At 68.3% G+C, this 56,358-nt stretch carries 54 protein-coding genes (2 of these 54 cut by a window edge); 31 read left to right on the top strand and 23 right to left on the bottom strand.

The window, feature by feature from the left end:
• Positions 1–14, top strand: partial view of a CYTH domain-containing protein gene (locus LRR16_RS15025; protein WP_232206365.1) — the 3' portion only. It extends 682 nt beyond the left edge of the window; the window shows 14 of its 696 coding nt (coding positions 683–696); the start codon falls outside the window, past its left edge; the stop codon is at positions 12–14.
• Entirely contained in the window at positions 14–862 is an 849-nt protein-coding gene (locus LRR16_RS15020; RefSeq protein ID WP_232206364.1) for a uracil-DNA glycosylase, read from the top strand. The genes LRR16_RS15025 and LRR16_RS15020 overlap by 1 nt, the downstream gene beginning before the upstream one ends.
• Before the next feature lie 103 nt (positions 863–965).
• On the opposite strand, the gene LRR16_RS15015 is transcribed toward LRR16_RS15020, so the two are convergent.
• From LRR16_RS15015 to LRR16_RS14985, 7 genes are all read right to left on the bottom strand, one after another.
• The gene (locus tag LRR16_RS15015; RefSeq protein ID WP_232206363.1) at positions 966–1,235 is read right to left on the bottom strand and encodes an acylphosphatase; all 270 of its coding nucleotides are present in this window, start codon (positions 1,233–1,235) and stop codon (positions 966–968) included.
• A gap of 131 nt (positions 1,236–1,366) precedes the next feature.
• Complete coding sequence (locus LRR16_RS15010) at positions 1,367–3,877, bottom strand: FUSC family protein (protein ID WP_232206362.1); 2,511 nt, start codon at positions 3,875–3,877, stop codon at positions 1,367–1,369.
• Positions 3,878–3,934: 57 nt separating this feature from the next.
• On the bottom strand, positions 3,935–5,791 hold the full coding sequence (locus LRR16_RS15005; protein ID WP_232206361.1) for a M61 family metallopeptidase: 1,857 nt from the start codon (positions 5,789–5,791) through the stop codon (positions 3,935–3,937).
• 97 nt (positions 5,792–5,888) lie between these two features.
• Complete coding sequence (locus LRR16_RS15000; protein ID WP_006579541.1) at positions 5,889–6,887, bottom strand: MDR family oxidoreductase; 999 nt, start codon at positions 6,885–6,887, stop codon at positions 5,889–5,891.
• Positions 6,888–7,033: 146 nt separating this feature from the next.
• Entirely contained in the window at positions 7,034–7,750 is a 717-nt protein-coding gene (locus LRR16_RS14995; protein ID WP_064577047.1) for a DsbC family protein, read from the bottom strand.
• A 262-nt stretch (positions 7,751–8,012) separates the two neighbouring features.
• The gene (locus tag LRR16_RS14990) at positions 8,013–9,302 is read right to left on the bottom strand and encodes a UbiH/UbiF family hydroxylase (protein WP_064576986.1); all 1,290 of its coding nucleotides are present in this window, start codon (positions 9,300–9,302) and stop codon (positions 8,013–8,015) included.
• A 313-nt stretch (positions 9,303–9,615) separates the two neighbouring features.
• Positions 9,616–10,401 (bottom strand): restriction endonuclease, encoded by a 786-nt coding sequence (locus tag LRR16_RS14985; RefSeq protein ID WP_232206360.1) that lies wholly within the window; start codon positions 10,399–10,401, stop codon positions 9,616–9,618.
• A 613-nt stretch (positions 10,402–11,014) separates the two neighbouring features.
• Between LRR16_RS14985 and ychF the strand changes: the two genes are divergently transcribed.
• On the top strand, positions 11,015–12,106 hold the full coding sequence (gene ychF / locus LRR16_RS14980) for a redox-regulated ATPase YchF (RefSeq protein ID WP_053822603.1): 1,092 nt from the start codon (positions 11,015–11,017) through the stop codon (positions 12,104–12,106).
• A 50-nt stretch (positions 12,107–12,156) separates the two neighbouring features.
• Here ychF and LRR16_RS14975 read toward each other — a convergent pair whose 3' ends face one another.
• On the bottom strand, positions 12,157–13,770 hold the full coding sequence (locus LRR16_RS14975) for an ABC-F family ATP-binding cassette domain-containing protein (protein WP_232206359.1): 1,614 nt from the start codon (positions 13,768–13,770) through the stop codon (positions 12,157–12,159).
• A 243-nt stretch (positions 13,771–14,013) separates the two neighbouring features.
• On the opposite strand from LRR16_RS14975, the gene LRR16_RS14970 reads away from it, so the two are divergent.
• Entirely contained in the window at positions 14,014–14,700 is a 687-nt protein-coding gene (locus tag LRR16_RS14970; RefSeq protein WP_232206358.1) for a DUF433 domain-containing protein, read from the top strand.
• On the top strand, positions 14,697–15,101 hold the full coding sequence (locus LRR16_RS14965) for a DUF5615 family PIN-like protein (protein ID WP_232206357.1): 405 nt from the start codon (positions 14,697–14,699) through the stop codon (positions 15,099–15,101). Before LRR16_RS14970 ends, LRR16_RS14965 begins: the two co-directional genes overlap by 4 nt.
• A gap of 21 nt (positions 15,102–15,122) precedes the next feature.
• On the opposite strand, the gene LRR16_RS14960 is transcribed toward LRR16_RS14965, so the two are convergent.
• Positions 15,123–16,118 (bottom strand): zinc-dependent alcohol dehydrogenase family protein, encoded by a 996-nt coding sequence (locus LRR16_RS14960; RefSeq protein ID WP_232206356.1) that lies wholly within the window; start codon positions 16,116–16,118, stop codon positions 15,123–15,125.
• A 106-nt stretch (positions 16,119–16,224) separates the two neighbouring features.
• On the opposite strand from LRR16_RS14960, the gene LRR16_RS14955 reads away from it, so the two are divergent.
• On the top strand, positions 16,225–17,124 hold the full coding sequence (locus tag LRR16_RS14955) for a LysR family transcriptional regulator (protein WP_232206355.1): 900 nt from the start codon (positions 16,225–16,227) through the stop codon (positions 17,122–17,124).
• A 10-nt stretch (positions 17,125–17,134) separates the two neighbouring features.
• On the opposite strand, the gene LRR16_RS14950 is transcribed toward LRR16_RS14955, so the two are convergent.
• Positions 17,135–18,472 carry an MFS transporter gene (locus LRR16_RS14950; protein WP_370646819.1) on the bottom strand — a complete coding sequence of 446 codons (1,338 nt, stop codon included), beginning with the start codon at positions 18,470–18,472 and terminating at the stop codon, positions 17,135–17,137.
• A 57-nt stretch (positions 18,473–18,529) separates the two neighbouring features.
• On the opposite strand from LRR16_RS14950, the gene LRR16_RS14945 reads away from it, so the two are divergent.
• Positions 18,530–19,417 (top strand): LysR substrate-binding domain-containing protein, encoded by an 888-nt coding sequence (locus LRR16_RS14945; RefSeq protein WP_232206354.1) that lies wholly within the window; start codon positions 18,530–18,532, stop codon positions 19,415–19,417.
• 17 nt (positions 19,418–19,434) lie between these two features.
• Here the strand turns inward: LRR16_RS14945 and LRR16_RS14940 are convergent, their stop codons facing one another.
• Genes LRR16_RS14940 through LRR16_RS24515 form a run of 3 tightly spaced genes read right to left on the bottom strand, consistent with a single transcriptional unit; the run spans position 19,435 to position 23,071 of the window.
• A complete protein-coding gene (locus tag LRR16_RS14940) occupies positions 19,435–20,328 on the bottom strand; it encodes a DMT family transporter (protein WP_232206353.1) in 894 nt (297 codons plus the stop codon).
• On the bottom strand, positions 20,325–20,816 hold the full coding sequence (locus tag LRR16_RS14935; RefSeq protein WP_064576992.1) for a GDYXXLXY domain-containing protein: 492 nt from the start codon (positions 20,814–20,816) through the stop codon (positions 20,325–20,327). The genes LRR16_RS14940 and LRR16_RS14935 overlap by 4 nt, the downstream gene beginning before the upstream one ends.
• Positions 20,813–23,071: a DUF4401 domain-containing protein gene (locus LRR16_RS24515; RefSeq protein ID WP_370646818.1), complete on the bottom strand. Its 2,259-nt coding sequence runs from the start codon at positions 23,069–23,071 to the stop codon at positions 20,813–20,815. The genes LRR16_RS14935 and LRR16_RS24515 overlap by 4 nt, the downstream gene beginning before the upstream one ends.
• Before the next feature lie 249 nt (positions 23,072–23,320).
• Here LRR16_RS24515 and LRR16_RS14920 point away from each other — a divergent pair, with 249 nt between their 5' ends.
• Positions 23,321–24,124, top strand: a complete 804-nt coding sequence (locus LRR16_RS14920; protein ID WP_232206352.1) for a 5'-methylthioadenosine/adenosylhomocysteine nucleosidase — start codon at positions 23,321–23,323, stop codon at positions 24,122–24,124.
• A gap of 10 nt (positions 24,125–24,134) precedes the next feature.
• Here LRR16_RS14920 and LRR16_RS14915 read toward each other — a convergent pair whose 3' ends face one another.
• Entirely contained in the window at positions 24,135–24,380 is a 246-nt protein-coding gene (locus LRR16_RS14915; protein ID WP_232206351.1) for a hypothetical protein, read from the bottom strand.
• A 275-nt stretch (positions 24,381–24,655) separates the two neighbouring features.
• On the opposite strand from LRR16_RS14915, the gene hemA reads away from it, so the two are divergent.
• The 6 genes from hemA (at position 24,656) to LRR16_RS14885 (ending at position 29,770) form a co-directional block, all read left to right on the top strand.
• A complete protein-coding gene (gene hemA / locus LRR16_RS14910; RefSeq protein ID WP_006577778.1) occupies positions 24,656–25,960 on the top strand; it encodes a glutamyl-tRNA reductase in 1,305 nt (434 codons plus the stop codon).
• A gap of 158 nt (positions 25,961–26,118) precedes the next feature.
• Positions 26,119–27,201 (top strand): peptide chain release factor 1, encoded by a 1,083-nt coding sequence (gene prfA, locus LRR16_RS14905; protein ID WP_006577777.1) that lies wholly within the window; start codon positions 26,119–26,121, stop codon positions 27,199–27,201.
• A 175-nt stretch (positions 27,202–27,376) separates the two neighbouring features.
• Entirely contained in the window at positions 27,377–27,703 is a 327-nt protein-coding gene (locus tag LRR16_RS14900; protein WP_006577776.1) for a hypothetical protein, read from the top strand.
• Positions 27,704–27,782: 79 nt separating this feature from the next.
• Positions 27,783–28,706 carry a peptide chain release factor N(5)-glutamine methyltransferase gene (prmC, locus tag LRR16_RS14895; protein ID WP_232206350.1) on the top strand — a complete coding sequence of 308 codons (924 nt, stop codon included), beginning with the start codon at positions 27,783–27,785 and terminating at the stop codon, positions 28,704–28,706.
• 136 nt (positions 28,707–28,842) lie between these two features.
• The gene (gene grxD / locus LRR16_RS14890; RefSeq protein ID WP_006577774.1) at positions 28,843–29,154 is read left to right on the top strand and encodes a Grx4 family monothiol glutaredoxin; all 312 of its coding nucleotides are present in this window, start codon (positions 28,843–28,845) and stop codon (positions 29,152–29,154) included.
• 16 nt (positions 29,155–29,170) lie between these two features.
• Complete coding sequence (locus LRR16_RS14885) at positions 29,171–29,770, top strand: UbiX family flavin prenyltransferase (RefSeq protein ID WP_232206349.1); 600 nt, start codon at positions 29,171–29,173, stop codon at positions 29,768–29,770.
• A gap of 65 nt (positions 29,771–29,835) precedes the next feature.
• Here the strand turns inward: LRR16_RS14885 and LRR16_RS14880 are convergent, their stop codons facing one another.
• The 3 genes from LRR16_RS14880 to LRR16_RS14870 form a co-directional block, all read right to left on the bottom strand.
• On the bottom strand, positions 29,836–30,084 hold the full coding sequence (locus LRR16_RS14880) for a hypothetical protein (protein ID WP_023264537.1): 249 nt from the start codon (positions 30,082–30,084) through the stop codon (positions 29,836–29,838).
• 170 nt (positions 30,085–30,254) lie between these two features.
• Positions 30,255–31,775, bottom strand: coding sequence for an aldehyde dehydrogenase family protein (locus LRR16_RS14875; RefSeq protein WP_232206348.1), 1,521 nt, complete (start codon positions 31,773–31,775; stop codon positions 30,255–30,257).
• Positions 31,772–32,938, bottom strand: coding sequence for a saccharopine dehydrogenase family protein (locus LRR16_RS14870; RefSeq protein ID WP_232206347.1), 1,167 nt, complete (start codon positions 32,936–32,938; stop codon positions 31,772–31,774). Before LRR16_RS14870 ends, LRR16_RS14875 begins: the two co-directional genes overlap by 4 nt.
• Positions 32,939–33,170: 232 nt before the next feature.
• Here LRR16_RS14870 and LRR16_RS14865 point away from each other — a divergent pair, with 232 nt between their 5' ends.
• On the top strand, positions 33,171–33,620 hold the full coding sequence (locus tag LRR16_RS14865) for an Lrp/AsnC family transcriptional regulator (protein ID WP_006579561.1): 450 nt from the start codon (positions 33,171–33,173) through the stop codon (positions 33,618–33,620).
• Between the two features lie 137 nt (positions 33,621–33,757).
• On the top strand, positions 33,758–34,567 hold the full coding sequence (gene dapB / locus LRR16_RS14860) for a 4-hydroxy-tetrahydrodipicolinate reductase (RefSeq protein ID WP_006579562.1): 810 nt from the start codon (positions 33,758–33,760) through the stop codon (positions 34,565–34,567).
• A gap of 99 nt (positions 34,568–34,666) precedes the next feature.
• On the opposite strand, the gene LRR16_RS14855 is transcribed toward dapB, so the two are convergent.
• The 3 genes from LRR16_RS14855 to LRR16_RS14845 all read right to left on the bottom strand — a co-directional run bounded on the left by LRR16_RS14855 (position 34,667) and on the right by LRR16_RS14845 (position 38,517).
• Positions 34,667–35,434 (bottom strand): hypothetical protein, encoded by a 768-nt coding sequence (locus LRR16_RS14855; protein WP_023264540.1) that lies wholly within the window; start codon positions 35,432–35,434, stop codon positions 34,667–34,669.
• A gap of 471 nt (positions 35,435–35,905) precedes the next feature.
• Positions 35,906–36,928, bottom strand: coding sequence for a Bug family tripartite tricarboxylate transporter substrate binding protein (locus tag LRR16_RS14850; protein ID WP_370646817.1), 1,023 nt, complete (start codon positions 36,926–36,928; stop codon positions 35,906–35,908).
• Between the two features lie 65 nt (positions 36,929–36,993).
• On the bottom strand, positions 36,994–38,517 hold the full coding sequence (locus LRR16_RS14845; protein WP_232206346.1) for an acyl-CoA synthetase: 1,524 nt from the start codon (positions 38,515–38,517) through the stop codon (positions 36,994–36,996).
• Positions 38,518–38,695: 178 nt separating this feature from the next.
• Here LRR16_RS14845 and LRR16_RS14840 point away from each other — a divergent pair, with 178 nt between their 5' ends.
• The 13 genes from LRR16_RS14840 to LRR16_RS14780 all read left to right on the top strand — a co-directional run bounded on the left by LRR16_RS14840 (position 38,696) and on the right by LRR16_RS14780 (position 52,807).
• On the top strand, positions 38,696–39,619 hold the full coding sequence (locus tag LRR16_RS14840; RefSeq protein WP_232206345.1) for a LysR family transcriptional regulator: 924 nt from the start codon (positions 38,696–38,698) through the stop codon (positions 39,617–39,619).
• Between the two features lie 145 nt (positions 39,620–39,764).
• Positions 39,765–40,286, top strand: a complete 522-nt coding sequence (locus tag LRR16_RS14835; protein WP_023264494.1) for a helix-turn-helix domain-containing protein — start codon at positions 39,765–39,767, stop codon at positions 40,284–40,286.
• The gene (locus LRR16_RS14830; protein WP_232206344.1) at positions 40,270–41,697 is read left to right on the top strand and encodes an MATE family efflux transporter; all 1,428 of its coding nucleotides are present in this window, start codon (positions 40,270–40,272) and stop codon (positions 41,695–41,697) included. Before LRR16_RS14835 ends, LRR16_RS14830 begins: the two co-directional genes overlap by 17 nt.
• A gap of 82 nt (positions 41,698–41,779) precedes the next feature.
• Entirely contained in the window at positions 41,780–42,919 is a 1,140-nt protein-coding gene (locus LRR16_RS14825; protein WP_006575814.1) for a metallophosphoesterase, read from the top strand.
• 24 nt (positions 42,920–42,943) lie between these two features.
• On the top strand, positions 42,944–43,972 hold the full coding sequence (locus LRR16_RS14820) for an AraC family transcriptional regulator (RefSeq protein ID WP_064577000.1): 1,029 nt from the start codon (positions 42,944–42,946) through the stop codon (positions 43,970–43,972).
• 213 nt (positions 43,973–44,185) lie between these two features.
• Positions 44,186–45,178, top strand: a complete 993-nt coding sequence (locus tag LRR16_RS14815) for a tripartite tricarboxylate transporter substrate binding protein (RefSeq protein WP_232206343.1) — start codon at positions 44,186–44,188, stop codon at positions 45,176–45,178.
• Positions 45,179–45,229: 51 nt separating this feature from the next.
• Complete coding sequence (locus LRR16_RS14810) at positions 45,230–46,414, top strand: lipid-transfer protein (RefSeq protein WP_232206342.1); 1,185 nt, start codon at positions 45,230–45,232, stop codon at positions 46,412–46,414.
• Between the two features lie 3 nt (positions 46,415–46,417).
• Positions 46,418–46,861 (top strand): MaoC family dehydratase N-terminal domain-containing protein, encoded by a 444-nt coding sequence (locus tag LRR16_RS14805; protein ID WP_232206341.1) that lies wholly within the window; start codon positions 46,418–46,420, stop codon positions 46,859–46,861.
• A gap of 13 nt (positions 46,862–46,874) precedes the next feature.
• Positions 46,875–47,294, top strand: coding sequence for a MaoC family dehydratase (locus LRR16_RS14800; RefSeq protein ID WP_232206377.1), 420 nt, complete (start codon positions 46,875–46,877; stop codon positions 47,292–47,294).
• Positions 47,295–47,354: 60 nt separating this feature from the next.
• The gene (locus tag LRR16_RS14795; protein ID WP_232206340.1) at positions 47,355–48,179 is read left to right on the top strand and encodes an SDR family NAD(P)-dependent oxidoreductase; all 825 of its coding nucleotides are present in this window, start codon (positions 47,355–47,357) and stop codon (positions 48,177–48,179) included.
• 18 nt (positions 48,180–48,197) lie between these two features.
• The gene (locus tag LRR16_RS14790) at positions 48,198–49,364 is read left to right on the top strand and encodes an acyl-CoA dehydrogenase family protein (protein WP_232206339.1); all 1,167 of its coding nucleotides are present in this window, start codon (positions 48,198–48,200) and stop codon (positions 49,362–49,364) included.
• Positions 49,365–49,439: 75 nt separating this feature from the next.
• Positions 49,440–51,215, top strand: a complete 1,776-nt coding sequence (locus LRR16_RS14785; protein ID WP_232206338.1) for a long-chain-fatty-acid--CoA ligase — start codon at positions 49,440–49,442, stop codon at positions 51,213–51,215.
• A gap of 29 nt (positions 51,216–51,244) precedes the next feature.
• Complete coding sequence (locus tag LRR16_RS14780) at positions 51,245–52,807, top strand: class I adenylate-forming enzyme family protein (protein ID WP_232206337.1); 1,563 nt, start codon at positions 51,245–51,247, stop codon at positions 52,805–52,807.
• Positions 52,808–53,090: 283 nt separating this feature from the next.
• Here LRR16_RS14780 and ettA read toward each other — a convergent pair whose 3' ends face one another.
• On the bottom strand, positions 53,091–54,758 hold the full coding sequence (gene ettA / locus LRR16_RS14775; protein WP_006575804.1) for an energy-dependent translational throttle protein EttA: 1,668 nt from the start codon (positions 54,756–54,758) through the stop codon (positions 53,091–53,093).
• 142 nt (positions 54,759–54,900) lie between these two features.
• On the opposite strand from ettA, the gene LRR16_RS14770 reads away from it, so the two are divergent.
• Positions 54,901–55,128, top strand: coding sequence for a hypothetical protein (locus LRR16_RS14770; protein WP_006575803.1), 228 nt, complete (start codon positions 54,901–54,903; stop codon positions 55,126–55,128).
• Here the strand turns inward: LRR16_RS14770 and LRR16_RS14765 are convergent.
• Positions 55,119–55,421: a helix-turn-helix transcriptional regulator gene (locus LRR16_RS14765; protein ID WP_232206336.1), complete on the bottom strand. Its 303-nt coding sequence runs from the start codon at positions 55,419–55,421 to the stop codon at positions 55,119–55,121. The two genes, LRR16_RS14770 and LRR16_RS14765, sit on opposite strands and share 10 nt — an antisense overlap.
• Positions 55,422–55,497: 76 nt before the next feature.
• Between LRR16_RS14765 and LRR16_RS14760 the strand changes: the two genes are divergently transcribed.
• On the top strand, positions 55,498–56,301 hold the full coding sequence (locus LRR16_RS14760; protein WP_232206335.1) for a hypothetical protein: 804 nt from the start codon (positions 55,498–55,500) through the stop codon (positions 56,299–56,301).
• A gap of 51 nt (positions 56,302–56,352) precedes the next feature.
• Here the strand turns inward: LRR16_RS14760 and LRR16_RS14755 are convergent, their stop codons facing one another.
• A protein-coding gene (locus LRR16_RS14755; protein ID WP_232206334.1) for a glycosyltransferase crosses the window boundary here: on the bottom strand, positions 56,353–56,358 show its end. 873 nt of this gene lie beyond the right edge of the window; only the last 6 of its 879 coding nucleotides appear in the window; its start codon lies beyond the right edge, outside the window; it ends in the stop codon at positions 56,353–56,355.

Genomic DNA, 56,358 nt, shown 5'->3' with positions numbered 1-56,358 from the left:
CGGGAGCCGCCTGATGGGCCGCCGTCCGAGCCGATCCTCCGCGGCGGAAACGGGGCAAGCCGAATTGTTCGCCGACGTGGCGACGCCCTCCGCCGCCGCGCCCGCTGCGCCCGCCGCACCCGCCCGCGCGCCGCAGCCCCAGTGGACGCCGCTGGCGGCCCAGGCCGACGCCCTGCCGCCCGCCTGGCGCGCGCTGCTGGCGCCATGCCTGGCCACACCCGCATGGCAGCGGCTCGCCGACTTCGTCGACGGCGAGCGCGCCGCCGGCAAGCCGGTCTTCCCGCGCGACGTCTTTCACGCGCTGCATCTGACGCCGCCCGAGGCGGTCAAGATCGTGATCCTCGGCCAGGACCCCTATCACGGCGTCGGCGTGGTCGATGGCATCGAGGTGCCGCAGGCGCATGGGCTGGCCTTCTCGGTGCCGGACGGCGTGCGGGTGCCGCCGAGCCTGCGCAATATCTTCAAGGAAATCGCCGCCGAATACGGCGACCCGGCGGTGGCGCGGCCCACGGCCTCGGGCAATCTGGAAGGCTGGGCGCGCCAGGGCGTGCTGCTGCTCAATACCGTGCTGACCGTCGAACAGGGACAAGCCGCGAGCCACGCCAGGCGTGGCTGGGAGGCGGTCACCGACTGCCTGATCGCGGCGCTGGCGGCCAGCCGCCCGCATCTGGTGTTCCTGCTGTGGGGCAGCCACGCGCAGGCCAAGAAAAACCTGCTGGCGGGCGAGCACTGCATCCTCGAGGCGCCGCACCCGTCGCCGCTGTCGGCCCATCGCGGCTTTCTCGGCTGCGGGCATTTCCGCCTCGCCAACAACTGGCTGGTCGCGCACCAGCGCGAGCCGATCGACTGGAGCGCGCACTAGGCGCGGACGTACCGTCGCCCCCGCGAACGCGGGGGCCCAGCGACGTTTGCGTGATAGTGAAAGCCGCTGGGTTCCCGCCTGCGCGGGAACGACGAGCAAGCGCCTACGTCGAGCGCCACTCGAACAGTTCGAACTCGCCCTCGCCGGGCTCGACCTCGAGCCTTTCCACCTGCGCCGCCGGCGGGCCCTGCTCCATCCATTCGCGCAGTTGCGCCAGCCGCTCCGGCGGCCCGTACGCCATCACCTCGACCGTGCCATCGTCGCGGTTGCGTACCCAGCCGCCCAGGCCGAGCTGGATCGCCAGATCCTCGCAGGCCGCGCGATAGCCGACCCCCTGCACCTTGCCGTGCGCCACCATGTGCCAGGTTTCCATCGCCGTCCCTCCTTGCGAGTCCTTACGCCCTTGCATCCGTAGATCCGTACAAACCTAGACTAGTGCGATGACGGCGCCATGACCACCCCCGCGCGCAGGGGGCGGCCTTGCGGGGCACGCACGGCCGGCGTTCAGGCGCGCTGCCGGATCGCGCGCCCGATCGCGCCGGTGCGCAGCGCGATCTTGGCGGCGTCGGCGCGCAGCGCGCGCAGCCGGCGCTCGAGCACCGCGTTGGCGGCGCGGCCGGTCGAGCTGGCGGTACCGCCCGGTTCCGGGGCGCCGGCAGTCTGTACCAGCGTTTCGGTATGCCAGCGGTCGGCCGAATCGGCCAGCCTGGCGCGGCGTTCGCTGGCTTCGGCGAGCGCGGCGTCGGCGGCCAAGTCGGCGGCCGAGTTGGCGGCCAACTCGGCGGCCACGGTGGCATCCCCGGTCTCCTTCGCTTGCGCGGCCTGGTTTTCGCCCGCCATCTCCGTCACCTGCTTCTGCTGCATCGCCTCGGCATGCGGATCCGATGCTTCCTGTGCTTCCGGTGCCTTCGGTGCCTCCGCACTTTCGGCGCGGTTGCCCGCCGGCGCGCTCTCACTGTCCACGGCTGCGGCCGGCTGCTCTACCGGCGCCGCCCGCCGGCGGATGAAGCCCGCGCCCCTGCCCTCGCCGCGGTCGCCCTCGACCAACCGCTCGCTGGCGAGCCGCAGGCTGCGGCTCGCCGCCTCGGTCGCTTCCTCCACGGCGGCGCGCGCCGCCGGCAGGTCGAGCTCGTCGGCGTGCTGGCGCACCTGGATGCGCGCCGCCGCGACATGGGCCGCCACCAGATAGTTCTGCACGATGAAGCGGCTCAGGTTGTCGACCGCGCGGTGCCGGCTCCTGGGCTCGTCGAGCATCCGCTGGAACGAGCCGATCAGCGCCGACAGGCTGTCCATGAACTGCTTGCGCTCGACCCGATAGGCGAAGTCGTCCCCGGTCTTACCCAGCAGCAGGTCGCGCGTGGCGGCGATATAGCGCCGGTTGGCGTTCAGCACGTTCTCGACCAGTGCCGGAATCGCGCGATATTCCCAGCTCGGCAGCACGAAGCTGAAGATCGACGCGATCACGCCGCCGATCACCGTATCGACCAGCCGCTCGCCGACCACCGTCGCGCCCGGCATCAGCAGGTTGATCTGCACCAGCACCTGCACGCAGGCCGCGATCGCGGTGTAGCGGTACTTGATCGTGACGAAGGTCGCGCTGGCCACCAGCGAGACGAACAGCACCGCCAGCAGCACCAGCGGTTCGTGCACCACGCGCAGGATCGCCAGCGCGATGATGCAGCCGATCAGCGTGCCGATCAGGCGGTCGTTGTAGCGCTGCTTGGTCATGCTGAAGTTCGGCTTCAGGATGACGATGATGGTCAACAGGATCCAGTAGCTGTGCGAGGCGTACGGCAGATAGCCGGCCACCACCAGCCCCGCCGCCACCGCCATCGTGACGCGCAGCGAGAAGCGGAACACCGGCGCGCGCCAGTGCAGGTTGTCGCGCAGCACGCGCCATTCGTAGCGCTGGCGCGTCAGGAACGGCGTCATGTCGGGCCCGGGCAGCACCTGGCGCGGCTCGACCGGCGTGCGCGAGGCCACGTGCAGCTGCTCGACCAGCGCGATCGCGCCCTTGATCATGTCGAGCGTCTCGCCCAGCGCCGTCATCGCGGCCGGGTCGATATGGTGGTGCCGCAGCATCGCGATCTCGTCGGCGACCGCGCGCAGCGCCTCGCGGTAATCGACCTCGGCATACGAGGGCCGGCCGCGCGTCACGTCGTAGGCGATCGCCTCGACGTCCTCGCACATCAGCCGGATCAGCCGCCGCAGCGCGTCGAGCACCGGCGTGCCGGCAAAGGTCTGGCGCAGCAGCGGATAGTCGGTATTGGTGGACAGAATGTATTCGTACAGGTCCAGCATGCGCAGATGGACCTGCACCAGCAGCCCATCATGCGGCGTGCGGTTGCCGCGCAGCACCAGGTCGCGCGCCGCCTGCTGCCGCTCCGCGACCACGATCTGCTGGCGCACCAGCGCGTTGAACTGCTCGTCGTAATCGTTGCCGGCATCGTAGAAGCCGGCCTTGATTTCGAGGTAGGCGGCCAGCTCGTACAGCGACTCGGCCAGGATCTGCTGCTTGGTGCGCCGCTCCATCAGCCAGCTGACCGCCATCGCGTAGGCCATGTACGCCGCCGCGCCGGCGCCGAACAGCAGCGCGTGCTCGATTGCGCGCCGCACGACGAAGTCCTCGCTCAACGTCAGCGTCATCACGAACAGCGTCGAGAACTGCAACGGCATCGTCTTGTTGCCGTAGACGGTCATCATGCCGGCCAGGAAGGTGACCAGCACCAGCACGACCGGCAGCACGCGCGGGAATGGCGTGACCAGCGCGACGACCAGCGTCACCGCCGTGCACAGCAGCACGCTGGCCAGCATCTCGTTGAACTTGTGGTTCACCGGGCTGGGCAGATCCATCAGGCTGGTGCACAGCGCGCCCATCGACACCACCATCGCGGTCGGCAGGTCCGCCAGCTGCAGCGCGATCAGCGTCGCGCCGATGACGCCGGTCGCCGAGCGCAGGCCGCGATAGACGTAGTGCGAGAAAACGAAGGTGCGGGGATCGTGGGCGTATTGCATGCGGGCGCGGTGGGCGGGCTACGGCGATGAGCTACGGCGGACGGCAGGGCCGCCAGCTTACTGGCCCAGCCAGCGCGCGCGCAATGGATGGCGGCCGCGCCGGCGCCGATCTTCGCCTTCTTCCAGCTGGAGCCGATATTCGGTGGCCGGCTCCGGCGCGAAGGTCACCGGCAGCACGTGCAGTTCGTCGCGGCGGAACAGGTGGCAAGGCACGCTGTCGCCGGCGCGATAGCGCGCCAGCAGCTTGTCGAGCTGCCCGGCCCCGTTGGGCGTGACGCGCAGCCCGTCCACCGCGGCCAGCAGATCGCCGGCCGACCAGCCGGCCGCCTGCGCCGCGCCGCCGTCGAGCACCTGCGTCACGCGCACCCAGCCGTTCTCGCTGGTGGTCTTGATGCCGAGCGCCGCCGCGCGCGTGGGCTTGCGCGGTTCGGCCCGGATGCCGAAGGACTTGAACAGCGCCGGCAATGGCAGCTCGCCGGTGCCCTCGGTCCAGGCCCGCAGCTGCGGGGACACGCGTACGCCGGCGACCTCGTCGATCAGCGCATGGACCTCGTCCTCGGTGACGCCGCGCTGCACCGCGCCGGGCGCGTAGAAATCGCGGCCATAGCGCCGCCACAGCATCCGCATCACGTCGTCGAGCGAGCGGCGGCCGTCGGTGCGGCTGCGAATCGTCAGGTCCAGCGCCAGGCCGATCAGCGAGCCCTTGGTGTAGTAGCTGACGATCGCATTGGGCGCGTTCTCGTCCTGGCGGTAGTACTTGGTCCAGGCATCGAACGAACTGTCGGCCACGCTCTGCTTGGTGCGGCCGCTGCCGCGCAGCACGCCGTTCCAGGTCTTGGCCAGCAGCTCGACGTATTGCTGCTCGGTGATGCAGCCGCTGCGCACCAGCATCAGGTCGTCGTAATAGCTGGTGAAGCCCTCGAACAGCCACAGCAGCGGCGTATGCGTTTCGGCCTGCAGCCGGTACGGCACGAAGGCCGCCGGCTTGATCCGCTTGACGTTCCAGGTATGGAAATACTCGTGGCTGCACAGGCCGAGGAAGCCGCGGTAGCCCTCGCTGCTTTCCGGATTGCCTCGCACCGGCAGATCGCCGCGCGCGCACATCAGCGCGGTGCTGGCGCGATGTTCGAGGCCGCCATAGCCGTCGCCGGTGACCATCGTCATGAAGACATAGCGGCGATTGCTGTCGAGGAACGGCGCGCGCTCGCTGCGCGGCTCGAACAGCCGGATCTGCGCCTCGCAGATCCGCTTCAGGTCGCGGCAGACGCGCTCGATGTCCAGCTGCGGCACGCGGCCGGTGAACACCACGTCGTGCTGCGCGCCGCAGGCCTTGAACGTGCCCATCGCGAACTCGCCCATCTCGACCGGGTGGTCGATCAGCTCGTCGTAGTCGGCGGCGCGATAGCGGCCGAAACCGTAGCGCTTGGCACCGCCTCGGCCCGGCGCCTCCGGCAGCGCCGTGGCCACGCGCCAGTTGCGATAGGCCTCGCCCTGGGGCGGATGGATGTCGACGGTGCAGGGGCGGTCGGCCTTGCCGTCGACGCAGAGGAACACCGAGGTTCCGTTGAAGAAGCCGTGGGTGCGATCCAGATGCGCCGCGCGCACCGACAGGTCCCACGCGTACACCTCGTACGACAGCGTCAGCGGACCGTGCGTGGGGTCGATCGGCTCGGCCTGCCAGCTGTGCTTGTCGAGCTTGGTCAGCGCAACGGGACGGCGGTCTGCTCCATTGCCGGCATCGGCGCGAATCCTGACGATGTTCCGCGCGAACTCGCGAATCATGTAGCTGCCGGGGATCCACGCCGGCAGCGAGAAACGTTGGCCGGCGGGGTCGGGATCGTCCACCGTGACGGTGACCGCGAACAGATGCGCTTCGGGCTGAAGCGGGGCAATGGCGTAGTGGATCGGCTTCATGGCCACGATTGTAGCGTCACGGGCACGCGGGCCCGGGCGCTGCTTCCCGGATGGATGCCGCCTCGGCGTGGCTCCGGCGGCGGCACCGGCTTCGCGGTCAGCGATTGACGTCGACCACCACGCGTCCGCGCATGCCGCCGGCGATGATGCGCTGGCCCGCTTCGATCGCGTCGGCCAGGCCGATCTCCTGTGTGATCGCCGCCAGGCGGTCGGGCTCGAGATCCTGCGCGAGCCGCGCCCACGCCTGCTCGCGCCGCGCCATCGGCGCCATCACGCTGTCGATGCCGTGCAGCGTCACGCCGCGCAGGATGAACGGCGCCACCGAACCCGGAAGATCCATGCCTTGCGCCAGCCCGCAGGCCGTCACCACGCCGCCGTAGCGCACCTGCGCGATGGCATTGACCAGCGTGTGCGAACCGACCGCATCGACCACCGCGGCCCAGCGCTCCTTCTGCAGCGGCTTGCCCGGCGCCGACAGTTCGGCGCGATCGATGATGTCGGCCGCGCCGAGCGCCTTCAGGAAGTCCGCTTCGCCGGTCTTGCCGGTCGAGGCCACGACGCGATAGCCGAGCTTGCCGAGCAGCGCGATCGCCACGGTGCCGACGCCGCCCGAGGCGCCGGTCACCAGCACCTCGCCCTGCTCCGGCCGCACGCCCGACGCCTCCAACGCCAGCACCGACAGCATCGCGGTATAGCCGGCAGTGCCGATCGCCATCGCCTGCCGCGTCGTCAGCGACTCGGGCAGGCGCACCAACCATTCGCCCTTCAGGCGCGCCCGCTGCGCCAGGCAGCCCCAGTGCGTCTCGCCGACGCCGTAACCGTTCAGCACCACCTTGTCGCCGGCACGCCAGCGCGGGTTCGACGACTCCAGCACGGTGCCGGCGCCATCGATGCCGGCCACCATCGGCCACTTGCGCACGACCGGACTGCGGCCCGTGATCGCCAGGCCGTCCTTGAAGTTGATCGTCGAATAATCGATCTCGACCAGCACGTCGCCGTCGGCGGGCAACTGGTCGTCCTGCAGCGTCGCGATCTCGGCGCGGGTCGACGGCTTGTCGCCGTCGGTCTGGGTCAGCAACAGCGCGCGGAAGGTCATGGTGGTGTCTCCTGGGGATGCGATCCGTTATGCGATCCGTGATGTGTTCTGTTGTGCGATCGGTTGTGAGTTCCGTTATGCGATCGTGCAGGCCCGGGGGCCACGCCGGGCCACGCGGGCCTGCCGCGCCGGACCTGCTTGGTTCCTTACTTCTTCAGGCTCGACAGCTTGCGTTCCAGCGTCGCGACGTCGGCCGCGCCCGGAATGCGCGTGCCATCGGTGAAGAACACCGCCGGCGTGCCGGTGACATTGAGGCTGTGGCCCAGCGCCAGGTTCTCTTCCAGCGGCGTCTTGCAATTGCCAGCGCCACTCGGCGTGACCTTCGACAGCATCCAGTCGCGCCACGCCTTGGTCCGGTCGGACGCGCACCAGACCTGCCTGGCCTTGACGGTCGAGTCCGGCGACAGCACCGGATAGAGGAAGGTGTAGACCGTGATGTTGTCCATCTGCTGGAAGGTCTGCTCGATCTGCTTGCAATAGCCGCAGTTCGGATCCGAAAACACCGCAACCTGGCGGCTGCCGTCGCCCTTGCTCCATTTGATCGCGCGCGACAGCGGCAGGTCGGACCACTTGATCCGATTGATCTCGGCCAGCCGCTGCTCGGTCAGATTGGTGCCGCTGCGCGTATCGAGCAGCTCGCCATTGAGGATGTAGCGGCCGCTCGCATCGGCGTAGACCAGCTGGCCGCCGATATTGACTTCGTAGAGGCCGGCGATCGGCGTCTTCTCGACGCTCTTGATCTCCGCGCGGCCGCCCAGCATCTTCTGCACATTGGTCTTGATGCGCTCCGCGGTCGGATCAGTGGCGGCCAGCGCCGGATGGGCGAAGGCGGCCGTGGCCGCAGCGAGCGTCAGCGCGGCCATCGCGCGCGAGGCGCGCCGGGTCAGCACGTTGCGCAGTACGCCCAAGTGCGGCGGGTTCGGGCGGGCGGAGCGCCCGAGGGAATACGACATATTGACTCCGGGTTCTGGTTGGCTCGGATGTGGGTGGACCGGGCGGATCGGCCGCGGATGGGTTCGGTGCATTGGCGGCGTTGGCTGCGTGCAGCGCGCTGGTGGCGTCGGTTGCGTTGGCTACTTCGGTTGCGTTTGTTGCGCGGCTGGACCGCCTCGATGGCGCCGGCGCTCAGCCGAGCGCCCGTCCGATCAGGAAGCGCTTGAGCAGCGCCTGACCGCCCACCGCCCGCATGCCGGTATTGCGGACCATCCGCGCCAGCCCGCCCTGCAGCGAAAACAGCCGATGCAGGCCGTCGGTGGCGGCCGTCAGCGACAGCAGATCGGTGGCGCGCGCGCGCTCGTAGCGGCGCAGCAGACGCAGATCGCCTTCGTCGCGGAACGACTCTTTGGCGGCCATCACGCGGCCAAGTTCCGCGACGTCGCGCAAGCCGAGATTCATGCCCTGCCCGGCCAGCGGGTGCACGACGTGGGCGGCGTCGCCGACCAGCACAACATGCGGCTGCACCACGCACTCGGCATGCTGCAGCACCAGCGGGAAGGCCTGCGCCGGCGTCACGCAACGCAGCGCGCCGAACTGGCGGCCGACCGCGCCGCTGGCCGCGTCCATCGCCGCCTGCGCCAGCTGCTCAGGCGTCAGCGCGGTCAATTCGCGCGCATGGGCCTCGTCGGCCGACCACACCATCGACAGGTAATTGCCCGGCAGCGGCAGCATCGCCAGGATTTCGCAGTTGCACGACTCCTCGTCGGCCAGCAGCTTCGGCGGCGCGCCGAGGAACCACTGCCACGCGGTCGCATGATGCGGCAGCTCGCAGGCGAAGTTGGCGACCACGCCCGACTGCCGGTAACGCCGCGTGCTGACGCCGATATGGCACTGGGTACGGACCCAGGAGCGCGCGCCATCGGCCCCGACCACGCAGTTGGCGCGGACCCGCGCGCCCTCTTCCAGCGTCAGCGTGACACCCAGCTCGTCGCGCTCGAAGCCGGTGGCGGCCTGCTGATACCAATGGACCTGATGCTGGAAGCGCAGCGCGGTGTCGAGGACGCGCTCGACATGACTCGATTCGATGATCCACGCCAACTCCGGCACCGCGGCCGCGTAGGCCGAGAAATGCAGATCGCCGGTCAGGCCGGCGTCGTCCCGCGCCGCGGTATCGTCGCCGAACACCCGCATGTCGCGCACCGGCTGCATCCGTGCCGGGTCCAGCGCCTCCCAGATTCGCAGCCGGCTCAGCAGCGCCTGCGAACTGGCCGAGAACGCGTAGACGCGGCTGTCCCACTGGCCTTCACCGGGCACCGGCCCTGGGGTCGCGCCGTTTCCAGGCCGCGGCGCGATCAGCGCGACCTGCATGCCCTGCTGCGCCAGCAGCAACGCGCAAGTCTTGCCGACGATGCCGCCGCCGACCACGGCAATCTGGAAATGGGAAAAAGAGGTCCGCGTGGACGCGCTGGCTCTGGTCATGGGGCGATTATAGCCAGCGGCCTTGATGGGGACCCGACGCGGCGCAGCACACCACCGACCCGGACGCTATATCCGGCGAGCGATTGCAGGTGTCCTCGGTGCGACATCGAGAAGCAGCCCATCACATCTCCTTCAATCCTGGCTATCCGCCGGTAAAGACTTTTTGGAGATGGCACTAACGCTGACAACATCAAGCTCCGGGCATCCGGCGTCGTTTTGCGCCCCTAAATACTTAGCCGGAAAGACCGAAAAAAGTTCACCACCCTCGGAATTTCAATGGCGCTCAGTATTGCCACGAGTAGTGTATTTCTACTCAGGCCGGCAGATACGTACGCTTAAGGGGAACAAGGCGTTTCGTTTCCGCGTCCGTATCTTCGTAGTGATCGATCAGCGCACGGACGATATGGTCGGAGGTCCAAAGGGTCAGTGGCACAGAAGCGCGATCGGCTTCGTAATACGCCTCCTTGCTGAATCCGCCCGTGCTGACGAATAGTCCGCGGTCATCGGGATGGCGTCCTCCGAGGAAGCTCCGGATCTGGCTCGTCCCCATCTGGCCCTTGCGATGCTTCACCTCGACGATGATGCGCGGATGTTCGAATCCGAAGCCGTCAGGTGATGCGATGATGTCCTTGCCTCGATCGCTGCCGGCCGGTGATACCTGAGTCTTGTATCCCATCGCCCGCAGTATCCCGGCCACGAGCTCCTGCATCTCCGCCCAGTCCAGTTTGCTGATCAGGTCCTTGATCCGTTCAAGCGCCAACGCTTCCATACCAGAAAGGGGGTCAGCGTCAACCTGTTCATCGAGAACTTCCGGTGCAGGCTGCATGGGCTTGCCAGAAGCTTCGCCAACGAGCTCTTGCATGGCGAATTCGGCGACCACAAACACCGTCAGGGTGGACCCAAGGCTGGTTTTAGTGGCGTCCGTCAGGCTGTCGCGCTCGACTTCCTTTTCCTGCCAAGCGACAGCGCGAGCAAGCGCCATTCCGGCATCTACCAGGTCCGGCCGATATTCGCAGTCGCCGGTCACCTTGCCGATCAGATACGTGCGGTTCGCCGGTGAGTAGGTGACGACCCAATCGTCCACCTTCATCTCGTTCATGAATCGCCATACCTGAGATGCTCCAGAAATTGCAGTCTTCTCTTTGGTCCCGGGCTCAACGGCAAGATATAGCTCGACTAGCTCCTTCCGACTCATTCCGACCCTAGCTTGAGGCGCCAGCTGTGTCCATCCGATGGCGGCAATTCCACGCTCACGGAACTCCTCGTAAAGACTTCCACCCTCGGCCCGAATCATCCACATGCGCGTCATAGCTGTACCCCGACCCTCGTGATCTTTTTTGAATTTCAATTCGCTTGCACGCGACTTCGGCGCATACAAGAAAGTCCGATATTACACTGCGACATCGCACCGATTATTGACGCGTAGATACATGTGCCTGAGGCCAAAATCATCTGGTACCTCGTCACATGATGAACAGATGTTCGTATCGATAAGGCGGTGCCTGCGGACGACCAGTCACCCTCGAGGGGATGGGTGGGTCGCGAGGCCCAAGGTTACAATGGCGGTTTTTCTGCGGGCCGATCCACAAGCGCCAACCAACGCTTCGGCATTCCGGCACCGTAGGCGGCCTTCGGAACGCCCTTGTCCCGCCGGCGGACCACGCAAGGCGGCGGTAGACCGGCCGAAACCCACTGATTCATAAAGGTTTAGCATGAGCCTCAAATGCGGCATCGTCGGCCTGCCCAATGTCGGCAAGTCCACGCTGTTCAACGCCCTGACCAAGGCCGGCATCGCCGCCGAAAACTATCCGTTCTGCACCATCGAGCCCAATGTCGGCGTGGTGGAAGTGCCGGATCCGAGGCTTAAGGCCCTCGCCGAGATCGTCAAGCCCGAGCGCGTGGTGCCCGCGACGGTCGAGTTCGTCGACATCGCCGGCCTGGTGGCGGGCGCGTCCAAGGGCGAAGGCCTGGGCAACCAGTTCCTGGCCAATATCCGCGAGACCGACGCCATCACCCACGTGGTGCGCTGCTTCGAGGATCCGAACGTGATCCACGTCGCCGGCAAGGTCGATCCGCTGTCCGATATCGAAGTCATCAATACCGAGCTGGCGCTGGCGGACCTCGCCACCGTCGAAAAGGCGCTGGCCCGCTACGTCAAGCCGGCCCGCGCCGGCGACAAGGAAGCGCAGCGGCTGGTCGCCGTGCTGGAGAAGGCCCAGGCCGTGCTCGACGAGGCCAAGGCCGTGCGCACGCTGGATCTGGCGCCCGAGGAATGGGACGCGCTGCGCCCGTTCTGCCTGATCACCGCCAAGCCGACCATGTACGTCGCCAACGTGCGCGAGGACGGCTTCGAGAACAATCCGCATCTGGACGCGGTGCGCAAGTACGCCGAAACGACCAAGTCGCCGGTCGTCGCCGTCTGCGCCGCGATCGAGGCCGAGATCGCCGACCTCGAGGACGAGGACAAGGCCGTGTTCCTCGCCGACCTCGGCATGGAAGAGCCGGGCCTGGACCGCGTGATCCGCGCCGGCTTCAAGCTGCTGGGCCTGCAGACCTACTTCACCGCGGGCGTCAAGGAAGTGCGCGCCTGGACCATCCACGTCGGCGACACCGCCCCCAAGGCGGCCGGCGTGATCCACACCGACTTCGAACGCGGCTTCATCCGCGCCCAGACCATCGCCTTCGAGGACTTCATCGCCTTCAAGGGCGAACAGGGCGCCAAGGAGGCGGGCAAGATGCGGGCGGAAGGGAAGGAGTATGTGGTCAAGGATGGAGACGTGATGAACTTCCTGTTCAACGTCTGATCGGCCGACCTCAACGCCGAGTCGTCTCCAAGGGCTGCGCCTCGATGGAATCACCACGGTTCCATCAGCCAGCCCTTTTCGCTTCCCACCAGCCGGTCCGTCAGCGCCAGGTTGTCCACGAACGCATCATCATGCGACACCACCATCAGCGCGCCCCGATAGCTGCGCAACATCGCCTCCAGCGCCTGAATCGATGGAAGGTCAAGGTGATTGCTGGGCTCATCGAGCAATAACAATTGCGGGGGCGCTTCGGCATAGAGCAGGCAGGCCAGTGCCGCCTTCAGCCGTTCCCCGCCGCTCAGAGACCCCGTCGGCGCGGCGATCTTCTGCGCGTCGAGCCCAAGCTGGGCCAGCCGCATGCGCAGATCCCCTTCACTGGCGCTGCGGTTGACCGCCATCAACTGCTCCAGCACCGACTGCCGGGGATGCAGGTCGGCCAACCGCTGATCGAGAAAGGCGCATTCCGCAGCGACCTTGCTGGTCCCCGCCAACGGAGCAAGATGGCCGGCCATCACCTTGAGCAACGTCGATTTGCCACAACCGTTGGGGCCGACCACGCCGACGCGCTGCTGCCCCGTCAGGACCAGGCTGATCCGGCGCGCGGCTTCCGATACGAACGGCAGTTCCACCGCATCAAGTTCCGCCACGCGCCGCTGCGCTGCCTGCAGGACGGGCAGCGAATGCAGGCTGATTGCCGCTTCGCTTTCGAGTTCCTGCGCGGCTTCCCGAATGCGCTCGGTGAGCTGCTGCAGCGTGTCGGCCTGCTGTTGGCGCAATTTGCCAGCGGAACTCTCGCTGCGCTCCTTCTGGCGACCGAGCAGGATCTTCGCCTGATTCGCTTCCTTGCCGCGCCGGTCGCCGCGTGCCTGCCTTCGCAGCTGGCGCTCCCGCTGTTCGCGCATGGCATGCACTTCGCGCTGACGGTCCAGCTTGCTTCGCTCCAGCTGCTGCAGGGCATTCTGCCGCTCCTGCATCTTTGCCTCGGCATGGAACGAATAATTGCCGCCGTAGCTGCGCAGCCCCAGCGAGGACAGCTCCACGATCCGCTCCATCGCTTCGAGCAGTTGGCGATCATGGCTGACGATCAATAGCCCGCGCGGCCAGAGCCGCAATTGTTCGATCAGCGCTTGCCGATTCGGACGATCCAGATGATTGCTGGGCTCGTCGAGAATCAGAAAGTCGGCGTCCGACAGCATGGCGCCCAGCAAGGCCACGCGCATCCCTTCGCCCCCGCTGAGACTGCCCGCTGGCGTAGTGGCATCGAGATGACCCAGGCCATGGCGTTCCAGTTCATGCCGCAAACGCTGGCGGATATCCCAACGCTCGCCAACCGCATCGAAGTCTTCCGGCGCACTGCTGCCCGCCTCGATGCGCAGCAGCGCCTCGAGCGTGTGTTGTACGCCGGCCAGACTGGCTACCGTGGCACCGGCCGAAGGGGACACCTGCTGGGCGAGGTAGTACACGCTGCCGGAGCGCACGCAACGTCCGCCGGTCGGCTCCAACTGCCCGGCTAGCAGGCGCGCGAGCACGCTCTTGCCCACGCCGTTGCGCCCGACCAGGCCGGTGGGGCAATCGTCGAAGGTTTCGCTCAGTTGGGAAAAAAGCGTCCTGCCATCCGGCAGGGCGTAGGACACGCTTTCGAGCGCGAGATAGGGATTCGTCATGCTTCAATTCCAGGGATGCCAAGCACTCCCCCGCTGCAGGGGCTGGTGGAGACTGGCCGTCATATCGACGGCGGCATCAATGGCGCATGGGACGAATACCTCGGTGGGGATTGACGAAGGTCGGATTATAGCGGGCCGACCAAAACCGTGACCGGCACTCGAATCGCGGCGTTTTTCGGTAGAGTTTGTCGTCGCGCGCGGGTATCGTGGCGAACACCGAAACCGAACCAGACGGAGGCACACGTGGACCTGACCGGCATCGGCCTCTATACCTTCCAGGAAGCATCGAAACTCACAGGCGTTCCGGCTCGCGATCTGCGCCGCTGGCTCGATGGCTATGCCTATCGGCGCAAGGGTGATCGCGGCACGGTCCCGGTCCGTCCGCTGTGGGAACCCGAGCTATCGCGCGCGGAAATCGACGGGATCAGTTTTCACGATCTGCTCGAGGTCCGCTTCGTTCGCGCCTTTCGTCAGCACGGGGTCAGCTTGCAGACCATCCGGCTGGCAAGCGAGAAGGCCCGTCAGCAATTCAGCTTGCCCTACCCGTTCACGTCGCGTCGCTTTCAGACGGACGGCCGGACGATCTTCGCATCGGCGGTCCATGAGACGGGCGAAATCGAATTGCTGGACCTGATCAAAGGACAATACGCGTTCCAGAAGATCATCGAGCCGTCTCTCTATCAAGGCATCGATTTCGGCCCGGACGATACCGCGCTGCGCTGGTACCCGTCGCCTGGCAACACCGCCGTCGTACTCGATCCCCAGATTGCGTTTGGCAAGCCGATCGTGACGGAAGGACAGGTGAGGACGTCAATTCTCTACGCGTCCTACCTTGCCGAGAACGACAGGCATTTCGTCGCCAACCTCCACGAGGTCCCATTGTCCGCGGTGGGCGCCGCCATCGATTTCGAAGAACGTCTTGCCGCGTGAAATTCTTCGTCGACAACAACCTGCCGCCTGCGTTGGCGCGGGCATTGCATGCGCTGTCCGAGGTGCACGGGCATTCCGTCACGCATTTGAGAGACGCATTTCGAGCGAACACTGCGGACGCTGACTGGATCGAAGGTCTATCCAAGGAAGGCGGATGGTCTGTCGTTACGCATGACAAGCTGAACAAGGGCATCGAACGGGAAGCCTTGCGTCGCGCCGGCCTGATTGTGTTCTTCCTGGACCGGACCTGGTCCAACCACCGGTTTTGGGACATTGCCTGTAACCTGGTCCGATGGTGGCCACGCGTGCTCGAACAATCGGACGGCGCCCATGGTGGCGTGGCATTCAAGGTGCCGTACAACTTCTCCGGTAAGGGTCGGTTCGAGCAGGTCGTGCTCTAGCGCCTGCTGCACCCCCATCCTTCAAACCCTCACCACCACCTTCCCGAACTGCTCGTTCGACTCCAGAAACCGATGCGCCTCGACGATCTGGTCGAACGCAAAGATCCGGGCGATGGTCGGCCGCAGTTGCCCCTCGTCGATTCCGCGCACGATGAACGCCTTTGCATCCGCCAGCCGCGCCGGATCGCCGATGGTCTCGTGCACCAGATACCCCCGCAGCGTCAGCGATTTGCTCAAGACCGTGAACAGCGGAAACGGCGTGGGCGACGGGCTCAGGCCGCCGTATTCGATCAGCATGCCGCCGCGTGACATCGCTGCCGTCAGCGGTTCGAACATCGGGCCGCCGATCGCGTCGAGCACGACGCGCACGCCGTGCTCGCCCGCTATCTCCTTCAGCCGTGCCTCGAGGTCTTCCTCGCCCGAGGCCACGACATGCCGCGCACCGGCGTCGAGCAAGGCCGCCCGCTTCGCCGACGATCGCGTGATCGCGATGGGAATGGCGCCAACCATATTGGCAATCTGGATCGCTGCGAGGCCGACGCTGCTGGATGCCGCGGTGATCGCCACGACGTCGCCCTTGCCGAGTCCGGCGACATCGATCAACGCGCCATACGCGGTCAGGTATGGCATCCACAGCGCGGCGGCGCCTTCCCAGCTCAACGACGGCGGATGCTTGACGACCAGCGCGGCCGGCATGCGGATCCATTCGCCATAGGTCGGCCATTGCACCATCGACTTCGGCGGCACCACGCTGACCGCGTCGCCCGGTGCAAGACCGTCCACGCCCGGACCCACGGATTCGATCACGCCCGCCGCTTCCAGGCCGAGGCCGGACGGGAAAGTCGGCGTCTCGATATAGCGGCCGGTCCGCAGCAATGCCTCGGCGCGATTCAGACCGAGCGCCTTGACGCGAATCCGCACCTCGCCGGGGCCCGGCTCCGGTACTTCGGCGTGTTCAATGCGCAGGACTTCGGGGCCGCCGATTTGATGGAAACGGACGACGCGAGCGGTTTGCATGGCTGGATTCACTCCAAATTAATTGCGATGAATCCAGTATGATTTCCGGCAACAAACCGATAAATCGCCTCTCTCGCACGACCATCGAAACCGACACTTTCGAATCATGGACCGCCTGACCAGCATGGCCGTGTTCGTCAAAGCCGTCGATCTGGGCTCGTTTGCCGCCGCCGCGGACGCACTGGGCATCACGGGGCCGATGGTCGGCAAGCACGTCCGCTTCCTCGAAGAGCGCCTCGGCACGCGGCTGCTGAACCGCACCACGCGCCGACAGAGCCTGACCGACTTCGGCCGCGCCTATTACGAACGCTGCCGCCTGATCCTGGCCGAGGCCGAGGCTGCCGACGCCCTGGCGGCGGACCAGTTGGCCGAGCCGCGCGGCAAGCTGCGCGTCACGATGCCGGTGCATTTCGGCCGGCATTGCGCGATGCCGATTCTGTTGGCGCTCGCACGCCAATATCCGGCTCTGGAACTGGAACTGTCGTTCAGCGACCGGTTGATCGACCTGGCGGAAGACGGCTACGACCTCGCGATCCGCACCGGAAGCCTGCAGGACCGGGCCGACACCATCGCGCGCCGGGTCGCTCGCCAGCGCATGATCGTCTGCGCCTCGCCGGCCTATCTCGATCGCCATGGCGAGCCGCAACAAATCGAAGACCTGCGCCAGCACCATGCGATCGTCTATCGCCGCTCCGGACCGGTGGCGCCATGGTTGTTCCCGCGCGACGATGGGCCGCCGGTGGAATGGCATCCGGCAGGCCGGCTGCTGCTCGACGACCTCGACGCGATCGCCGACGCGGCGACCGCCGGCATGGGGGTCGCATGGCTTCCCTCCTGGCTCGTCAGTGAACGGATCCACGCCGGTGCACTGGTGCGGCTGTTCCCGGACGAGCCGGCTTTCCTGTACGACGCCTATGCACTTTGGCTGCGCACCCCGCATCTCGCGCGCAAGGTAAGGCTCGCCGTCGATGCCCTCGCGGCCGGGCTGCCGAAGCGGATGGAATAGCGTTCAGCGCTCAGGCCTGTACGTCCTTCCCCGCCCGCGGAAACAGCGGCCAGGCCATCGCCGCACAGGCGCCCGCAACCAGCCACACACCGGTCCAGCCGCTGCGTTCGAGCAGTTGCGGGATCGCCGAAGGCGCAACGAAGTAAGCGACAAAGACCAGCGTATTGGCCAGCCCCAAGGCGGTACCGGCACGTTCTGCGCCGGCCTGCGTGGCCAGCTCGGTGTACGCGACCCCATGCCACGCGGACACGGCGATGCCTGCCAGCACGACGGCGACCATCGTCAGCGCCGCAGGCACGCTGCTTCCCATCGCCGCGCACAGCGCAAGCGGCACGAACGTCAAGGTCGCGACCATCGTGCAAAGACGCAGCCAGGCACGGCGGTTGCCACGCCGATCGGTATGGCGGCCGCTCCAGATCCGCATCGCCATCGCGCCGACCTGCACCGCGCACAGCGTCGCGGCGATGCCCGACACGCCGACGTGGGCGGCATCGTGCAGGAACACCGAGGCGAAGCTGAGGATCGCAAATTGGGGCGCGCACAGAATGCCGATCGCTGCCGCGATGCGCCAGACGCGTACGCTGCGCAGCGGCCCCGCATCACCGTGTGCATGGCGCCGTACGGCCGCGCGCGCATCGGCATGCGGCGGCTCGTGCAGCCAGCGCCAGGTCAGCCAGACCGATGCCACGCAGAAGGCGGCGAGCACCGCGTACACCCAGCGAAAGCCCGCAGCCACCGCGAGCCATGGCAGCACCAGGGCCCCCAACCCGCCACCAAGCGGCACCGCGGTCTGGCGGATGCTCATCGCCAGGCCGCGCTCGCCCTCGGCGAACCATCGCATCACCGCGCGTCCGCTGGCGCCATTGACGCTGCCGCCCGCCAGCCCCAGCAGCGCCATGCAGGCCATCGCCATCCACAGCGGCGGCACGCGGTCCGCCGTCGGCGCCAGAAACAGCGCCATGATTGCCAGCGTCAGCGCCGTGGCGCCGAGGCCGTACAGCAGCACGCGACGGTCGCCCCAGCGGTCGGCCGCCGCGCCCCATGGCAACTCCGACAGCGCGGCGCCGACGCCCAACGCGCCGAGCAGCAAGCCGAGCCCCGCGTTATCGAGGTGGTAAGCGCTGCGCAGCCATACCGCGGTGGCCGGCAACCCGTTGGCGGCGGCGATGAAGCTGGCGTTGGCGGCCACGCCGACGCCCAGCACTTTCCAGCGATGTGAAGCGGCGAAGATGGCAATCGGTTCGGCACCCGGGCCGGAAAGACGGGAAGGACGGGACAAGCAAGCAGATTCGGCCACAACGGATCTCCGATCGGGCAGTTGACGGATCGCCAGTATTCCAACGACCATTCATCATGAAAATCGGAAAGTTTTGAACCGATTGTTTTGAATTTCCGGACGACTCTCATGGCTCTGAATCTGGACATCGCCGCGCTGCGCAGCCTTGTCGCTGGCGTCGACCTAGGCAGCTTTGCCCGCGCGGCCGATCAGGTCGGCCGCTCGACCTCCGCCGTCAGCGCGCAGATCCACAAGCTCGAAGACATGGCGGGCACACCGCTGTTTCGCAAGGCGGGCAGGACGCTGGAACTGACGGAGGCCGGCAATCTGCTGCTCGGCTATGCACGCAGGATGGTCGCGTTGAACGACGAGGCCGCCGCGGCGGTGCGCGGTGTCGATCTGTCCGGCGGTGTGCGATTGGGACTGCAGGAAGAGTTCGGCGAGGCGACGCTGCCCGAGGTGTTGGGCCGGTTTGCGCGCGCGCATCCGAAGGTGCGAGTCGAGGCGATGGTGGCACGCAATCACGATCTGTTCGCCCGCATCCAGGCGCGCACGCTCGATCTGGCGCTGGTGTGGGGCGGTACGAATGGCGCTGCCGGGGCTAGAGCGCCGGGCGCCGATATCACGGTGGTTGGCGAACCGCAGATGTGCTGGATCGGACCGGCCTCGCTGCCCTGGCGCCTCGATCCCGGGGAACCCGTCCCATTGGCGGTGTTCGATCGGCCCTGCCATTTCCACGACGCCGCCACCGCCGCGCTCGATCGCGCCGGCATTCCGTGGCGCGTATCGTTCACCAGTCCCAACCTCGGCGGCCTATGGGCGGCAGCGGCCGCCGGTCTCGGCCTGGTCGTGCGCACGCCTTACGGCTTGCCCGCCTCGCTGCGTCAACTCGGGCCTGCCGATGGGCTGCCGCCTCTGGGCAAGATGCCGCTGATGCTGCTGCGCGCGCCGGGCCCGGCCTCCGAGGTTTCGCAGCGGCTGGCGGACATCATGTTGGAGGCGTTGCGTCCTGTCTGAGCCGCAGACGCGTTGGTTCATCGAGGCAGTTTGGAACGACGATAGGCGATCGCCAGGCCCACGCCCCCGAGCACGGCGACCGACGCCACCACCAACCGCCACGTCACCGCCTCACCCAACAGCAACACCCCACCCGCCGCCGCAATCACCGGCACGCTGAGTTGCACCAGTCCAGCGGTAGTCACCGTCAAACCCCGCAGCGCGACATACCAGATGGCGTAGCCGAGCGCCGAGGCGATCGCGCCGGACAGCACCGCGTACAGCATGCCTGCGGCATCGTGGCTGGCCCAGGGCAGCGCGGCGAGATAGATCGGCAGGCAGCAAACCGAGGCGCGCAGGAAGTTGCCGGCATTGGCGCGCACCGGATCGCGTGCGCCCTTGGCGCGGATCGAATAGATGCCCCACGCCGCGCCGGACGCGATCATCAGCAGCGCGCCGACCAGCGGTGGCGCGGACAGGCCGGGCAGCAGCATGCCGATCAGTCCCGCGACGGCGATCAGATACCCGGCCGTCTGCACGAGATGAGGCCGTTCGCCGAGCCACAGTCCGCGGCCGATCATGGTCACCTGCACCGCGCCGAACAGCAGCAGCGCGCCGGTGGCCGCCGATAGCTGAGCGTAGGCGTAGGAGAAAAGGATCGCGTAGGCGAACAGCGCCAGCGCCGAGCGCCAGTTGCCGCTCGATGCCTCAGTCGTTAGCGTTGCCTCAGGCGCGCGCGAAGCGCCACCACGCAGTTGCACCAGCACCCATAGCGTGATGGCGCCCGCCAACAGCCGCACGGTGGTAAAGCTCGCCGCATCGATGGTGGTGTCCCGCAGCGCCAGCCGGCACAGCAGCGAGTTGCCGGCGAAGGCGAGCATCGACAGCGCGGTGCAGGCAAACACCAGCGCGGCGGACGGCCGCGTGCTCACAGCGGATGCCCTGCCGCGTCGCGCAGTTCGACCAGCAGCGCCTGACCGTCGGCATCGACACGAAAGGCGCCGAATTGCGCGCCCTCGTATCGGCGCGCGTGGCCTTCCTGGAAGAAGAAGGCGTCGGTCGAGATCTGGATCTGATCGGTACCCCAGCGCGACGGTTTCAATTGGAAGCGCAGCAGGTGTTCGCCGGCGACCAGTGGTTCGCCGCGATGCAGCCGCACGAAGCTTCCCTCGCCGTGCGCATCGAGCCGGACCACCGCAGTGCGGATACGGTCGTCAGTGGTCTCCAGCGCGCGCAGGATCGGCGCGCCGATGGCGAAGTTCAGCGCCATATAGTCTCCCTGCATCAGCGAGCGCGGGTCGACCGGCGCCAGCCGCAACAGCACCACATCGCCGCGCGCGAGCAGCCGCTCGTTGCCGATCACGCCGGCGCCGGCGACCGCGAGCGTCAGCGCCCAGGCAATCGCGATCCAGCGTTTCATCGGCTGCCCTCCTCTGCGATGTCGGCCGCACCGAGCGCGGACCGGGGCCGGGTCAACCACGCGCGTGCCGCCAGCACAACGATACCGGCCGCTACCAGCGTTGCCGACTTGATCGCCAGCGTCCAGTGCAGCGCGCTGTAGTACCAGATGAAACCGAGGCCGATCGTCGCAAGGCCCAGTCCGAGCCAGGTCAGGGACGCCCGCCGCAAGGCCAGCCCGGTCGCCAGCACGCCCGCCACCACGGCGGGAGCGCCGATCATCAGCGCGGCACAGAGCGCCAGCACACCGCCGACCCCGGCGCGCCGGCGGAGCGATCGTTGCAGCCGGGCCGTTTCGGCGATGCCAAAGCCGACCAGCAGCACTGCAAACACCGCGCCCGCCAGCCAATGCGGCACGCCGCGTGCCGCCGGTTCGGTGAAGAGGGCCAATGGATGGCCGATGCCCGTCACGATCAGCGCGCCGAGCAGGCTGCAAAGCAGCAAGGCATCCGCGGCCGGGGCGAGCCAGTGATGTCGCCCGAGCGCGGCAAGCCGTCTCTCGGTGGTCGCGAACAGCGTCGCCTTCAGCGCGGCGACCGGCGCCAGCCAGACCAGCGCCCACCCCATCGCCTGCCAGGGTGTGGACGGTCCCATCGCGATGGCGATGGTCAACGCCATCGCCACCGACACCATCGCCGCAAGCGCGCACAACAAGCGATGCAGCCGATTGCCGATCGCCGCATAGAGCAGCATCTCGCAGGCCGCGACCCCGCACCAGAACGCAGCGGTCTCCACGGCGCGGGCGCGGCCGAGCAGGTCGGCGGCGGCATAAAACGCCAGCCCTTGCCCGGTCAGGCTGCTGGCCAACGCGAATTGCTCGAAGCCGGTATGGCCCGCGCGGCGCCGGTACAGCAGCGCGGCCAGTGCGATCAGCGCCAGTCCGCAGACGAGAATGGCCCCGCTGTTCTCGCGCGCGGCGACGAACACGGTGCCGAGCAGGAACAGCTGGAAGAACACCGCGCCGAGCCATCCGGCCATGCCGGTCAACAGCCGCACGGACCATGGTGCATCGGTCTCGGCGGGCGGGTGCCCTTCGACCGCGCCTTCCGCGGCCAGCGCGCGCCACAGCGCCTGCACCGCTGCTGACGGTTGCACCGTCCCGCTCCGCTGACGCGACGGCGGCCGTTCGGCGAACGTGGCGGTGGTGCTATCGGTGGAGCTGTCGGTGGACGCGTCGGCGAACGTATCGATGGGCCCCTCCGCATGATCGCGATGCAAACGCATCAGCCACGTCGCCGACACGGCCGACAGGCCGAGTGTCAGCAGGCCGAGCAGCAGGAAGCCGCCGAATTCCGCGCCGGCCTCGAACAGCAGGCGGCCGAGTCCCCCGACGATCAGCGCGATCAGCGACAGCACAATCCCGCTCAGCACGAGCAGATCGACGTTGCGCCGCCGGAACCAGGCGCCCAGTCCCAGCACGGCGGCCAGCGCGACGATCAGCATCGCACCGTCGAAGCGGTCGCCGAACAGCGCACCGAGCCCGAGCCAGACCGCATGCGCGCAAGCCAGCGCCGCCAGCAGCCGCACGCCGCCCTGGCCTCGCACGCCAACACGCGGCGCGTGCGCCGACAGGAGCAGCCATAGCGCGAGCTGCAGCAAGGCAGCGGCAAGCAGCCACAGGCCGACCAGCTTGCCGCCCTCGACGCCGAACAGCAGCGTGAACGGCAGGCCGGCGCCCAGTTCGACGCTGAAGAAGCGCAGCAGCGCGACATTGGCCAGCCCCACCACCAGCCACCAATGGGACGGCGCGTGCGCGGCCAGCGCCCAGGGCACGGCCAGCAACGTCCACCACGCGAACAGTTGCCAGGCGTCGGCGCCGGTCTGGTAGACCTGTCCGATCACCGCCAGCAATGCGCCGGTGATCATCTGCGCGGCGAACAGCGCCGCGCGGCCGGCCGCGTCGTGGTCGGGCCGGCGCCAGGCGAACGCCGCCAGCGCGCTGATCACCACCGCCAGCACGGCGAAGCGGGTGAACTTGTGCAGGGCCTGCCAGTTGAAGGCGAAGAAGACGATCACGCCGGCGCACAGCAGCGCCACGCCGAGCGCGAGCAGCGCCCGCTGCAGCCAGCGGTGCCAGTCGGCAGGCCAGGGCTCGGTATCGGTCCAAGCCTGGCGCGCTGGCGGCATCGCCAGCCGCCCCTGTGCGCACCAGTCCGCCAGCGCGCGCCGCTGTGCATGCCGGATGTTCAGACGGTGGGCTTGGCGATCGGTGGGCATGGATTGGGCAGCGCTCCGGAAAGGCGTTGGCTGCACTCTAGCAAAGCGCCGTGGCGACCGCACGATCAAAGGCGGTGCGACACGAACCAGCAAAGCCCCGGGTGGTGCCGGTATGCTGTCGGCTTTTCCGGCTCGGGGGATTGGGGCTTACGGCTTACGGCTTACGGCTTACGGCTTAGGGCCCGGCTTGCGGCTCGGGCTGCCGGCTCGGCCGCACCGTCCTCCATCTCGTTTCGATACCTGCACGCCATGACCCTCGGCATCCTCGCCGCCCTGCACGACGAAATCGACGGCCTGATCGCCGCCATGCGCCACGACGATGCCCGCGCGACCGTGCATCGGATCGGCATGCGCGACTACTACGTGGGCGAGCTGTACGGGCAGCGCTGCGTGGTGGTGCTGGCCCGGGTCGGCAAGGTGGCCGCCGCGGCAACCACGGTGACGCTGATCCGCGAATTCGGGGTCGACGGCATCGTCTTCACGGGGCTGGCGGGCGGGATCGGCGCCGGCGTGCAGGTCGGCGATCTGGTGATCGCCGATCGGACCGTGCAGCACGACATGGACGCGCGTCCGCTGTTTCCGCGCCATCAGGTGCCGCTTCTGGGCCGGGACGAATTCCCGACCGATCCGGCGCTGACAGCCGCGCTGCGCGACGCCGCGCAGGCCTTCCTGGCGGAAGATCTGGCCACCGCCGTGCCGGCCGCCGTTCGTGCCCGTTTTGGCGTCACTGCGGACCTCACTGCGGGCGACACTGCGGGCGTCCCCGCGCCACGCCTGCATCTGGGCATGATTGCCAGCGGCGATCAGTTCATCGGGGCGCCGACCACGGTGGCGGAGCTGCGGGCGCGGCTGCCCGGCCTGCTGGCGGTCGAAATGGAAGGGGCGGCGGTCGGTCAGGTCTGCCACGAATACGGCGTACCGCACGCGGTCATGCGGACCGTGTCGGATCGGGCGGACGACAGCGCCCATGTCGATTTCCCGGCGTTCCTCGCCGAGGTGGCCAGCCACTACTCCGAGGGCGTGATCCGGCGGCTGCTGGCAGCGCTGCGGTGAGGTTGGGCGCTCAGCGCCCGCGCCGCGCGAACAGCCCGCCCAGCCCGACCAGCAGCGCGGCGCCGAGAATCGCGGCGGTCCAGCCGCTCAGCTGGCCGTCGATGAACCAGCGCAGCGCCCGGCCCAGGTAGAAGCTGGCGAGCGCGCCGACGCCGCCCAGCAGCAACGCCATCGCGGCGGTCAGTACCGGGCCGCGCGGATGCATCGCCCGCGCCACCAGCCCGACCACCATGCCCACCAAGAACGTCCCCAGCATCGCCCGCTTCCGTTGTTCGACCATCGACCTGACCCGCCCGCCGCCCGTGGCGGCAGCGGCGTAACGATAACTCAAGTCACAGCGCCGGCCGACTCCCGATAGCCTCGGCCGGGCCGCGAACGCAAGGATCGCGCCCGGACGGTATAATGCAAGCCGTCCCGGCGGCGCTCGGCCCGGCCCTGAATGGCCAGTGTGCGCGCCGCCATGCCCAGCGCAGGCAAAGCTGGCGCGAGGCCGGAACGGCCCGCCAGCCGGACAGCGAAAAGTCCCCAACCATGCAACTGCTCGCAATCGGAATCAATCACAACACGGCGCCCGTCTCGCTTCGCGAGCGGGTGGCGTTTCCGCTCGAGCAGATCAAGCCGGCGCTGGGGGCGCTGCGCTCTCAGTTGGCCGGCAAGCGCGGCACCGAGGCGGCGATCCTGTCGACCTGCAACCGGACCGAGATCTATTGCGCCACCGACCTGGTGCTGTCCGGCTCCGAGGGCTTCGATCACACGCTGCGCTGGCTGTCGCAACACCACAATATCCCCGCCGGCGAGCTGGCCCCGCATCTGTACGCGCTGCCGCAATCCGAGGCGGTGCGCCACGCCTTCCGCGTCGCCAGCGGCCTCGATTCGATGGTGCTCGGCGAGACGCAGATCCTTGGCCAGATGAAGGATGCGGTGCGCACCGCCGGCGAGGCCGGCACGCTCGGCACCTATCTGAACCAGCTGTTCCAGCGCACCTTCGCGGTCGCCAAGGAAGTGCGCGGCCAGACCGAGATCGGCGCGCATTCGGTGTCGATGGCGGCGGCCGCGGTGCGGCTGGGGCAACGGATCTTCGAGAGCATTTCCGGCCAGCGCGTGCTGTTCATCGGCGCGGGCGAGATGATCGAGCTGTGCGCGACCCATTTCGCCGCGCAGAGCCCGCGCCAGATCGTCGTCGCCAATCGCACGGTCGAGCGCGGCGAAAAGCTGGCCGAGCAACTGGCGGCGCAGGGCCTCAATACCGAGGCCATCCGCCTGTCCGACCTGGGATCGCGGCTGCACGAGTTCGACATCGTCGTCTCCAGCACCGCCAGCTCGCTGCCGATCATCGGTCTGGGCGCGGTCGAGCGTGCGGTCAAGCAGCGCAAGCACCGGCCGATCATGATGGTCGACCTCGCCGTGCCGCGCGATGTCGAGCCCGAAGTGGCGCGGCTCGACGACGTCTTCCTCTACACCGTCGACGACCTCGGCGCGATCGTGCGCGAAGGCAACGCGATGCGGCAGGCCGCGGTGGCGCAGGCCGAAGCGATCATCGAAACCCGCGTGCAGCACTTCATGCACTGGCTGGAGACGCGCAGCGTGGTGCCGGTGATCCGCGAACTGCAGGCCAACGGCGAGGCGATGCGCCAGGCGGAGCTGGATCGCGCGCGCAAGATGCTGGCGCGCGGCGACGATCCCGAGGCCGTGCTGGAGGCGCTGTCCGGCGCGTTGACCCGCAAGTTCCTGCACGGCCCAACCCACGCGCTGAACCACACCCAGGGCGAGGACCGCGACGCGCTGCTGCGCCTGGTCCCCGGCCTGTTCCGCCACAGCAGCCACTCCGAGCGCTAGCCGCTCGCGGGCAGCGTCCGCGCCTTCGCGCCAAGGTCGTCGTCCGCATCACCGCGCCACGCCAGCGCGGCATCCGCCTGCACAGCCGCTCAGCACCAGCACGCCGCTCCAGGACGCCGCCCAAAGACGCCGCCCGAAGAACGCCAACCCGGATTCCGATGAAAGCCAGCATGCAAGCCAAGCTCGACCAACTGGCCGAGCGCCTCGACGAAGTCAACGCCCTGCTCGCGCGCGAAGACGCGACCGCAAACATGGAGCAGTACCGCAAGCTGACGCGCGAGCATGCCGAGCTGTCGCCCGTGGCCGAGCAATATGCGCATTACCGGCAGGCCCAGGACGATCTGGCCACCGCGCAGGCGCTGCTCGACGACCCCGAGATGAAGGCCTTTGCCAGCGACGAGATCGATGCCGCGCGCGCGAAGCTCGAAGAACTGGAGGCCAGCCTGCAGACGCTGCTGCTGCCGAAGGACCCCAACGACGACCGCAACCTGATCCTGGAAATCCGCGCCGGCACCGGCGGCGAGGAAAGCGCGCTGTTCGCCGGCGATCTGCTGCGCATGTACACGCGCTATGCCGAGCGGCAGCGCTGGCAGGTCGAGATCATGAGCGAGTCGCCGTCGGATCTGGGCGGCTACAAGGAAGTGATCGTGCGCATCGCCGGCGATGCCGCGTTCTCGAAGCTGAAGTTCGAATCGGGCGGCCATCGCGTGCAGCGCGTGCCCGCCACCGAGGCGCAGGGGCGCATCCATACCTCGGCCTGCACGGTCGCGGTGATGCCCGAGGCCGACGAGCTCGGCGAGATCGAAATCAATCCCGGCGATCTGCGCGTCGACACCTTCCGCGCCTCGGGCGCCGGCGGCCAGCACATCAACAAGACCGATTCGGCGGTGCGGCTGACCCACCTGCCGACCGGCATCGTCGTCGAATGCCAGGACGACCGCAGCCAGCATCGCAACAAGGACAAGGCGATGAAGGTGCTGGCGGCGCGTCTGAAGGACATGCAGTTGCGCGCCGCGCAGGCGAAGGAAGCCACCACGCGGCGCAACCTGATCGGCTCGGGCGACCGCAGCGACCGCATCCGCACCTACAACTTTCCGCAGGGCCGCGTGACCGACCACCGGATCAATCTGACGCTGTACAAGATCGACATGATCATGGACGGCGACCTCGACGAACTGATCGGCGCGCTGGCGGCGGAGCACCAGGCCGACCAATTGGCTGCGCTGGGCGAGGACGCGTAAATACCGGTGGGCATAATCGCTACGGTTGTTTTCCGCCGGCAAAATACTTGTATTTCTTGTAAATGCCTGAAACAGCCATGGTAACGACATGGTTGGTCGCTATAATCGGAAACGGCTAACCCGGCACAAATACCGGGCGGGTCTTTTCTCGAAAAACGGACAAAAGGACGAAATCATGAAGAAACTGCTTGCGTTGTTGATGGTCACCGCTGCAGTGGCTGCTTGCGGCAAGAAGGATGAAGCCCCCGCCTCGTCGAACGTCGATAGCGCGATGGCCAGCGCGGCCGAATCGGCGAAGTCGGCGGCCAGCGACGCTGCCGCGGCTGCCGAGTCCGCCGCCGACGCCGCCAAGGCCGCGGCCAGCAACGCAGCTTCGGACGTGTCCGCCGCCGCCGAGCGCGCCAAGGACGAAGCGGCCGCCGCCATGGCGAACGCCAAGGACGCCGCCAGCAACGCGGTCAACGAGACCGCCGACAAGGCCAAGGAAGCGACCAAGAACTAAGCCGTCGCCCGCGCCGTACCGAGCCCCGCCACGGCACAGTGCCGGCGGGGCTCTCGTCTTTTTGATGGCCTCGATTCCAATGAACGATTCCCCGTCCTCCGCACCGCTGCAGTCCGGCACCCTGCCGGCGCAGGCGACGCTGCGCGAGGCGCTGACCGCGATGACACAGGCCGGGCTGCCGGCGCTGGAGGCGCGGATGCTGCTGACTCATGTGACGGGGCTCACTCGCACGCAGCTGATCACGCGGGATACGCAGCCGCTCGACCCCGCTCAGCACGCCGCGCTCGGCGCGCTGTTCGTGCGGCGGCTGGCGGGCGAACCGATGGCGTATCTGATCGGCGAGCGCGAGTTCTACGGCCGTCCGTTCCGCGTCAGTCCCGCGGTGCTGATTCCGCGTCCGGACACCGAGATCGCGGTGCAGGCGGCGCTGGCCCGCCTGGCGAGCACGCATGCCCCGCGAGTGCTCGATCTCGGCACCGGCTCCGGCATTCTCGCGGTCACACTGGCCTGCGAACGGCCCGATGCGCAGGTGTGGGCGACCGACATCTCGCCCGCCGCGCTCGACGTTGCGCGCGCCAATGCGGCGGCGCTGGGCGCCGGCAACGTCGTCTTCCTCGAATCGGATTGGTATGCGGCGCTGCCTGCCGACGCGCGCTTCACGCTGGTCGTCAGCAATCCGCCCTATATCGCCGCCGGCGATCCGCATCTGTCCAGCGGCGATCTGCGCTTCGAACCGGTCGATGCGCTGACCGACCACGGCGACGGACTGTCCGACCTCGCCACCATCGTCGCCGGCGCGGGCGCGCACCTGCAAGCGGGCGGATGGCTGCTGATGGAACATGGCTTCGACCAGGGCGAGGCCGCCCGGCAACTGCTGCGCGACGCGGGCTTTGGCGAGGTCTTCACCGAGCGCGACCTGGGCGGCAACGAACGCTGCAGCGGCGGCCGGTGGGCGGGCGGCGATGCCGATGTCGACACCGCCGGCACTGGGTCCAAGGCCTGAAGCGGCGGTCCGAATCCGGTAGAATCGTCCCGATCCCGCACGCCACCGTTCGGCTTTTTCATGCCATCGGCCGGCGCGCGTCTCCGACTCCATGGCGCGCGGTTCGCCTCAGCGCCCCTCTTCCGAAGCGAAAATCATGAGTGACGTGCAACAAAAGATCGACCAGATCGTCAAGGGCCATCCCGTCGTGCTGTTCATGAAGGGCACGGCGCAGTTTCCGATGTGCGGCTTCTCGGGCCGCGCGATCCAGATCCTGAAGGCCTGCGGCGTCGACGCGCCGATGACGGTCAACGTGCTGGAAGACGACGGCATCCGCCAGGGCATCAAGGAATACGCCAACTGGCCGACCATTCCGCAGCTCTACGTCAACGGCGAGTTCGTCGGCGGCTCGGACATCATGATGGAGATGTACCAGAGCGGCGAGCTGCAAACGCTGCTGAAGGGCTGACGTCCTGGAAACCGCGATGAGCGCCGGGCCTGCCGCCGCGCCACGGCGCGTGATCGTCGCGATCACCGGCGCCACCGGCGCCGTCTATGGCGTGCGCCTGCTGCAGGTACTGCGCGCGGTCGCCGACGTCGAAACGCATCTGCTGATCTCGCCCGCGGGCGTGATGAACCTGCAGCACGAGCTCGACATCGGCAAGGCCGAGGCCGAGGCCCTGGCCGACGTGGTGCACAACGTGCGCGATATCGGCGCGACCCTCGCCAGCGGTTCGTTCCGGGCGCAGGCGATGGTGATCGCGCCGTGTTCGATGCGCACGCTTGCCGCGATCGCGCACGGCCTGTCCGACAACCTGATCACCCGCGCGGCCGACGTCATGCTGAAGGAGCGCCGCAAGCTGGTGCTGATGGTGCGCGAGACGCCGCTGAATCTGGCGCATCTGCGCAATATGACGGCCGTCACCGAAATAGGCGGCATCGTCTTTCCGCCGGTACCCGGCTTCTATCAGAAGCCCGATACCATCGCGCAGCTGGTCGACCATACGATCGGCCGCGTGCTCGACCTGATCGACGTGCCGCAGACGCTGGCGCCGAGCTGGGCCGGCCTGAACGGACAGATCTGAGCCGCTCGCATCGCGGCGTCCTGCCGGCCACGGCGGCCACCCTTGCGATTCACCCCCTTCCGGTATCAGCGCCAGTGCCCGCGTCCATGGCCATGCCAGTGGCCGTGCCCGCCGCGGTAATAGCCTCGGTGATAGCCGCGATACGGATAGCCGTAGTAGTAAGGCCGCGGAGCGACCACCACCGGCGGCGGCGCGACATAGACGGGCGCCCCCACGCCAACCGTGACGCCGGCATCCACCGGCGCCGGGTAGACGGCGCAGCCGCTCAGGCCTGCCGCCGCCAATGCCCCCAGACCTGCCAACCACGCTTTCATTTTTTGCCCCTGTTATACGGAATGAATGACGCCGTTATACGGGGCGAGTTGGTAATACGGGGTCAGGGCCCTGTAACCTGCGTTACGGTTCCCTACAAGGCGGGCGGCGGGCGGCCGGCCATCGCGCGGGAGGGCCGTGTTAACCCTTGCGGCGGCCGGTCTTTCCCCCCTCACAGATCGAAGCGGATGCCCTGCGCCAGCGGCAGCGCGTCGCCGTAGTTGATGGTGTTGGTCGCGCGCCGCATATAGCCCTTCCACGCATCCGAGCCTGACTCGCGCCCGCCGCCGGTTGCCTTCTCTCCGCCGAAGGCGCCGCCAATCTCCGCGCCGCTGGTGCCGATATTGACGTTGGCGATGCCGCAGTCGCTGCCGGCCGACGACAGGAAGCGCTCGGCCTCGCGCAGCGACTCGGTGAAGATGCACGACGACAGGCCGTGCGCCGCCGCGTTGTTCAGCGCGATGGCCTCCTCCAGCGAGGTGTATGGCATCAGGTACAGGATCGGCGCGAAGGTCTCGGTCAGCATGGTGTCATGCTGCGTGTCGGTGACCACCAGCGCCGGCCGCATATAGCAGGCATGCGGATAGCGGTCGGCCAGCAGCCGTTCGCCGCCATGCACGGCGTTGCCCTGGGCGCGGCAGCTGGCCAGCGCATTGGCCATGTTGTCGCCGGCGGCGCGGTCGATCAGCGGGCCGACCAGCGTGCCCGCCTCGAGCGGATCGCCGACCGGCAGGCGGGCGAAGATCTGCGTCAGCTGCTCGCGCACCGTGCCGAACAGATCGGCATGGATGAAGGCGCGGCGCAGCGTGGTGCAGCGTTGTCCTGCGGTGCCCGCCGCGGCGAACGTCATCGCGCGCAAGGTCAGCGAAAGATCGGCCGACGGCGCGACGATGGCCGCGTTGTTGCCGCCGAGTTCGAGGATGCTGCGCTTGAACTGCCCGGCGCAGGCGATGCCGACCTCGCGCCCCATCCGCGTCGAACCGGTCGCGCTGACCAGCCGCACATCGGGATGGGCGACCAGCCGCTCGCCAAGTTGCCGGCCGCCGCACAGCACCGTGGCGATGCCCGCGTGCTCGGGCGCCGCGGCCTCGATCACGCGATCGAGCAGCGCCTGTACGGCCAGCGCGCATTGCGGCGTCTTTTCCGACGGCTTCCATACCACCGCGTTGCCGCAGACCAGCGCCAGCGCGGCGTTCCACGCCCACACCGCGACCGGGAAGTTGAACGCGGAGATCACGCCGCAGACGCCGAACGGATGCCAGGTCTCGCGCATCGCATGCTGGGGCCGCTCGCTGGCGATCGTCAGCCCATGCAGCTGGCGCGACAGGCCGACCGCGAAGTCGCAGATGTCGATCATCTCCTGCACCTCGCCCAGCCCTTCCTGCAGGATCTTGCCGGTCTCGAGCGAGACCAGTTCGCCGAGCGCGCCGCGGTGCTCGCGCAACACCTCGCCGAAGCGCCGCACCACCTCGCCGCGCACCGGCGCCGGCACCAGCGCCCAGCCGCTCTGCGCGGCATGGGCCTGCGCGATGCGGGCGTTCGCCTCGTCGGCACTGCAGGCGGCGATATGGCCGAATACCTCGCCGTCGATCGGCGAACGCGCCGGCAGCGCGCCGGGGCCGCCGGCACCGTCGCGCCAGGGAATGGGCTGGCCGATGGCGCGCCAGCAGCGCTCGAATGCGTCCGCTTTCATGCGAGGGCCTCCTGTAGCGGATGGCAGGTGTAGTGCCTGCCGAAACGATTGGCGAGGAAGGCCTCGAGCCGCATGTCCTCCTGGCGGACGAAGCCCCGTTGCGGCAACTGGCCGGCGATTACCATGTCGAGCGCGGCGCAGACGCCCGCGGCGGTGGTCAGCTGGATCGCGTTCAGATGGCCGTGCTCGCCCTCGGCGCCGCCGATGCGCGCGGAGAACGACGCCTGCGTCAGCGGGCCCAGCCGTCCGTCCTCGCCCGCCGTGCGTCCCGTGGCGCTGGCGAACACGACCACCACGTCCTGCTCGGTCAGCGGAATCGCGCTGTCGAAGATCTCGCGCAGCCAGTCGCGCCGTTCGCGCAGCCGCAGATCGTCGAGCAGCAGCTTGATCACCGCGCAATGGCCAGGATAGCGGATCGACTTGTAATCGACGTGGCGGGCGCGCCCGGCCAGCGTTTCCGGCAGCGTGCCGAGCCCGCCCGAGGTATGGAAGGCCTCGTACTCGATGCCGTCCAGCGCGAAGCTCTCCAGCCCCTCCAGCGCCGGCACCTCGACGCGGCGGCCGTCGACGATGGCCTCGCACGGGTTGCAGTACTCGTTGATCAGACCCTCGGTGCTCCAGGTCAGGTTGTACTTCAGCGCATTGTTCGGATAGCGCGGTAGCGCGCCGACGCGCATGCGCAGGTCCAGCAGCTGGCCGCCGCCGCGCAGGAAGCGCTGCGCCAGGTCATGGCCGACCACGCCGATGAAACCGGGCGCCAGTCCGCATTGCGGCATCAGCACCGCGTGCGCATCGTTGGCCAACCTGCGGATCGCCCGCGTCGCGGCGACATCTTCGGTCAGGTCGAAATAGTGCACGCCCATTTCAGCAGCGACGGTCGCCACCGGCACCGCGGCGTGGAACGGCAAGGCGTTGATCACCGCCGCGGCGCCTGCCAGCGCGTCGATGCAGGCCTGCCGCTCGGACGGATCGACCACGCGGGTGGAGACGCCCGCGGGCAGCGCGTCGAGCGCGTCGCGATAGCGGTCGACCACGGTCACCGCATAGTCGCCGCTGTCCCGCAGCATGCCGGCGATGGTGCGGCCGATCTTGCCGGCACCGAGCACGGTGACGGGCACAGCCGCACCGGAACGAGCCGAAGGGAAGGAAAGGTTGTTGTTCATGACGGTCCTCCGACGCGGGGAAAGGAAGCGCGCTGGTCGCGCCGGGCATGGCTGCGCAGCAGTTGCAACGCCATGCCGTGATCGAAGTATGGTCCGCGGCGCCGTCGGATTGAACAGACAACATTGACGAAAACCCGCCATAATCGGTCGATATGACGGCATGGGCCGACGAAACGACGATACGCCGGCGCCGCACCGACTCGCGAAACCCACACCCCGAGGCCTGTACCGCATGACCGATCTCGACCAGACCGACCGTCACCTGTTGTCGCTGCTGCAGGCCAATGCGCGCGACAGCGCCGCCAACCTGGCGCGCAAGCTCGGCATCGCGCGCACCACCGTGGTCGCGCGGATCGCGCGGCTGGAGCGGCTCGGCGTGATCGCCGGCTATGGCGTGCGGCTGGGCCAGCAGATGGAGGACAACGCGATCCTCGCCTTCTGCGGGCTGTCGGTGCAGCCCAAGACAGCGCCGACGGTATTGCGCGCGCTGCAGCGCTTTCCCGAGGTGGTCGAGCTCGATTCGGTCAGCGGGCCGGTCGACTACATGGCGGTGATCCGCTGCGACACGCACGCGCGTCTGGACAAGCTGCTCGACGAGATCGGCGCGCTCGACGGCGTGAACCACACCAGCACGTCGATCGTGCTGGCGCGCAAGATCGATCGGCGACGGCCGGTGGGATAACGGTCAGCCTTTCCGCAGCCGCTTGCGCGCCCGTCTGCGCACTTTGCGCAAACGCGGCAAACTGGCGAGCTGTCCGCGGAACGCGGGAACGCGGGCACCGCAACATCGCAACATATGGCTTCAGGAGGAACTTGCCGATGAACACACCAATCCGTGTCGCCGTGGGCGGCGTGACCGGCTGGGCCGGCGGCGAACTCGCGCGCGGGGTCGCGCACGCGCAGGACATGACGCTGGTCGCGGGGCTCTCGCGCGGCGCGGCCGGCCAGACGCTGGCACAGCTGACCGGCCATGCCGACACGCCCGGCAAGGCGGTCGCCAGCATCGCCGAGCTAGCCGGCACGCCGTACGACGTCTACGTCGAATACACCAAGCCGGACATCGCCAAGCACAACATCCTGCAGGCGCTGGCGCAGGGCGCCCATGTGGTGGTGGGCACCTCGGGGCTGTCGGACGAGGACTATGCGGAGATCGACGCCGCCGCGCGCGCGGCCGACCGCGGCGTGCTGGCCTGCGGGAACTTCGCCATCACCGTGGTGCTGCTGCAGAAGTTCGCCGAGATGGCCGCGCGCCATCTCGATCAGTGGGAAATCATCGACTACGCCAAGGCCGGCAAGGTCGATGTGCCATCAGGCACCGTACGGGAGCTGGCCTACCGGCTCGGGCAGGTCAAGGCCGCCGCGCAGACGGTGCCGCTGGACCAGGTCAAGGGACCCGTCGAGACCCGCGGCGCGACGATGTCGGGCACGCAGGTCCACGCGGTGCGGCTGCCCGGCTATCAGCTCGGTGTCGAGGTGATCTTCGGCGCCGACGGCCAGCGGCTGCATCTGAAGCACGAGGCCGGCGACGGCTCCAAACCCTATGTGTCGGGCGCGCTGCTGGCGATCCGCAAGGTACATACCTTGCGCGGCGTCGTGCGGGGATTGGACAAGGTGATGGAGGGGCTGTAAGGCGCAACTACGTCGCCCCCGCGAACGCGGGGGCCCAGCGACTTCATCGGCTCACAGTCAAAGCCGCTGGGTTCCCGCCTGCGCGGGAACGACACAGGCTTACCAGCTGCCCGGCTTGCCGTCGCCCTCGCCCTTCTTCGGCTTCTGCGCCACGGCCTTCGGCGCGCTTGGCGCCGAGGCGGCGCCCGGGTTCAGTTGCTGCGTGATCGCCGCATCCTTCTGCGCCATCACCGTCCGGGCGCGCGGCAGCAACAGCTCGATGCTGCCGGTGTCGGGGTCGTCGGGAATCGAATAGACCTCGACCGTCAGCGGCGCCTGCATCCAACCGGCGTGGACGCTGTTGACGCTCTTGCCGTCCTTGTCCAGCAGCGCGACCTGCTCCTCGCGGAACGGCTTGCCGTAGCGCGCGGTCAGCGTGCGCAGCGTCGACTGTTCCGAGCGCACGCCGTCGGTCGGCACGATCAGGCCGACCAGCGCGTTGCGATCGACCACCGCCAGCGCATGCGGGCCGTCCATGAACGCCGGGCGCTGCTTGCGGGGCACGCCCACCTGGCGCATCGCGCCATCGCCACGCACTTCCACGCAGAAGGCGGTCACATCGGTGCCGTCCGGCGTGCGCTTGTCCGCGCAGTCGGGCAGGTCGGGCATCGGATTGCCGATCTTCAGCGCGCCGAGCAGCGGCGCCAGCAGGTCGGCTTCGGGCGAGGTTGTAGCGGTAGAAGGGGCGGCGGGCGGGGCGGAGGCGGGCTTGGCGGCGTTCGCCGACGGGGCGGCGGCCGCGCTGGCCGCATGGACTGCAGGCGCCGCGGCCAGCACACCGGCCGCGGTAAAACCGGCCACAGCCAGGCCGGCAAGTTGGAATCGCATTCAAACTCCTGGTTTTGGGGTCGGGCGTTGGAGCGACCGGGCCGCCCGATGTTCCGGATGTGACGCCGCCGCGAGCGATGGGCACGCCCGGGTGCGTGGGGTGTCGCCGGGGCTGCACATTGTCGGCGCGGCGATAGGCAACGCGGCAAGTGTGGCGGCAGCAGGAGCGCCGAGCGGCGGCGCACAACTATATCCGCTTCGGGACATCGGTCCGGCGATGGACGCTCCGGGCGGCGTCAGCGTGCGGGCGCCCTTGCCCTCTCCCCCGCCCCTCTCCCGCAAGCGGGAGAGGGGAGAACCAACCGTCGTTCAGCCGCGTCGCGGCCAGTGATTCCCTTTCACACGCGTGGGACAGGTTAGCGAACGAACCGTCGATCAGTCGCGTCGCGGCCAGTTGCGCCCCTCTCCCGCTTGCGGGAGAGGGGCTGGGGGAGAGGGAAAACCGCGCCCGCAAGCCCCAGGCGCCCGCCCTCAGTCCAGGGAAATATTCTTCGCCCGAATCACCTTGCCCCAGTGCTCGCGGTCCGCGGCGACGTAGCGGTCGATCTCCGCCTGGCTCATCGGCTGCAGCACCTGCAGGCCGAGCCCGTTGAAGGTCGCGCGGAATTGCGGGTCGCGCAGGGTCTGGTCCGCCGCGGCGCGCAGCTTCTCGACCGCCTCGGGCGGCGTCTGCGCCGGCACCGCCAGCCCGAACCAGGTCGCCGCCTGGAAGTTCGGATGGGTCTCGGCCACCGTCGGCACATTGGGCAGCACGTCGAGCCGGTTGCGGCTGGTCACCGCTAGCGCCTTCAGCTTGCCGGCCTTGATATGCGGCAGCGAGGTGCTGACCACATCGACCATCAACTGCACGTCGTTGGCGAGCAGCGCCGCCAGCGCCGGCGCGCTGCCGTTGTACGGCACATGGGTCAGCTCGATGCCGAGCTCGGTCTTCAGCATCTCGGTGGCCAGCTGCAGCGCGTTGCCCAGGCCCACCGAGCTGTAGTTCAGCTTGCCGCCCTGGCTCTTCGCGTAAGCAGCGAACTCGCGGATGTTGTTTGCCGGCACCTGCGTATTGGTCACCACCACCAGCGGCACTTCCGCGCCGATGCTGAAGATCTTGAAGTCCTTCGGCGGGTCGTAGGTGATCTTCTTGTACAGCATCGGATTCAGCACCATGCTGCCGTTGGTGGCAAAGCCGACCGTATAGCCGTCGGCCGGCGCACGGGCAACCAGGTTGGTACCGATCATCGTGGCCGCGCCAGGCTTGTTGTCGACCACCACCGGCTGCTTCAGCACCTTGCTCATGCCCTCGGCCAACGCGCGGCCGAACTGGTCGGTCGATCCGCCGGGCGTGTAGGGCACCACCAGTTTGATCGGGTGGTCCGGATAGGCCGCGCCGGCCGCCGTCACGGCGCCAAACATCGCTGCCAATATCGCCGCCAACATCAGCGCCAACTTCGCGCCCACCGAGGCGGTGCCTCGCAGGGCCCGCCCTGCCGTTTTCCAGCGTTGCATGGTGTCTCCTCCGTTATGTCCTGCTTCGTGGTGTGCCGCGTTCCGGCCGGGGATACCGGCCGTGTTCAAACGCGCCGCGTCCGCCCCTGCCAGTATTGGTCGCGCAGACGGCGTTTGGCGAGCTTGCCGGTCTCGTCGCGCGGCAGCTGCTCGGCGATCACGATCGTGCGTGGCACCTTGAAGCCCGACAGCCGTTCGCGCAGCCACGCGATCATCTCGGTCTCGTCGAGCCGCTCGCCCGGCATCGGCTGCACCATCGCCAGCAGCCGCTCGCCGTATTCGTCGTCGGGCACGCCAAACACCACGCAATCGGCCACACCCGGATAGCGCACCAGCTGGTGCTCGATCTCGGCCGGATAGATGTTGACGCCGCCCGAGATCACCATGTCCGAGGCGCGGTCGCACAGGAACAGATAGCCGTCGGCGTCCAGATAGCCCATGTCGCCCAGCGTCACCAGGCCGTCGATATCGATCGCGCGGCGCGCCGCATCGTTGTTGCGGTAGGTGAAGTCGGGGTACGCGGGCTGGCGCACATAGATCAGGCCGACCTCGCCGGTCTCGCACGGCGTACCGTCCTCGCGCAGGATGCGCACGCTGGCCTGGTCGACCGGCCGCCCCGCGGTGCCGGGCCTGGCCAGCGCATCGGCGGGCGTGGCGACGGTGACCATGCCGGCCTCGCTCGACGCATACGTTTCGTGGATCACCGGGCCCAGCCATTCGAGCATCGCCCGCTTGACCTCGGGCGCGCACGGCGAGCCGGTCGAGGCGACGAAGCGAAGCGACGACAGGTCGTAGCGCCGGCGTACCGCGTCGGGCAGCTTCAGCAGCCGCACATACATGATCGGCACCAGGTAGACGACATCGATGCGATGCCGCTCGATCAGTGCCAGCACCTCCTCGGCATCGAAGCGCGGCGTCAGCACCAGCCGCTCGGCCATCTGCAGCGCGTTCTGGATGAAGACGCCGGGCGCGCTGTGATACAGCGGCGCCGACATCAGCGCACGGCAGCCCGGCACGATGCCGATCGCCTGCGCCACCACCGAGCGCATCGCGGCCTGCTGCGCGTCGAGCCGGTCGAGCGGCACCGCCTGGCGCAGCACGCCCTTGGGCCGGCCGGTGGTGCCCGAGGTATAGGCCATATGGCCGCGCGGCGCGACACGCGGGCCATCGTAGGGCGGCTGGGCAGCGAGCCACGGCTCGTACGCCACGGCATCGAGCCCTGCCGGCGCGGCACGCGAGCCGACCGCGCCGGCCGCGCCGACCGCCAGCACCGGCATGCCGGCCGGCACCGCCGCCTGCACCGCGGGCAGCAGGTCGGCATGGGCGATCAGCACCTTGGCGCCGCTGTCCTCGAGCAGGTAGCGGACCTCGTCCGCCGTGAAATGCCAGTTGATCGGGCAGTAGTAGCAGCCGGCGGTGCGGCAGGCGTGGACGATGTCGGCGAACGGCGCGTCGTTGCGCAGCAGCACGGCGATCACATCGCCCTCCGCCACGCCGAGCGCGCGCAGGCCGCCGGCCAGCCGGCTGCCGCGTGACAGCAGTTCGTCGCCGCTGCGATGAAGATCCTGGAACCAGAGGTCCGCCGCCATTCGAGTGCTCCTTTACGCTGGGCGCCCCACGCGTGTCCGGGACATCGGCATCGGGACAGGGGCGCCATATTGACCGGTCACTGTAACGGCGGGCATCGTCATCGACAATTGCCGCCCCGCGCAGCACAATGTTGAGCCCAGCGCGACAATCCCCCAGGCAATCCCCGATGGACGCACCATGGACCTGAACCTGATCCAGGCCTTCGTCGATATCGTCGACGCCGGCAATCTAGCCGAGGCCGGCCGCCGGCGCGGCGTCACGCGTTCGCAGGTCAGTCGGCAGCTGCGCGAACTGGAGGCCCAGTCGGGCGCGCAATTGATGCGCCGGACCACACGCCGGCTGGAGTTGACCGAACCCGGCCACGCGCTGTACCGCCATGGGCTGGCGATCCTGCGCGAGGTCGCGTCGGCGCAGGCCGAGATCGACAGCCTGGGCAAGACGCTGCGCGGCCATGTGCGCCTGAGCGTGCCGACCGGCCTGGGCGACAGCTTCGTCGCACCGCTGCTGCTGGCGTTCGCCGAGCGGCATCCGGGCATCACGCTGCGCGTGTTCTTCAACAATCGCGTCAACGACCTGATCGCCGCCGAGATCGACGTGGCGCTGAAGGTCACCTCGCAGCCGCCGCTGGACCACGTGGCGCGCGATGTCTGCGCGATCGAATGGGGCCTCTATGCGGCGCCGTCCTATCTGGAACGGACTGGACCGATCCGGGTGCCGGCGGACCTCGCCGCGACCGACTTCCTGTGCCCGCCCTACTTCGCCCGCCCGTTCGAGCTGCATCTGACGCGCGGCGACCAACGCGACGCGGTGCAGCTGCTGCCGCGGCTGCAGTCCGAACACTTCCCCTTCCTGATCCGCGCGGTGCAGGCCGGCCACGGCGTCTGCCTGCTGCCGGTCTATGCCGGCTGGCAGGACGCGCACGCCGGCCGGCTGGTCAAGGTTCTGCCCGACTGGCGGCCGGAAGGGCTGGGCGACCGGCTCTATCTGATCACCACGCCGAACCCGCATCCGCCAATGGCGACGCGGGCGCTGATCGACTTCCTGCGCGAGCAGATCCCGGCCTTGCCGGTGTTCCGCGACGCGCCCGACGGTTGCGCCTGAACGGCGACCGGACCCGACCAAACCGCTCGCAGCCAACCGCCCCTCACAAACTTTCAAATTGCAAGCTAGAATGCTTGCAATTTGAAAGTAAAAGCCATTTCGCGATCGACCGATTGCGTCATTGGCTGTCCCAAACGGAGGAGACGTGGGCCACACCGACTTTGCCAGCATGCCCTGCCCGATCGCCCGGTCGATGGCGGTACTGGGCGAGCGCTGGGCGATCCTGCTGATGCGCGAGGCCTTCTACGGCAGCACGCGCTTCGACGACTTCCAGCGCAACCTCGGCATCGCGCCCAATATCCTCAGCGCCCGGCTGAAGACGCTGGTCGAGCACGGCATGTTCGAGCGCGTGCCGGCCGACGGCGGCGCACGCCACCACTACCACTTGACCGACAAGGGCCGGGACTTCTTCCCCGCCTTCGTCGCACTGAAGGCCTGGGCCGACCGCTGGATGACCGACCGCGGTCCGATGACCGTGCTGCTGGACCGGCGCACCGGCGACGAGATCGCCGCCCCGGCGCTGACCCGCGCCGACGGCAGCGCCGTCACGCTGGACGACCTGCGCGTCACCGCCGGTCCCGCGGCCGGCCACCACCTGCGCCGCCGCTTCGCGCCCGAAGCCGACACCGTCGAAGCCACGGAGGCAGGCGATGACCGAACTGCATGACGCCGTACGGGGCGCAGTACGGGGCGCCGCACCGGCCGCGGCCTTGTCGACTGCCGCTACCGCAGCCGCCCCCCTGCGTGAACCTGCCGCTGCCGACACGGCGGCACCTCGCGCGGTGCTGCGTGCCATCGTCAAGCTGGCCGCGCCGACCAGCCTGATCGCGCTGCTGCAGGCCGTCGCGCAATTGATCGAGACCTGGCTGGCGGCGCGCCAGGGCACCGCGGCGCTGGCGGGCTGGGCCGTCGTGCTGCCGTTCGCGCTGCTGCTGCAGCAGATGTCGACCGGCGCGATGGGCGGCGGCGTGGTATCCGCGATCGCTCGCGCGCTCGGCGCCGGCAAGCGCGAGGACGCCTCGGCGCTGGTGCTGCATGCGCTGATCATCGCCGTGCTGGCCGGCCTCGGCTTCGCGATCGCGCTGGCGGGCTTTCCGCATGCCGTGCTCGGCGCGGTGGCCGGTGCGACCGCCGCCGAGGCCGCCGCGAGCTATGCGATCTGGCTGTTGGGCGCGGGCGCGGTGCCGGCCTGGCTGGCCAACACGATGGCCTCGGTGCTGCGCGGCGGCGGCCGCCATGCGCTGGCGGCGCGCGTGCTGTGCCTGATGTGGATCGCCTTCCCGCTGCTGGCCTGGGCGCTGGCCGAACCCGGCGGGATGGGGCTGGCCGGTATCGGCGCGGCCTTCGCGCTGGTGTCGTGGGCCGCGGCACTCGGCATGGCGGTGGTCGTGCTGCGCGGCGGCGCCGGCTTCGTGCCGGTGCTGCGCGTGCGCCCGAACGCGGCACTGTTCCAGCGCATCCTGTCGGTCGGGCTGGTCGCCTGCGGGCTTGCCGCGCTGGCCAATCTGGCAACGATCCTGGTCACCGCGCAGTTGCGCCCCTACGGTACCGCGGCCGTTGCGGCCTACGGCATCTCGGCGCGGCTCGAATTCCTGATGATCCCGCTGGCCTTCGGCGTGGGCTCGGCGCTGACCGCGCTGGTCGGCCGTGCGGTCGGCGCCGGCGACTGGGGCGGCGCGCGGCGCACCGCCTGGGTCGGCGCGCTGCTGGCGCTGGCGCTGGCCGGCGCCATCGGCATCGCCGTCGGGCTCGCGCCGGCGCGCTTTGCCAGCTGGTTCACCAGCGACGCGGAAGTCGCCGCCATCGCCGCGCGCGCGCTGTCGTGGATCGCGCCGGCCTTTGGCGGCTTTGGGCTCGGCATGGCGCTGTACTTCGCGTCGATGGGCGCGGGCCGGATGCGCTGGCCGATCGCGGCCGGCATCGCGCGAATCGGGCTTGCCGCGGGCGGCGGCTGGCTGCTGGCGCATGCCGGCGGCATGGGGCTGGACGGCCATTTCCTCGGCGTGGCGCTCGGCATCAGCGCCTATGGCGCGGTGACGGCCATCGGCGTGCGGCGCACGGTGTGGTCGGGCCGCTAGGCAGGGACGCGCATGCGCGCGCGCCGTAACCCCGGTATCGTGCGGCTTATCGTGCCGACGCGGCACGCCTGCCCGGAGCACCATGACCCCTCGCCGCTCGATTGTGACGGCCGCGCTGATCGTCGCCCTGCTGCATCTCTATATCGGCGCGCGCCTGCTGCCCGCGCTGCCGTGGCCGCTGGCGCTGAAAGCGCTGGCCGCGCTGTGGCTGGCGATCTCTACCGTGTCGATGCCGGCCGCGCTGCTGGCGCGCCGCTTCGAGCCCCCCTGGGGCGATCGACTGTCCTGGCTCGGCATGCTGGCGATGGGTCTGTTCTCGACGCTGCTGATCCTGACCGTGCTGCGCGAACTGGTGCTGATCGCCTGCGCGCTGGCCGGCTGGTATCCGCCCGGGCTGCCGGTCTGGAGCGCGGTCGCCACCGTCGCGCTGGCGCTGCTGGTCTCGCTGCTCGGCTACTGGAACGCACGGCGCGTGGCGCGCGTCGTCGATGTCGAGGTGCCGATCGACGGGCTGCCCGCCGCGCTTGACGGCTTCACGATCGCGCAGCTCAGCGACATCCACGTCGGCCCCACCATCAAGCGGCCATATCTGCAGCGCATCGTCGAACGCACCAATACGCTGGGCGCCGATGCGATCGCGCTTACCGGCGACCTGGTCGACGGCAAGGTGCCCGAACTGAGCGAACACACCGCGCCGCTCGGCTCGCTGCGCGCGCCGCATGGCGTCTACGTCGTCACCGGCAATCATGAGTACTACGCCGGCGCGCATGCGTGGATCGACGAGCTGCGGCGGCTGGGGCTGCGGGTCCTGCTGAACGAGCACGTGGCGATCGAGCGCGACGGCGCCACGCTGGTGCTGGCCGGCGTCACCGACTTCAGCGCCGGGCATTTCGATCCCGCGCATCGCAGCGATCCCATCGCGGCGCTGGCCGGCGCGCCGGCCGAGGCGGCGGTGCGCGTGCTGCTGGCCCACCAGCCGCGCAGCGCGGTGGCCGCGGCCCAGGCCGGCTTCGACCTGCAGCTGTCCGGCCATACGCACGGTGGGCAGTTCCTGCCGTGGAACCTGTTCGTGCCGATGCAGCAGCCCTATGTCGCCGGACTGCATCGCCATCGGAACATGTGGGTCTATGTCAGCCGCGGCACCGGCTACTGGGGCCCGCCCAAACGTTTCGGCGCGCCGTCGGAGATCACGCGGATACGGCTGCGGCGCGCACAGGCCTAGCAGCGCCGGCCTTCGGTCTCGCCCATGAACACTGCCAGCTTCACCCACCATACGATCGCCATCCAGCAGGTCCAACAGACCCTGCTCGGTGCGCGCCATCGCGGCGCCGACATCGCCGCGCTGCTGCGCCGCGCGGGCATCGCGCCGGCGCTGCTCGATTCGCCGGTCGCGCGCGTGACGCAGGGCCAGTACGCGGCGCTTCTGTTCGCGTTGCGGCGCACGCTGCGCGACGAACTCTGGGGCCTGTGCAATCGGCCGCTGCCGCTGGGCAGCTTCGCGCAGTGCTGCCACATGATGGTCCACGCGCGCACGCTTGGCGAGGCGATGCACAGCGGCCTGCGCTACTACCGCCTGCTGATCGGCGACTTCGTGCCGCGGTTGCGGCGCCACGGCGAGATTGCGATGCTGTGCCTGTCGCCGCGCGTCGACTACGACGGGCGCCTCGCCTACGCGGCGCGCTCGTTCGCCTTTCTCGGTTACGGACTCGCCTGCTGGATGGCGGCGCGCCGCGTGCCGCTGATCGGCGTCGACCTGCCCGATTCCGAACTGGGCCCGAGCGCCGATGCCGCGCTGCTGTTCCAGGCGCCCGCGTCCTACGGCCACGACTACACCGGCTGGCGCTTCGAGGCGCGCTGGCTCGATCTGCCGGTGGTGCAGAACGAGGCCAGCCTGCGCGAATTCCTGCGGCAGGCGCCGGCCAGCCTGCTGATCAAGTACCGCGACCAGACCAGCATCACCGAACGGATCCGCCGCATCCTGCGCCGCAACCTGACCGGCGAACTGCCGACGCTCGAGGACGTCGGCGAGCAGCTGGCGATGACGCCGCAGACGCTGCGCCGCCGGCTGCGCGAGGAAGGCCAGGGCTTTCGCGGCATCAAGGACGATCTGCGCCGCGACGCGGCCATCGAATACCTCGCCCGCCCCGAGCTGACGCTGCCCGAGATCGCCAGCCTGCTGGGCTTCTCCGAGGCCAGCACCTTCCATCGCGCGTTCAAGCACTGGACCGGGGTCGCGCCCGGCCAATATCGCCAGTCGCACCTGCGCGAGCACTGAGCCAGTCTTCTCCGCACCGCCGCGCGGTCTGCGGGTTTCCCCGTAGCCAAGGCCCGCCTCGGCACCGCGCTGCGTTCGCGCCCGCCCGGGCTTGATCGATCATGCCAATGCGAATCAGCGCTTCGGCCATGTCTGCGTGCGCGCTGCCTTCCTAGACTGTCGTCACCGTGGCGAGCAGGACCATCGACCAGCGGACTAGAACAGGAGACAGACATGGCAGACACCTCGACGTCGCGCCGGCGCGCACTGTTGGCCCTGGCCGGCGGCGCGCTCGGCGCGTGGGCGCCCTGGCCCGCCGCCGCGCTGGCGAAGCCGGAGTCCTATCCCTCGCGTACGCTGACGATGATCATGCCGTTCCCGCCCGGCGGCGCCACCGACGTGCAGATGCGCGCGCTGGCGCACGCGCTGTCGAAGGAGATGGGCCAACAGGTGGTGGTGGTCAATCAGCCGGGCGTCGCCGGCACCATGGGCCCTGCCGCGATGGCGCGCAGCGCGGCACCCGACGGCTACACGTTCTCGGTCGCCCCCGCGACGCTGTTCCGCCTGCCGCATCTGCAGAAGGTCAATTTCGATCCGCTCAGCGACTTCACTTATGTGATTTGCCTGACCGGCTACACCAACGGGCTGGTCGTGCGCGCCGACGCGCCGTGGAAAACGCTGCAGGACCTGTTCGCCGATGCGAAAGCGCGGCCCGGCCAGATCAGCTACGGCTCGACCGGCATCGGCAGCGGCGGCCACGTGGCGATGGAACGGCTCGCGCGCGCCGCCGGCGTCAAGTTCAACTTCATTCCCTTCAAGGGCATGGCCGAGGAAACCACCGCGCTGCTCGGCGGGCATCTCGACGTGATCTCCGACCCCGGCTGGGGCGCGCTGGTCGACGGCGGCAAGGCACGGCTGCTGGCCACGCTCGGCAACGCGCGGCTGCCGCGGCGCCCCAATGTGCCGACGCTGAAGGAGCTGGGCTACGACATCACGGTCAATTCGCCGGTCGGCATCGTCGCGCCCAAGGGCATGGAGCCCGCCGTTCTGAAGACGCTGCACGACGCGCTGCGCAAGGCGATGCGCGACCCCGACTATCAACGCATGCTGGCCGACTATGACCAGGTCGACATGTACATGAGCAGCGCCGAGTATCGCCAGTACGCGATCGACCAGTTCGCGCGCGAGAAGGTGTTCCTGAGCCAGATCGGCGTCAAGCTGCAATAAGGCAGGCGGCAAAGTGGGACCACGCAGCAGGCAAACAACGAGGACCAGACCATGACACGCAACGTCCATGTCGCCGGTGTCGGCATGATTCCCTTCAGCAAGCCGGGCAGGAGCGAGCCCTATCTGGTCATGGGCGAGCAGGCCGCGCGCCTGGCGCTCGACGATGCCGGCGTGCCGTACGACGCGGTGCAGCAGGCCTATGTCAGCTATGTGTACGGCGATTCGACCGCGGGCCAGGCGGCGATCTATCGCGTCGGCCTGACCGGCATCCCGGTCTTCAACCTGAACAACAACTGCTCGAGCGGATCCAGCGCGCTGTTCCTGGCGCGCCAGGCGGTGCAGACCGGCGCGGTAGAATGCGCGATCGCGCTGGGCTTCGAGCAGATGGTGCCGGGCGCGCTCAAGGGTGCCTACGATGATCGCCCGTCGCCGCTGGCGCGCTTCGCCGAGACCATGGGCGAGCTGCAGGGCTTCGACGCCGACGCGCCGCGTGCCGCGCAGTTCTTCGGCGGCGCGGGACGCGACTACATCCGCCAGCACGGCATCCGCCCCGAGACCTTCGCCCGCATCTCGGTCAAGGCCCGCCAGCATGCCGCGCGCAATCCGCTGGCGGTGTTCCGCGACACGGTGACGCTCGACGAGGTGATGGCCGCGCCGATGGTGTTCGAACCGCTGACGCGGCTGCAATGCTGCCCCCCGACCTGCGGCGCCGCGGCGGCGATCCTGTGCTCGGAGGACTTCGCGCGCCGCCACGGCCTCGACATGCGCGTGACCATCGCCGCGCAGGCGATGACCACCGATACGCCGAGCACCTTCGCACAGCGGGACATGCGACAGCTGGTCGGCTACGACATGAGCCGCGCCGCCGCCGCACAGGTCTACGAGATGGCCGGCATCGGCCCCGAGGACATCGACGTGGTCGAACTGCACGACTGCTTCACCGCGAACGAGTTGATCACCTACGAGGCGCTGGGGTTGACGCCCGAGGGCACCGCCGAGAAGTTCATTGTCGAGGGCAACAACACCTATGGCGGCCGCGTGGTGACCAACCCCTCCGGCGGGCTGCTGTCGAAGGGCCATCCGCTGGGCGCCACCGGCCTCGCGCAGTGCGCCGAGCTGACCTGGCAGCTGCGCGGCCAGGCCGACCAGCGCCAGGTCGAAGGCGCGCGCCTCGCGCTGCAGCACAACCTCGGACTCGGCGGCGCCTGCGTGGTGACGCTGTATCAGGCGGCCTGAACGATGATCGATCGCCAATACATCGGGCACCGGATGGCGCCCTTCACCGTGCCGGTGGAAGCAGGCCGGCTGCGCCTGTTCGCCAAGGCCACCGGGCAGCAAGACCCCGTCTACTCCGACGAGGCCGCCGCGCACGATGCCGGCCATCCGGCGCTGCCGGTGCCGCCGACCTTCCTGTTCTGCCTGGAGATGGACGCGCCCAACCCGGCGGCGATCCGCGAGCTGCTGGGCCTGGACTATCGCCGGCTGCTGCACGGCGAGCAACGCTTCACCTATCACGCGATGGCGTATGCCGGCGACCGGCTGACCTTCGAGCAGTGCATCGAGGACATCTATGAAAAGAAGGGCGGCGCGCTCGAATTCGTCGTGCGCCGCACGCGCGTCAGCAACCAGCATGGCGCGCATGTCGCCGATCTGCGCACGGTCACGGTGATGCGCCATGGATAAGGGAGCCGGACCGATGACAACGCTGCGCTACGACGCCCTGCAGGTCGGCGATGCCCTGCCCGCCTTCGAGACGGAACCGATCTCGCGGCTGACGCTGGCGCTCTATTGCGGCGCCTCGGGCGACCACAACCCGATCCACGTCGACACGGACTTCGCGCACGCCGCCGGCCAGGCCGATGTATTCGCGCACGGCATGCTGTCGATGGCCTATCTCGGCCGGCTGCTGACCAACTGGGTCCCGCAGAGCGCGCTGCGCGACTTCGGCGTGCGCTTCGTCGCGATCACGCACGTGGGAGACCGGCTGACCTGCCGCGGCACCGTGGTCGAGAAGATCGAGACGCACGGCGAGAAGCGCGTGCGGATCGAACTAAGCACCGTGGACCAGAACGGCGAGGTCAAGGTGGCCGGCGACGCCGTGGTGGCGCTGCCCTGAAGCGCGCGACAGCGCGTACCGGACGACCACAGCACAACGAACAGCAAGGAGACAATCGGCATGAGCAAGCTGCAGGACAAGGTGGCACTGGTATCCGGCTCGGGACGCGGCATCGGCCGCGAGATCGCGCTGAAGCTCGCGTCCGAAGGCGCGCGCGTGGTGGTCAACGATCTCGACAAGGCGCCGGCGCTGGAGGTGGTGGAGATCATCCGTGCGAGCGGCGGCAAGGCGGCGGCCTGCGTCGGCAGCGTGACCGAGGTGGGCTTTGCCGACCGCTTCGTCAATACCGCGCTCGAGCAGTTCGGGGGCCTGGACATCATCGTCAACAACGCCGGCTATACCTGGGACAACGTGATCCAGAAGATGAGCGACGAGCAGTGGGAGGACATCCTGGCCGTGCACCTGACCGCGCCGTTCCGCATCCTGCGCGCCGCGTCCGGCTTCATTCGCGAGGCGGCCAGGCAGGAGGCCGAGCGCGGCACGCCGGTGTTCCGCAAGGTCGTCAATATCTCGTCGACCTCAGGCGTCTATGGCAACGCCGGGCAGGCCAACTACGCCGCGGCCAAGGCCGGCATCAACGGCCTGACACGGGCGATGGCCAAGGAATGGGGCCGTTACAAGGTCAACGTCAACAGCATCGCGTTCGGCCTGATCAAGACGCGGCTGACCGAGGCCGATGCGCAGTCCGATGCCAGCATCGACATCGCCGGCCGCAGGATCAAGGTCGGCGTCAATCCGCAGATCCTGAAGAACGCCGAGGCGATGATTCCGCTGGGGCGCGGCGGCACGCCCGAGGAAGCGGCCGGCGCGGTCTACCTGTTCTGCATTCCCGAGTCCAACTACGTCAGCGGCCAGGTGCTGGTCTGCGGCGGCGGACGCCCGTAACGTTCACCGGAGCACGCCATGACGATCCAGCATGCGCCGCGTCCGTGGATGGACAGCGAACTGCAGCTGCTGCGCGATACCGCGCGGCGCTTCTTCGAGACCGAATGCGTGCCGCGCCAGTCCGCGTGGGTCGAGCAGAAGCATTGCGACCGCGACGTCTGGCGCCGCGCCGGCGAGGTCGGCCTGCTGTGCACGGGCATTCCCGAGGCCTACGGCGGAGGCGGCGGCACCTTCCTGCACGAGGCGGTGATTTGCGAGGAACAGCAGCGCGCGCTGGTCACCAGCTTCAGCATCAACGTGCACAGCGGCATCGTCGCCCACTATCTGCTGGCCTACGGCAGCGAGGCGCAGAAGCAGCGCTGGCTGCCGGCGATGGCGCGCGGCGAGATGGTGGCGGCGATCGGCATGACCGAGCCCGGCGCGGGCACCGACCTGCAACGGATCAAGACCACGGCGATCCTCGGCAGCGACGGCCGGCACTATCTGGTCAACGGCGCCAAGACCTTCATCACCAACGGCTGGCACGCGGACCTGATCTGCCTGGCGGTCAAGACCGATCCCGATGCGCGCGCCAGCGGCGTGTCGCTGCTGATGATCGAAACGCGCGACCTGCCTGGCTTCCAGCGCGGCCGGCTGCTCGACAAGATCGGCCAGCGCGGCCAGGACACCGTCGAGCTGTTCTTCGACGGCGTGATGGTGCCGGCCGAGAACCTGCTCGGCAACGAGGAAGGCCGCGGTTTTCGGCAGCTGATGCAGCAGTTGCCGCGCGAGCGGCTGCTGATCGCGATCGGCGCCGCGGCGACGATGCAGCGGGCGGTCGACGATACCGTCGCCTATGTCACGCAGCGCCAGGTGTTCGGCGAACCGCTGATGGCGATGCAGAACACGCGCTTCAAGCTCGCCGAGTGCCAGACCCATGCGACCATCGCGCGCAGCTTCGTCGACGACTGCATCGGCCGGCTGCAGCGCGGCGAGCTCGATGTGCCGACCGCCGCGATGGCCAAGTGGTGGAGCACGCAGACGCTGTGCCAGGTCATCGACGAATGCCTGCAGCTGCATGGCGGCTACGGCTACATGAACGAGTACCCGATCGCGCGGATGTACACCGATGCGCGCGTGGGCCGCATCTATGGCGGCGCCAACGAGGTGATGAAGGAAATCGTGGCGCGGGCGATGGAAGACTGAGGGATCGGCGCATCGGGCGATTGGTGCGCGTCGCCGCAGAGCGACCGCCGGATCAATGACAGGAGACCAGCAGGCATGACATCCGAAGCAGTGCCTTCTGCAGTATTCCCAACGAGCCAATCGGAGCAGGCGGCGTGGTTCGGCAGCTGGCCGCGGGGACTGCCGCATCGCATCCGCGTGCCGCGCGTCACGCTGTGCCACAACCTGTCGGTGCAGGCCGACCGCTATCCCGACAAGCCGGCGATCGTCTTCTACGGCCGTGCGCTAAGCTATGCCGAACTGCGCCGCCAGACCGAGGCGCTGGCCGGCCATCTGCACCGCCATGGCGGCGTGCGGCCCGGCGAGCGCGTGCTGCTGATGAGCCAGAACTGCCCGCAGTTCGTCGTCGCCTTCCATGCGATCGTCCGCTGCGGTGCGGTGGTGGTCCCGGTCAATGCGATGTGTACCGCCAACGAGCTCGACCACTATCTGCGCGACAGCGGCGCGCAGGTCGCGCTGGTGGCGCACGAATTGCTGCCGGCGCTGCAGCCCGCGCTGGCGAGCGACCGGTTGCGCCATGTGGTGGTGCACAACTATGCCGACGCCATCGATGCGGATACCGAGCTGGACCTGCCCGACTGGGTGCGCGCTCCGCGCACGGCGCTCGACGATGCGCGCCTGACGTATTGGGGCGATGCACTGGACGCCGCGCTGCCCGCGCCCGATGTGCAAGCCAGTCCGGACGATCTCTGCGTGTTGCCTTACACCTCGGGCACCACCGGCCATCCGAAGGGCTGCATGCATACCCATCGCACGCTGCTCGCCTCGACCTTCTCCGCGGTGCTCTGGCGCGGCCTGCATGCCGAAGCGGTGGTGATGGGCGTGGCGCCGCTGTTCCATCTGCTCGGCATGCAGAACGCGATGCTGATGCCGATCGCGATCGGGGCGACAGTGGTGATGCTGCCGCGCTGGGACGCCGCCACCGCGGCCCGTCTGATCGAGCGCTATCGCGTGACGACCTGGGGCGCGCCGCCGGCGATGCTGATCGACTTTTTCGCGCACCCGGAAGCGAGCGCGCGCGACCTGTCCAGCCTGACGCTGCTGAACGGCGGCGGCGCCGCAATGCCCGAGGCGGTGGCCGCGATGCTGAAGTCCCGCTTCGACCTCGGCTATATCGAAGGCTATGGCATGACCGAGACCGCCTCCTTCCTGCACTGCAATCCGCTGCATCGTCCCAAGCGTCAGTGCCTCGGCATCCCGGCCTTCGGCGTCGACTCGCGCATCGTCGACCCGGCTACGCTGGCGCCACTGGCGCCGGGCGAGGTCGGCGAGCTGGTGACCAGCGGCGAGCAGCTGATGCTCGGCTACTGGAACGACGAGGCCGCGAACCGCGAGTCGTTCTTCGAGCGCGACGGCAAACGCTTCTTTCGCACCGGCGACCTGGCCAGCGTCGACGACGAAGGCTACTTCTTCATGCGCGATCGCCTCAAGCGCATGATCAATGTCAGCGGCTACAAGGTCTGGCCCGCCGAGGTCGAGACCATGCTGTACCAGCATCCGGCGATCCACGAGGCCTGCATCGTCGCGATGCCGGACAGGCGGCAGGGCGAATCGGTCAAGGCGGTGGTTGTGCTCAAGCCCGGCGCGACGCTGGAAGCCGCCGAACTGATCGCATGGTGCCGCGAGCGGATGGCGGCGTACAAGACGCCACGGGCCGTCGAGTTCCGCAGTGCGCTGCCGAAGTCAGGTACGGGCAAGGTGCTGTGGCGCGAGATCCAGCAGGAGCAATGCCGTGCCGCGGAGAGGGATGCGGAGGCGGAGCTTCGCGAAACCGACCGTGCCCGTCTCGACAGGCCGCTTCAGCAAACCTGATCCGTTGAGCGCTTCGGAGACCCCCCGCGATGTACCTGACCCAGGGACTGCACCGCGCGATACAGCGCCATCCCGGCAAGACCGCGATCTGCCATGTCGAAGACGGCCAGCCGCGCACCACCGGCTTCGCTGCACTGGGTACGCGCGTCGCACTTGCCGCCGCGGCGTTGAAGCGCCACGGCATTGGCAGCGGCGACCGCGTGGCGCTCCTCGCGCAGAACGGCGACGGGCTGATCGCGATGCTGCTGGCGTGCTGGTGGCGCGGCGCGGTGGCGTGTCCGCTGAATACGCGATGGAGCGCGCACGAGCTGCGCCACGCGATCGGCGATTGCGGCGCGCGCCTGCTGCTGCCGGATCGGCAGCTGACTGCGATCGGGGAGGAACTCCGCGACCTGGCCACGGTGGTACCGATCGAGACCTTCCTTGCCGACGCCGAGGCCGCAGCGGGCGAGCTCGAACCGCTCGACGACACGCGCACCGGCGGCGACGCGCTGGCCGCGATCCTCTACACCGGCGGCACTACCGGCCGCGCCAAGGGCGTGATGCTGTCGCATGCGAATTTCTGGGCGGCATCGATTGCACGCTCCGCGGAGCTGAATAACGCGCCGGACAGCGTATCGCTGCTGGTCGCGCCGCTGTTCCATGTCTCCGGGCTGGGCCGGCTGATCGGACAGCTGATCGCCGGCGGTAGCTGCGTGACGCTGCCGCAGTTTCGGGCCGACATCGTGCTGTCGGCCATCGAGACGCATCGGATTTCCGACATCATCGTGGTGCCGACCATGCTGCAGTCGCTGCTCGATCATCCCGGCTTCGACGCGGCGCGGCTGCAGAGCCTGAACCGCATCGCCTTCGGCGCCGCCCCGATGCCGCCAGACCTGCTGGCGCGCGCACTCGAGGCCTGGCCCAACGCCGAGTTCTTCCAGGCCTACGGCATGACCGAGACCGCCGCCGCGGTCTGCATCAATCCGCCGGCCAATCATCGTCCGGGTCCCGGCGCCGAACGGCACCGGCATTCGGTCGGCCGCGCCGGCCTTGGCGCCGAGATCCGCGTCATCGATCCGCAAGGCAACGAAGTGCCGCGCGGCACCGTCGGCGAGATCGTCGTGCGCGGGCCGATGGTGATGCGCGGCTACTGGAACCAGCCGGACGCCACCGCGCAAGCGCTGCGCGACGGCTGGCTGCACACCGGCGATGGCGGCTGGATGGACGAGGACGGCTATCTGTTCATCGCGGACCGGCTCAAGGACATGATCATTTCCGGCGGCGAGAACATCTACTCGGCCGAGGTCGAGACCGCGCTGCGCGGCCATCCGCGCGTCGCGCAGGCCGCGGTGATCGGCGTGCCCGATGCCCGCTGGGGCGAGCGCGTGCATGCGGTGGTGGTCGTGGAGGACCGTGCTTCGCTGGCGCAGCTGGACGACGCCGCGCTGTCGGACGAGCTGACGCAGTGGTGCCGCGAACGGCTGGCGGGCTACAAGTGCCCGCGCAGTTTCGCCTATGTCGATGGGCTGCCGCTGTCGGCGGCCGGCAAGGTGCTGAAGAACGAATTGCGGCGGCGGTATCGCGAGGAGGCGGGGGGCCGGGGAGGCTGACTGGATTTTTACGCGCGAACGGTCTCGCCGGGATAACCGCCCTGCCCTCTCCCCCCCCCTCTCCCACCAGTGGGAGAGGGGAGCCGGACGCGAGCCGTGACGATGATCACGAGCGCTGCCGATCTTCGGGGAAGCCGGACGCGAGCCGTGATGATGATCGCAAGCGCTGCCGATCTTCGGGGAAGCCGGACGCGAGGCGTGATGAACTTGAGAGCGCTGCCGGTGTTCTCCCCTCTCCCGCCAGGCGGGAGAGGGGCCGGGGGAGCGGGAAAGCGCTATCGCTTCAACGAGCGATCGGCTTGTACCGAATACGCTTCGGCTTGGCCGCTTCCTCGCCCAGGCGGCGCTTCTTGTCGGCCTCGTATTCCTGATAGTTGCCGGCGAAGAACTCGACGTGCGAGTCGCCTTCGAAGGCCAGGATATGCGTCGCGATCCGGTCCAGGAACCAGCGATCGTGCGAGATCACCATCACGCAGCCGGCGAACTCCAGCAGCGCGTCTTCCAGCGCGCGCAGCGTTTCGACGTCGAGGTCGTTGGACGGCTCGTCGAGCAGCAGCACGTTGCCGCCGGCGATCAGCGTCTTGGCCAGATGCAGGCGGCCGCGTTCGCCGCCCGACAGCGTGCCCACGTGCTTCTGCTGGTCCGAGCCCTTGAAGTTGAAGCGGCCGATATAGGCGCGCGACGGCGTTTCGTAGCGGCCCACCGTCAGCACGTCGGCACCGCCGGAGATTTCCTCGAACACCGTCTTGCTGCCGTCGAGCGCATCGCGGCTCTGGTCGACATAGGCCAGCTTGACGGTCGGGCCGATCTTGATCGAGCCGCTGTCCGGCTGTTCCTTGCCGGTCAGCATGCGGAACAGCGTCGATTTACCGGCACCGTTCGGACCGATCACGCCGACGATCGCGCCCGGCGGCACCTTGAAGCTCAAGTTGTCGATCAGCAGCCGATCGCCGTAGGCCTTCGACACGTTTTCGAACTCGATCACCTCATTGCCGAGCCGCTCGCCGACCGGAATGAAGATCTCCTGGGTTTCGTTGCGCTTCTGGTATTCCTGGCTGTTCAGCTCGTCGAAGCGCGCCAGACGCGCCTTCGACTTGGCCTGCCGGCCCTTCGGATTCTGGCGTACCCATTCCAGCTCCTTCTTCAGCGCCTTCTGCCGCGCCGACTCGCTGGACTCCTCCTGCTTCAGCCGGTTTTCCTTCTGGTCCAGCCACGAGCTGTAGTTGCCCTTCCACGGAATGCCGTGCCCGCGGTCCAGTTCCAGGATCCACTCGGCCGCGTTGTCCAGGAAGTAGCGATCGTGGGTCACGGCGACGACCGTGCCCGGGAAGCGGGTCAGGAACTGCTCGAGCCATTCGACCGATTCGGCGTCCAGGTGGTTGGTCGGCTCGTCGAGCAGCAGCATGTCGGGGCGCGACAGCAGCAGCCGGCACAGCGCGACGCGGCGCTTCTCGCCGCCGGACAGATGACCGACCTTGGCGTCCCACGGCGGCAGCCGCAGCGCGTCGGCGGCGACTTCCAGCTGCTGCTCGGCATTGTTGCCGTCGCTGGCGGCCAGGATCGCCTCGTACTTGGCCTGATCGGCAGCCAGCTGGTCGAAGTCGGCGTCCGGCTCGGCGTAGGCCGCGTAGATTTCCTCGAGCTTCTTGCGCGCCTCGAACACCTCGCCCAGGCCGCCCTCGACCGCTTCACGCACGGTCTGCTCGGGATCGAGCTGCGGCTCCTGCGACAGATAGCCGATATTCAGGTTCGGCATCGGGATCGCTTCGCCCTCGATGTCCTTGTCGACGCCGGCCATGATCTTGAGCAGGGTCGACTTGCCAGAACCATTCAGGCCCAGCACGCCGATCTTGGCACCGGGGAAAAATGACAGCGAAATATCCTTCAGGATCTGACGCTTGGGCGGAACGATCTTGCCCACGCGATTCATCGTATAGACGTACTGTGCCATGCGGCTTATCCAGTGAAATGACGGTGTTGGAGGGGATGGCGCAGTGTAGCAAACCGGGCGCGGCCGCCGCACCCGATTGGTGCGGGCGCGGTATCATCATGCCCCTCGCCTCCGGGCCAATTTCCGCTTGCCGAATACCACCATGAGCCCCAAACCCGCCCGCACGCTGACCTTCAAGTGCAAGAAGTGCAACAAGCCCGTGACGCTATACCTGCAAAAGGTCTCCGCCTGCTCGCATATCACGCCGTACCAGGGCTTCTGCAAGTGCGGCGAAATGATGCGCCACGCGACCGGCGACAAGGATGCGGTCGCGTCGTTCGTGGAGTCGAACGATATTCATTGGGCGCATCATCACCATCATCACCATTGAGCCGCTCCAGACGGCCAGCCACACCCGGGGCTTGTTTTCGGCTTTACCACGACATCAAGCCCCAGCAAGTCCATCAGGTCGATGACCTTCTGCAATTGAACCGTCGGCTTGCCGCGCTCGAGATCGACGATGAAGCGATTGCCGGTGCCGCCCAGCCCCGCCAGATCCGTTTGCTTCAGCTCAAACTGCTCGCGACGTTGCCGTATGACGGCACCTAGCTGGGCCGAATTGCGGATCACCACGCCGTTCACTGGCAAGTTACCGCTCGGGAAGACAGGTTCCTCTATCTGCATCTTTTGATCGGGAAGTTACCGCTCGGTAATTCGATGGGACATACGCGTGCGCAACAGCCCGATATAGTGTCGCGTCTTGGCGAACTACGTCCACACCATCGTGAACTCACTCCATTCCAGCCAGCCTCCCGCCAGCGTGCTGGTGGCATCGCCGATCTACAACGATCAATGCTACGGCTCCTATACCCATTCGCTGCTGCAACTGCAGGCGGCGTTCTATCAACGGGGTATTGGCTTCGAATATGCGTGGACCAAGAGCTCGAGCCTGATCACCATCGCGCGCAATCTGCTGGTCGACTGGTTTTTGAAGCGAACGACTTGCAGCCACCTGCTTTTCATCGATGCCGACATGGTGTTTCGCAGCGCCGATGTGCTGGCGATGCTGGAGGCGGATCTCGACGTCATTGCGGCGGTGTGTCCGCGCAAGGAAATCCATTGGAGTAACGTCGCGGCCGCCGCGCGGAATCATGCTGACATGGCGCCTCATCAGCTTGCCAAAGTGTCGGCGTCCTATGGCACGTTTGAACTCGTTCGGCCGGAGCTTGGTATCAAGACCCACACGCCGGTGGAGGTCAATGGAATCGGCACCGGCATCATGCTGATCAAGCGGGGCGTATTCGAGAGAATGGCCACGGCGTATCCGGACGCGACCATGAAGTCGCCCGATCGCTCAAGCGATGAGCGGATCCATGTGTTCTTCGATCTCGGACGGGACGAGCACAGCGACATGCTGTCGGAGGATCTGATGTTCTGCAAACGATGGCGCGACCTTGGCGGCAAGGTCCATGGCGCGCCCTGGTTCGAGGTCGGGCATATCGGCAGCCATGAGTTCCGCGGGAGTCTGTTCGATATTGCGGCCGTGCCCGGTGCAGCGCTGTAGTTTCCGGGAACGAATCAGATCGACGGCGTGAGAGGCTCTCAGCCCCGCCATTCAATC

Origin of the sequence: Cupriavidus sp. UGS-1, assembly GCF_021213615.1 — a bacterium.
Taxonomy (GTDB): domain Bacteria; phylum Pseudomonadota; class Gammaproteobacteria; order Burkholderiales; family Burkholderiaceae; genus Cupriavidus.
Note: the sequence above shows the minus strand (reverse complement) of the source record. Positions and strands in the feature narration are given on the sequence as shown.

Bases quoted from the DNA above. Each gene is read 5' to 3' on its own strand.
- LRR16_RS14770 (WP_006575803.1), top strand. From the start codon at position 54,901: ATGAGCCCCAAACCCGCCCGCACGCTGACCTTCAAGTGCAAGAAGTGC.
- LRR16_RS14790 (WP_232206339.1), top strand. From the start codon at position 48,198: ATGACGATCCAGCATGCGCCGCGTCCGTGGATGGACAGCGAACTGCAG.
- LRR16_RS14865 (WP_006579561.1), top strand. From the start codon at position 33,171: ATGACCGATCTCGACCAGACCGACCGTCACCTGTTGTCGCTGCTGCAG.
- dapB (WP_006579562.1), top strand. From the start codon at position 33,758: ATGAACACACCAATCCGTGTCGCCGTGGGCGGCGTGACCGGCTGGGCC.
- LRR16_RS14830 (WP_232206344.1), top strand. From the start codon at position 40,270: ATGACCGAACTGCATGACGCCGTACGGGGCGCAGTACGGGGCGCCGCA.
- LRR16_RS14990 (WP_064576986.1), bottom strand. From the start codon at position 9,302: ATGACCAGAGCCAGCGCGTCCACGCGGACCTCTTTTTCCCATTTCCAG.
- LRR16_RS14880 (WP_023264537.1), bottom strand. From the start codon at position 30,084: ATGAAAGCGTGGTTGGCAGGTCTGGGGGCATTGGCGGCGGCAGGCCTG.
- LRR16_RS14945 (WP_232206354.1), top strand. From the start codon at position 18,530: ATGGCTCTGAATCTGGACATCGCCGCGCTGCGCAGCCTTGTCGCTGGC.
- LRR16_RS14800 (WP_232206377.1), top strand. From the start codon at position 46,875: ATGACAACGCTGCGCTACGACGCCCTGCAGGTCGGCGATGCCCTGCCC.
- LRR16_RS14855 (WP_023264540.1), bottom strand. From the start codon at position 35,434: ATGCGATTCCAACTTGCCGGCCTGGCTGTGGCCGGTTTTACCGCGGCC.
- LRR16_RS14995 (WP_064577047.1), bottom strand. From the start codon at position 7,750: ATGGCCGCGCTGACGCTCGCTGCGGCCACGGCCGCCTTCGCCCATCCG.
- prmC (WP_232206350.1), top strand. From the start codon at position 27,783: ATGAACGATTCCCCGTCCTCCGCACCGCTGCAGTCCGGCACCCTGCCG.
- LRR16_RS15020 (WP_232206364.1), top strand. From the start codon at position 14: ATGGGCCGCCGTCCGAGCCGATCCTCCGCGGCGGAAACGGGGCAAGCC.
- LRR16_RS14900 (WP_006577776.1), top strand. From the start codon at position 27,377: ATGAAGAAACTGCTTGCGTTGTTGATGGTCACCGCTGCAGTGGCTGCT.
- LRR16_RS14820 (WP_064577000.1), top strand. From the start codon at position 42,944: ATGAACACTGCCAGCTTCACCCACCATACGATCGCCATCCAGCAGGTC.
- LRR16_RS15010 (WP_232206362.1), bottom strand. From the start codon at position 3,877: ATGCAATACGCCCACGATCCCCGCACCTTCGTTTTCTCGCACTACGTC.
- ettA (WP_006575804.1), bottom strand. From the start codon at position 54,758: ATGGCACAGTACGTCTATACGATGAATCGCGTGGGCAAGATCGTTCCG.
- LRR16_RS14795 (WP_232206340.1), top strand. From the start codon at position 47,355: ATGAGCAAGCTGCAGGACAAGGTGGCACTGGTATCCGGCTCGGGACGC.
- grxD (WP_006577774.1), top strand. From the start codon at position 28,843: ATGAGTGACGTGCAACAAAAGATCGACCAGATCGTCAAGGGCCATCCC.
- LRR16_RS14885 (WP_232206349.1), top strand. From the start codon at position 29,171: ATGAGCGCCGGGCCTGCCGCCGCGCCACGGCGCGTGATCGTCGCGATC.
- LRR16_RS14870 (WP_232206347.1), bottom strand. From the start codon at position 32,938: ATGAACAACAACCTTTCCTTCCCTTCGGCTCGTTCCGGTGCGGCTGTG.
- LRR16_RS14765 (WP_232206336.1), bottom strand. From the start codon at position 55,421: ATGCAGATAGAGGAACCTGTCTTCCCGAGCGGTAACTTGCCAGTGAAC.
- LRR16_RS14955 (WP_232206355.1), top strand. From the start codon at position 16,225: ATGGACCGCCTGACCAGCATGGCCGTGTTCGTCAAAGCCGTCGATCTG.
- ychF (WP_053822603.1), top strand. From the start codon at position 11,015: ATGAGCCTCAAATGCGGCATCGTCGGCCTGCCCAATGTCGGCAAGTCC.
- LRR16_RS14785 (WP_232206338.1), top strand. From the start codon at position 49,440: ATGACATCCGAAGCAGTGCCTTCTGCAGTATTCCCAACGAGCCAATCG.
- LRR16_RS14950 (WP_370646819.1), bottom strand. From the start codon at position 18,472: ATGGTCGTTGGAATACTGGCGATCCGTCAACTGCCCGATCGGAGATCC.
- LRR16_RS14960 (WP_232206356.1), bottom strand. From the start codon at position 16,118: ATGCAAACCGCTCGCGTCGTCCGTTTCCATCAAATCGGCGGCCCCGAA.
- LRR16_RS14850 (WP_370646817.1), bottom strand. From the start codon at position 36,928: ATGCAACGCTGGAAAACGGCAGGGCGGGCCCTGCGAGGCACCGCCTCG.
- LRR16_RS14935 (WP_064576992.1), bottom strand. From the start codon at position 20,816: ATGAAACGCTGGATCGCGATTGCCTGGGCGCTGACGCTCGCGGTCGCC.
- LRR16_RS14825 (WP_006575814.1), top strand. From the start codon at position 41,780: ATGACCCCTCGCCGCTCGATTGTGACGGCCGCGCTGATCGTCGCCCTG.
- LRR16_RS14875 (WP_232206348.1), bottom strand. From the start codon at position 31,775: ATGAAAGCGGACGCATTCGAGCGCTGCTGGCGCGCCATCGGCCAGCCC.
- LRR16_RS14840 (WP_232206345.1), top strand. From the start codon at position 38,696: ATGGACCTGAACCTGATCCAGGCCTTCGTCGATATCGTCGACGCCGGC.
- LRR16_RS15015 (WP_232206363.1), bottom strand. From the start codon at position 1,235: ATGGAAACCTGGCACATGGTGGCGCACGGCAAGGTGCAGGGGGTCGGC.
- hemA (WP_006577778.1), top strand. From the start codon at position 24,656: ATGCAACTGCTCGCAATCGGAATCAATCACAACACGGCGCCCGTCTCG.
- LRR16_RS15005 (WP_232206361.1), bottom strand. From the start codon at position 5,791: ATGAAGCCGATCCACTACGCCATTGCCCCGCTTCAGCCCGAAGCGCAT.
- LRR16_RS14975 (WP_232206359.1), bottom strand. From the start codon at position 13,770: ATGACGAATCCCTATCTCGCGCTCGAAAGCGTGTCCTACGCCCTGCCG.
- LRR16_RS14805 (WP_232206341.1), top strand. From the start codon at position 46,418: ATGATCGATCGCCAATACATCGGGCACCGGATGGCGCCCTTCACCGTG.
- LRR16_RS15000 (WP_006579541.1), bottom strand. From the start codon at position 6,887: ATGACCTTCCGCGCGCTGTTGCTGACCCAGACCGACGGCGACAAGCCG.
- LRR16_RS14810 (WP_232206342.1), top strand. From the start codon at position 45,230: ATGACACGCAACGTCCATGTCGCCGGTGTCGGCATGATTCCCTTCAGC.
- LRR16_RS14915 (WP_232206351.1), bottom strand. From the start codon at position 24,380: ATGCTGGGGACGTTCTTGGTGGGCATGGTGGTCGGGCTGGTGGCGCGG.
- prfA (WP_006577777.1), top strand. From the start codon at position 26,119: ATGAAAGCCAGCATGCAAGCCAAGCTCGACCAACTGGCCGAGCGCCTC.
- LRR16_RS24515 (WP_370646818.1), bottom strand. From the start codon at position 23,071: ATGCCCACCGATCGCCAAGCCCACCGTCTGAACATCCGGCATGCACAG.
- LRR16_RS14780 (WP_232206337.1), top strand. From the start codon at position 51,245: ATGTACCTGACCCAGGGACTGCACCGCGCGATACAGCGCCATCCCGGC.
- LRR16_RS14845 (WP_232206346.1), bottom strand. From the start codon at position 38,517: ATGGCGGCGGACCTCTGGTTCCAGGATCTTCATCGCAGCGGCGACGAA.
- LRR16_RS14985 (WP_232206360.1), bottom strand. From the start codon at position 10,401: ATGAACGAGATGAAGGTGGACGATTGGGTCGTCACCTACTCACCGGCG.
- LRR16_RS14920 (WP_232206352.1), top strand. From the start codon at position 23,321: ATGACCCTCGGCATCCTCGCCGCCCTGCACGACGAAATCGACGGCCTG.
- LRR16_RS14815 (WP_232206343.1), top strand. From the start codon at position 44,186: ATGGCAGACACCTCGACGTCGCGCCGGCGCGCACTGTTGGCCCTGGCC.